This is a genomic window from Mesorhizobium sp. Z1-4 (assembly GCF_004000235.1).
In the GTDB taxonomy this organism is placed as follows: domain Bacteria; phylum Pseudomonadota; class Alphaproteobacteria; order Rhizobiales; family Rhizobiaceae; genus RCIO01.
On record NZ_RCIO01000004.1, the window covers coordinates 110,529 to 168,199 of the forward strand.

Below are 57,671 nucleotides of genomic sequence, written 5' to 3' on the forward strand. Positions count from 1 at the left end.
GGCATTCAAGAACATCGAGCCGGTACCGCAGGGCGGTTTCCGCCAAATGGGCGGTTCCTGGCGCGTCGGCAAGTGGCGGCGTCCGCTCGTCTCGCGCGCCATAACATCGCCGTCGCTCGATGCCGGCCCGCACACCGGAACGCAGACGGTGTGGACCGGCACAGTTGCCGGAACCGTCGCGGCCGTGCTGATTTCAGGAATCACCTGGTCGGCCGGCAATGTGACATTCATTGTCGAAGCCTTTGTTTCGGGCGAGTGGGTGCAGGTTGGCGGCAATCTCTCGGTTGACGGGAGCGCAGCAACCCGGCTCGCGGCGTTTGCGCCAGGCGGACAGCAAACCGCAACGAGCCTGCGCATCAGGGCTACATTCTCGACTTCCTCGACGATCGGGATCGCAAGTGTCGCCGCCTATTATGAAGATGGCACGCCGCTCGCGCCGCGCGCCGTTGCACTGGCAAGCGACGACGGCACCGAATATCGCTGCTTTATCACCGAGGGCGTGGCCGACTTCTTCAACGATGGCGGGCATTGCGGCGCCGCATGGCTGCCGGACGTGACGGAAGCCATGTTGCCCGATCTCGATTTCTACGCAGAAGCGCGAACGATCGGCGTCTTTCACGGCTCACTCGAAACGATCCGGCTTTTTCTGCCGACCGTCGGATTGCACGCAAACTGGCGCGTCGATTTGTGGCCCTATGCAGCATTGCCGCTGGCAGACCTCGGTGGCTCGTATTCCAAGACAAACGACGTTTGGGAAATCTTCGTTCGATGGACGGGCACACCACAGGTTTTCCTTGCGCTGACGGTGAACGGCGAGACGACGCCGGCCATTCCGGTACAATCCGGCGGGTCACCGGCAGACATCAGCACTACGTCATCCGGCGATCGCAATGCGTGGGCTGCAGCTCTGGAGGATGCGCTGGAAGACCTGCCGTCGCTCGGCGCCGGCGTGACGGTTGGTTATGTCGATGTGGGCAGCTCTGCCAGCTTCAAGCTGGTCGTCACCTTCGGCGGCGCGCTTTCGGGTGTCGAATACCAGTTCTCCGCGACTGTGACCAACACGTCGGACGCTTCGGCGCTGCCTTATCACACGGCAATCGGCGAAACCGATTTCGAGCCGGTCTGGTCATCCTCGCGAGGCTGGCCGGGATTTGCGGAGCTGGCGCAGGACCGCATGCTGCATGTCCGTAATCCGGCGGTTCCCGGTGCCATCGGCTTTTCGGAAAGCGGCGAATATTTCACCTTCAACCTGCAGGCGCAGGGCGACAACGCAGCCAGGTTCGACAAGCTGCGCAGCCAGACGGCGGAGACCGTTCTAGCGGTGAAGGAATCGACCTATCTGCTGGCTTTCAGCAACAAGGCGGCATACTTCAATTCCAACCGTACAATCTCGCGAAATTCACCGCCCAATTTCGTCAAGGCGTCCGAAATCGGCATCCAGCCCAATTGCCGCCCGTTCGATCTGGAGGGCGTTGACTATTTCATCGCCATCAACCCCAACGGCCTGGCCGATTATTCGGAGGGCGGCAAGCAGCTTCTGGAAATCGTGCCGGACAATCTTTCGGCCGACACGCGCTATGTCGCCAACCCGGTATCGCTGCTTTCGACACACCTTGTCGACAAGGTGATTCGTGCTTCACGGCAGCGCCCGGAGACCGATCTGGACGCGGCGAAAGGCTGGCTGATGCGGTCTGACGGCCGGCTCGTTGCGGGGCAGTTCATCAAAAGCCAGGAAATTCTCGGCTTCTGCGAATGGATTGCCGCCAGCGGTGGCCAGGTGCGTGAAATCCTGGTGGACAACAAGAACAGCCTATGGCTGGCGATCGAGCGCAGCGGCGCCTATTCGATCGAGCGCTACGACACCGCGCAGTGGCTGCAGGATGCGGTCGAGGCAACGCCGGACCTGGCGGGCGCCGTGACCGGGCTTCCATACGAAGACGACGCGGAAGTCTGGGCGATCGCCGATGGCTTCGTTGTCGGCCCGTTCACCGTGTCGGCCGGTGCGCTCAATCTCGGCGACAGTTTTTCGGAAGCCACAATCGGCCGGTGGCGGGCGCCACTCTTCCAAAGCATGCCGATGGTTTTCGTAAACTCGAATGACGAGGTGGTCTGGCGGCCGGGGCGCATACATACGGTGCATGCAAACCTGATCGGCACATCCTCGATTGCAATCGGCGCAAACGGGGAATCGCCGCTTGAAGTGGACCTTACCCGTTTCGGAGACGCAGACGACGCGCCGCCGCCGGCGCGCACGGAGCTGCTGACTGTCACCGGGATTGCCGGCGCAACCGAAGGAACAACGGCGGTCATCACCCAATTGCGGCCAGGCGCTCTGCGCATCCGCGACATTTCCCTGGGAGCAAAACTCTAATGGCTACGCTCTTTACCGGCATTGGCGCACTTCTTGGTATCGGCAAAGGCGCGGCGGCGGCGGCCGGCGTTGCAGGCGCCGCGACGACGGCGACAACCGTCGCGAGCTCCGGCATTTCGCTGGCATCCATACTCCAGGGGGTGGCGACCGTCGCCGGCGTCGTCGCCTCAATCAGCGCGGCCAATGCCGAAGCGGAGACCCAGGAACTCGCTGCCGACGACGCGGATCGCGAACAGGCAATCGAGACAGTGCAGGGCATCGAGCGGCGCAGCTCAATAAAGCGCGCGCTGGTTGACGCCATCGGCGCACAGGACGTTGCCTATGCCGCGTCGGGGCTCGACCTCACATTCGGCACGGCAGCGCAAGCGCGGAAAGACGCTTATCGCGAAGCTGATCTGGGCCTGACATCGGCAACCGGAACGGAACAGATCAGCTCATCGCGGCTTATGGAGCGGGCGGCAAACTATCGCACGGCCGCGAAGCGCACGCGCACGCTCGGGCTTTTCAAGGGTCTCTCGCAAGGAATTGGCGGCTTTTCGTCGCTGATCAGGCGGGGAGCATAGGCGATGGCAAACTACCGCCGCGAGCCGGTTTCCTACCGTCCCTTCCGCGCCGACCCCATTTTGTCGGAGGGGCTGCTGGCCGTTCACCGGCCGGGGGGCGAGCTGCTGGAGCAGGTGGCGCAGGGGTTCTTCCGCCTTGCCGCCGAAGCCGGCGCCGTGGCCGATGATCAGGTGCAGCGGCGTTTCACCCAGGCGGGCGAGCGCGCCGGCGTGTCTGGTGCGCCTGACATCGCGATCAAGCAGGGACGCCGGCCGCAGGGGCCAAGACCGTCGTCGCCGGCCGGCGGCGCGCGGGCTGCAAGTCAAATCCAGACCTCAAGCGCCTTGCCGCAATCGTTCCTGGACGCCGTTGACCGCTCCGAGGGCGGCGGCGACTATGACACGCTGTTCGGTCATGCCCAGCGCGCAGGCGGACGCTTTGCCGGTACCCGCGTGTCGCAGATGACGATCGGCCAGGCAATGGCATTTGCCAACCCCGGCGGCGAATATGCGCAGAGCGTGAAAGGTCAGATCGGCCGCGTTGCCACTCCCATGGGGCGGCATCAGATCGTCGGCACGACACTGCGCACGACTGTCGGCAAAATGGGCCTGGACCCGAATGCGCCTTTCGACAAAGGCGCGCAGGACGCCATTGCCGCACACCTCGCGCGCGCCCGTGTTGCAAGTGCTTCCACCATGGACGGCAAGATCGCCGCGCTGCGCAGCGAGTGGGAAGGTTTCAAAAACGTATCGCGCGCCGACATGGCGCAGATCGTCAACGATATCGAAAACGGTGTCGGTTCGGCCGGCGGCGGTGATGTGCGGTTTGCCGTATCCGGCGGCGGTTTCGTGCCCATGACCGGCGACACCCTGGCCGCGCGGTCCTACAACGAAGCTGGCGCCAGGCGATACCTGCAGGTGCTCGACACCGAAGTGCTTTCGACCACCAGCCAGGTCTATGACCTCTATTCCGACGATCCGGCAACGCTGGAGCGTGCGCTGGGCGCGCTTAAATCGGAACTGTTCAAGGATCACGTCATTGACGAAATCGCCGCCGATTTCGAGGTGCGATACGGCCAGCTCGCCAATCGCTATATGGAGCAGGCCAGGGGCAAGCTGCAGAAACGCCTTGAAGCGGAAGACCGGGCCGCTTTCATCGAACGCACGGACACGCTTTCCACCGACATTGCGCGGCGTATCGAGCGGCTGGACCCTGACAACCCGTCCGGCGGCGAGCTGCTGGCGGCCACGCTGGGCGAGCTCGACGGGCATTATGACAGTGCGGTCGAGCGCGGCATTCTAACACCGGAAGCTGCTGCGAACGCCAAGGCAAAGGCGCGATCGAGCACTGCAGTGAGCTTCTATTCCCGCCAGGCGCGCGAACGCTCGGCCGAGGATATCGCGGCCATGCGCGAGGCGATGCGAGCCGACTTTGCCGAAGGGCGGCTGGACGGCGTTGACGCTGATGGCTGGACGCTGCTTGAAGCTGAATTGTCGCGGCTCGAAGACGGCGCCCGCACCCGCGACACAAAGGCTGCCGCCGCGCTCAACCAGCGGGCAGCAGCGCAGCTCAAGCGGATCGAAGCCGGCTTCGATCCCGACCCGGAGGAAATCAACCGGCTGAAACTCGACCAGGCCGGTACGCCCGAAGGGGCGCAGATTGTCGAAACCGCGCAGCGCGTCATGGAGGCGGCAACAGTGTTGCGCGATTCGCCGCTGCCGGCGGCGCAAAAATATGTCGAGGAGCTGCGCAAACGCACTGGCCGGAACGCCAGCGATGCCGACATTGCCGTGCTCGCCTATGCCGAGGAACGCCTTGCCGAGCTGCAGGAGCTGGTGACGAAGGATCCTGTCGGCTACGAAATCGCGACCGGCCGGCTGGAGCTGACACCGCTTGCGCTTGACGGGGAAGATGCGGAACTGGCGGCGAGCCTGGCGGCCCGCCAGAGCGAAATGCGGGCGGTCGCCGAAACCTACGGCCGGCCAATCGAAATTTTGCGGCCGACCGAACGCACCGCGCTCGCCCGCATGATGACGGAAGACCCGCGCCAAATGCCGCGCCTGGCAAAAGCCATGCGCGAAGCGCTTGGCGCGGACGCCGGCGCGGCTCTGGCCGAAATCGCACCCGAAGCACCGGCGCTGGCGCATGCAGCCGGCGTGTCGCTGGCCACCGGCAATGACGGCTTCATGGAGGAAATCGCCGAAACGCTGGCCGCCAAGGCAAAGGGCGAGTTCAAGCTGAAAATGCCGAACGCGGACAAGTTCGCGACCGCCGCCGGCGGCGGCTTCGCGCGCGCGCTTTCCTTCCTCGGCGGCACGCGCCAGGCGGCCATGCAGACCGCGCAGCTGGTATTCGAGCGCGAGGCCAATCTGCTGGGGTTCGACCCCGACGACATCGGCAAGGAAGGCACGCCGGCGGCGGCCGCCTGGCACCGCGCACTCAACCGCGCGCTCGGCGCGCGCTTCCATGCGGGACGGCAGACCGGCGGCCTTGCGGAAGTGAACGGCCTCACCATTGTTGCGCCGGCCGGCATGGACATCGAGACGCCGCAACGCCTGATTTCAGGCTTGACCGATGACCAGCTCGCGCAACTGCCGCCGATCGCCAGCGCCAATGACATCGAGGTGACGGCCGCAGACATACGTCGTGCCTTCCTCTCCAGTGCCGGCGACGGCCGTTACCGTGTCGCGCTGGGCGATCCGCTGGGCTTCGATCCGCAATGGGTGGTCGGCGCAGATGGCGATTTCTGGACACTCGACCTCAACGCCCTTGAGGATATCCGGGGCAATGGCGGCTGGTCCTTCCTCGGCTGGAGGTCCAGCCCTTGACGGTCATTCTTGAGCAGCCGACGCGGCCGACGCAGCGCAGCTTTGCCGGCGGCATCGGCGGTCTGGGCGAAATCTGGAACGCCCAGCGCGAAAGCCTGCTTCTGGTCGAAAACGCCAATGCCGCCCATGAGGCGCTGACCCGCGCCTATGACGAACGCATTTCGGAGCTGCACGGCGCCACCGGCATCAAGCTTAATAACCCGGTTCTGACCGCCTATGAGGATTTCCGGCGCCAGCGCGAGGCCTACACCGCCAATCTGATATCGGGCAATCCGCAACCCGACCCGGAAGATTTCGCCGCCGTGCTGGAGCGCCGCGCCGATGAGTTCGACACCGGGCTCGCCGAAGCCGTTTCGCGCATTCCCGACCGCATGGTGGCCGCCCGCATGATGCGCTCGGTCGAGGGGGAGGCCGCCAACATGGCGCGCGCGGCCGATGAAAGGCTCGGCCGACTATTCGCCTCACGCGGCGGCATTGCGAAATGGGCCGCAATGCTGGGTGGCGGCGCAACGGGCGCGCTGGCCGACCCGATAACTCTGATGTCGCTCGCCGCCGGCGGCGGACCAGGTGCCGCGCGCACGGTTGCCGGACGCATCCTCGCCACGGCCGGCCGCGAAGCGGTGATCAATGCCGGCACGGAAGCTGCGATACAGCCGGCAGTGCAGGAATGGCGCGGACGGCTCGGGCTGCCCGCCGGTTTCGATGAAGCGTTGCGCAACGTTGCCTTCGCCGGCGCGTTCGGCGGCGTGTTCGGCGCCGGCGGCCAGGGCATCGCCGAAGGGCTGGCGCGCAATGTTGGCCGCACGCAGGCAGCGCAGGTGTTTCGGGAAATGGCCGCGCGCGAGGATTTGCCGGCTCCGGTGCGCGCGATCGCCGCCGGCGACGGGCTTGCGGCGCGGCAGAGCCTTGCGGAGATACGGCCCGCAATGACGGCCGAGGCGCGCGGTGCGATCGACGCCGGAGAGAAGCTTGCCCATGCCGACGCGCAGCGGCCGGCTGCGACCGAGGCGGCGCGGCACGACCTGAATGTTGCCGCCGCCGATCGCCTGATTGCCGGCCGGGACGCCGAAGCATGGCCGGGCTTCGCGCCTGACGCCTTGCAGGTTGAGCGTGTAGCGCGGGCGATCGCCGGTGAGACCGTCACCCAGGCCGATGCCGAAACGCGCGTCCTGGCCCGATTTCTGGCCAAACGCGGCGGCATTCAGGATCAGTCGGGCGAATTGCGCCAGATCGGCGCAACGGAAGTGTTTCGCGGGCGGCTGGTGCGCCGCAATGGCGAAACGCTGGACATGGCGCGCGAGGCGGCGGCCGAGGCCGGCTTTTTCGACCACCTGTACGGCACGCCGGCCGAAGCTGTGGCAAAATCGACCGTGAACGACCTGATCGACACACTGGACGCGGAGCTGCGCGGAGCAACGCGCCCCTCGGCAGGCTCGGGAGTCCCCGCCGGCGCCGAGGCGCAACTGGCGGGCCTTGAGGCAAAAGTGTTCGACATTGCGCGCATTGCCGGGCCTGCCATGCCCGACAGCGTTCTTGAAGCGGCGGCGCGGCTTTCGCTCGATGACGGGCTGGAGCCCGGCGACGCGCTCGAGCGCGTGCTCGTGCGGGCCGAGCTCGATGGCGATCGCAGGGCCGGCGCAGCACCTGGCACCCGCGCCGACCCGCTGCCCGGCTGGTCCGACGAGGATCTGGCCGAAGCTTCCGCGAATCGCGGCCCGCCGCCGGAGGCGGCCGAAAATCCGCTTGAGCCGGGCAAGCCTGACCCTGAGTTCCTGCAGGCGATCGAGCTTGAGCGCCTTGCGCCGGAGGATGCCGTGCAGCAGTCGGCCGAAAAGGGAGAGACCGTGTTCAGCTTCAGCCGTGGCGGCGTGCCACTGGGTAATGTCGCAGTGAAGGCCGAAGGAACCGATCTGCGTATCACGCGCATGTGGACAAACGACAATGTCAGCGCGGCCGCCTTCAACACCATCGGCCCGCGCGCGGTGCGCCAGATGATCCGTCAGGCGCGCGAGTTCTTCCCCGATGCCGAGCGGATTGTCGGCGAACGTGTCGGTGGCGCGCGTTTCGGCGGCCGTTTCAATCCGACTAGTGGCGAAGGCGTCGAGACGAGCATTCGCTTGCCGGCGCGCGACGTAATCGACGAACTCGGGGACGCGGACCCCGCAATGATCGTGCCCTGGGATGATGGCGATCGCAGCGTAGCGGATATCTCCGACGCCATCCGCCACCGGCAGGGCATGGCCGCTCTTGTGGAGGCCTGCAGGGTATGATGGCCGGAATTAGAAAATCATTTTCCAATTTAGGCTCCTCGAGGAGCCGTCGCAGTAGAAATATTTTCCAAGGACGCAGCAAATGAGCGCCCAATTCGATGAATGCCTGCGCATCGCCGTCGCGGCCGAGGAAATCGACCAGGAGACGGCCGACACGCTGCGCGCCCGCTATGACGAACTGCGCGCAACAGCCGCCGCCGGCTCCGAAGCAACGGCCGACGCCGAAGCCAAGCGGTTGCTGGCCGAGCTGCTGAAAGCCGAGGCCGAGCACGAAAAGCGCAAGGCGGCGCTTTCGATCCGCGCCGTGAAACGCATTTCCATCGACCTCGGCAACTGGAAAAACGCCAAGGGCGAAAACGATGTCGGCAACGCCGCGCTGGACCTGCTGGAGAATTTCGGCACGGCCGGCTTTTCCTCCGTTGCCGGCCGCAGCAAGGCCATTCTGGGCCAGGCGCACGCGAAGATGGCGGAGGCGCTGCACCATTTCCGGCGCGGCGCATTTGGCGGCGACAAGACCAGGTGGAACGCCGGCCAGCTGGGCAATGTCGTGCGCGAGGCCTTCGGCGAAGACACCGGCGACCTTGCGGCCAAGGGTCTGGCGACCACCTGGCGCGAAACCGCGGAATGGCTGCGTCAGCGCTTCAACAAGGCAGGGGGCGCGATCGGCAGGCTGGACGATTGGGGCCTGCCGCAACACCACGACGCACGAGCGCTGAAAGCTGCCGGCCGCGAGGTCTGGAAAGAGGCCATCAGGCCGAAGCTCGACCTGACCCGCATGCAACACCCGCTCACCGGCGGGCGTATCGGCGCGGCCGAGCTGGAGCGCATGCTTGACGCCATCTATGACCGCATCGTCACCGATGGCTGGATTGACCGCAAACCCACGCTGCAGCGCTTCGGCACCGGCGCACTGGCCAACCAGCATGCCGAGCACCGCGTATTGGTTTTCAAGTCGGCCGACGACTGGCTTGGTTATCAGCGCGATTTCGGCGGCGCGGATCCTTTCGCCGCGATGATGGGTTATCTCAACGTGATGAGCCGCGACATCGGCGCGATGGAGATCCTCGGGCCGAACCCGGACGCCATGATTGAATTTGTCAAACAGTTCGTCATGCGCGAGGCGCAGCTGAAAGCTGCCGGCAAGCCGGCGCGATTTGGCGGCAAGGGCGACCCGATCGACCGGGCGCGCGGCAAGGTGAAGCGCCTTTCGACCGTCTGGAGCTCGGTGCGCGGCCAGCTGAATACGCCGGTCAACTCGAAAGCCGCCAATGCGCTCGGCGCGGCTCGTGCCTGGCTGACCGCCGGCATGCTCGGCCAGGCGGCGATTTCCGCAATCTCGGACATCGGTTACGGCATGGCCGCACGATCTTTCGCGGGGCTTCCCGCCCACCATGCCGCCGGCGACCTCTTTAGCGCCTTTCGAACCGCGACCCGGCGCGAGGCGGTGGAAGCCGGGCTGATCCTCGACGCGGCCGCGCACGTGTTTCAGGCGCAGGCGCGCTATGTCGGCACGCTTGAGGGCCCGGAATGGCCCAATTATCTCGCCGATCGCGTGCTGACCTATTCCGGGCTCACGCCCTGGACACAGGCCGGACGGCATGCCTTCGGGCTCGCCATGCAGGTGGAATTCGGCAAGCGCACCGACCTCGCATTCGCCGCAATGCCCGACGCACTGAAAAACACGCTGACCCGCTACGGGATCTCGCAACGCGATTGGGAGCTGATCAGAAAGGCCTCGCTGCACCGCCGCGACGGGGCCGCAATGTTGCGCCCGGCCGAGATTGCCAAGGTCGATGAAAACCTAGCCGAGCGTTACCTGGAAATGATCCTGATGGAGACGGAATATGCCGTGCCGTCGTCTTCGCACCGCACCCGGTCGGCGCTGCTGGACCAGAACCAGCCGGGCACACTTTGGGGCGAAGTGCTGCGGTCGTTCGCGCAGTTCAAGGCTTTCGGTTCTGCGGTGATTTTCCTGCATGGCGCGCGCACCCACCGGCTGTTGGCGCAGCGCGGCGTTATGAAGGGCGCGGCCTATGCCGGTTCGGTGCTGTTTTCGACCACGCTTGTGGCTGGCCTGGCGCTGCAGCTGAAACAGATCGCCGCCGGCCGCGATCCGCGCGACATGCAAGACCCGAAATTCTGGACCGCCGCGATGCTGCAGGGCGGCGGCCTCGGCATCTATGGCGACTTCATGTTTGCCGAATTGAACCGCTATGGCGGCGGCCTGATGACGACGCTCGGCGGTCCGCTGTTCGGCAAGGCCAACGACTTCCGGAACCTGACGGCCGGCAATGCCGTGCAGCTGGCGAGCGACGACAAGACCCATTTCGGCCGCGAGCTCATCCGTTTTTCCAAGGGACTCATTCCGGGCGGCAATCTCTGGTATCTCAAGCTCGGTTTCGAGCGCACGGTGCTCGATCAGCTGCAGTGGCTGGCCGACCCCGAGGCGGCCGACGCTTTCAAGCGCCAGCAGAAATACTGGTCGCGCGAATATGGCCAGGACTACTTCTGGAAACCGGGCCGCCTTGCCCCCGACCGGGCGCCGCAATTGACGCGCTGACGCGCGAGTCATTCTGCCGGCTCCATTCCCATGGGGCTACGGCATGACGGCTTCACCCTTTCCGCTGCCGCGCGAGACGCGCGAATCCGCCATCCTGGTTGGCAACGGCACGCCCGGTCCCTACGGCCCTTCGGGCTACAAGGTCTGGGATACGGCCGACGTGGTGGTCTATGCCCGTGCAGACGGCGAGGAGGTGTTCACCGACGTTACGGCCGATTGCACGATCACGAAAACGGCTTCCGCTCTTTACGACACTTTTTCAGTCACCTTTGCCGCCAACGTGCCGGCGACGACAGACTGGTACCATCAGGCGCGCCGCACCCATGAACGGCAGATAGCAGCCACCCAGGGCGGCGCCGTCTCCGGTGCGGAGCTGGAAAAGGAGCTCGCCAAGCAGGCGACCATCCTGTCCGAAACCCGGCGCGATATCGACCGGGCATTGCGCGTCGATCTTGAGTTCGACGGCAGCCTGGTTTTGCCGGTGCTGGGCGATTCGCAACTGCTGAAATGGGATGCGACGGCCAAGAAGTTTGCGCCTGGCCCGGTCGCTTCGGAGATCGAGGCGGCAGAAGCCAACGCGATCATTGCCACAGCCAAGGCGGCGGAGGCGGTGGCGGCCGCCGCTTCGATCGGCCAACCGATCAATGGCGTCGAGAGCGTCAAGACCGACGACTACACGGTTCTGCCCGCCGATGTGCGCAAGACGATCGTCGCCAACAAGGCCTCGGCCATAGCCTTCGGCCTCCCGGCTGTGGCTTCGGCCGGAGCCGGCTTTCACGTCCGCTTTTTCAACATCGGCGCCGGCGCACTGACAATCAATGGCACTGGCGCACAGATCAACGGCAAGACAAGCATCGTGCTGGCCAGAAACCAGGGCGCAACGCTCTTTACGGACGGCACGGCCTGGCGCGCCGATATGGGCGGCGGAGACAACAGGAGCACGTTTGCCACGGTCGCGGCCATGCTGGCCGACAGCTACCTGGCGTACGCAGCCAACGTCGCCAGCGGCGATACCCTGCAGGCTGGCGGCTATCGCTATCAGGTGGCGGCTTCCGGTGCGAGCGACCACGATCTGGCCACAGCCGGCGGCGTGAAGCTCTATGCTCTGCCTTCCTTTGGCGTTCTGACCGAAGAACAGTTTGGCGCGCCGCTCGATGGCGATTGGGCCGGCGGCGGCACCGACGCAACGGCCGCCATTCAGAAATGGGCGGCATCGACACGCGGCAAGGTGAAGCGCTTCGTCGGCGTATCCAGGATCACGGCCGAAATCGCATTCAATCCGGGCGATGTGGTCGAGGGCGCTTCGCACGCGACCGGCCTTGATGCCAGCGCGGCATCGTCCTGGGCGACCACGGCGGCGATCAGCGTCACCGGCGCGTTCACCGCCATCAGCGATTTGAGCGGCAATGTGGCGCGGGGCGCGCATGAACTGCCGCTGACCAGCGCTGCCGGCGTCTCCAATGGCGACGTGCTCCTGATCTACAATCCGACCGACAGCTCCTGGAGCCCGGTCAGCGCGTCCTACCGTGCCGGCGAGTTCGTGCGCGTTCACAGCCTCACGGGCTCGACCGTCAACATCTTCACGCCGCTTTATGCCGCCTACAACAGCGCCGATGTCGATCTCTACCGGCTCGATGGCAAGCAGACGATTTTCAGAAACTTCCGGCTTGCGGAGCCGACAGCGGCGGGCGTCCGTGGTCTTCTTGTCGAAAAGATCGACAGCCCGGTCGTGCACAACGTCCGCACCGGCGACGGCCGCTACATCGGCGTTGAGCTGCTGCATTGCTACGATTTCGACTTTGACGGGGTCTCATACAACGCAACACCGACCGCCACCGGCAATGATTACGGGCTCGCCATCATCAACAGCCAGAAAGGCCGTCTCGGTGGCCCTTCATACGGCACGCGCCACTCGGTTGCGTTTGGCGGTTCCGGCGCCGTCGGCGCGGTGCCATGCCGCGATATCGAGGTTCACAATTTCAGCATGGGCGTGTTCAACGGCGCGCTGAACCAGGCACAGGATGTGCATGGCAATGTCGAGGATATCCGCTTTTTCGGCGGTACCTACGTTGGCGGCATCATCGCCGGCAAAAACATCGCATTCTACGATGTGACGTTCATCGGCAGCGCGATGACGAGCGGCATCTGCATTTTTGCCGGCTCCGTTCACTCCGGCAGCTTCATCTTTAACGACTGCATCTTCCGCCAGGTGAGCACGCCCGGGCAGACGCATTATGCCCCGATCTATTTCGACAACTTCAATTCGCACGTGCAGGGCGATGTCCGGCTGATTTTCAACAACCCGATACTGGAGATCGACGCGAGCGTGATCTATGGCGCCTACGTCGCGATCGACGGCTGCACGCACGATATTTCGGTTGAGTTCAATTCGCCCAGGATCATCGGCGGCGCTGCGCTGGACTACTTCATCCGCACCTATCGCATTTCCGGCACAACGACCATGAGCCTGGTGTCGCTCAACGAGATCACCGGCCTGGTGAGTGGCGCAGGTTATACGGTCGACAACGGTTCGGGACTGACCATCACCCGCTACCGGCTGCCGCGACAGCAGGGGCGCGAGACATTCACTGGCAACACGAGCAACCCCTATGCGGTGGTCACCGTCACGTACGACCATCCCTATCCGGCAGAGCCGCATATCCGCATGTCGAACTATTCGTACAAGATCGGCGACCGCGCCTATGTGCCGTACGTCAGCTCGGTCACAGGCGGTACGAGCTTCAATTTCGGAGTTCAGTCATCAGACGACGCCACAAATTTCAGCAGCACCAATCAGGGCTATGCGTCCTGGGAAGCCTGGATGGATTAGGGCGCAAAAAGGCGCAAAGGAGACGCTTTAATGAACCGGGCACAGCAGGAAGCGCATTTTCGCACCGAGGCACCCTGGCTGATCGATCAGCTGATGCGCGATTTTCCGTTTGACGAGCTCGGCGGTGCAGCGGTCGCCGGCAATGGCGGCTGGGAGTCGAAGGGCTTCACCGACATGCAAGAGGACAAGCCGTTGGTGCCCGGCAGCCGGGGTGGCGGCTATCGCTGGCAGTGGACCGGCCCGCGTCGCCGCGCTTTCGAAGACTACTGCAAACGCAACGGCTATGACCCGACCTCGAAGGAATCCAACTACAAATGGTTGTTCCTCGAGCTGCGGGGCGGTGACCCCGCAAGTGGAGCGGGTGACGAAAGCGCGGCCGTGGCCGCGATATTGTCGGCCGGCACGCTGCGCGACAAAGTAGTAGCATTCGAAAAACACTTCGAGCGGCCGGCGAAAAGCCACGTCGCCGGCCGCCTCAAATGGGCGGAAATCGCGCTCGACGCCTGGCGGGCAGCCAAGGCGTCCGCACCAATACCCAACCTTCCAGTTCCTGTTCCCGAAGGTTTGCTGATCCCGGCCGAAGCCGGGGAGGCGGCACTGGTGGCGCTGGCCCGCCAGGACGATGCGAAACTCGAAACGGCCGCGCAGACGATCGCGCTGGCCCGCGCCTACAAGCGCGGGGTCCGCATCGTGTTTCCGTCCGCGCCGCTATCGACGATCGACCAGCTATTGAAAGGCGAGACAATGGAAGGCGTGAAGAAGTGGTTTCAGTCGAAAGGCGTGCTCGGCGGCCTTGGTGCGATCGCCATGCTGATCGGCCCGATCTTCGGGCTCGATCTCGGCCAGGCCGAAATCAACGAGACGCAGGTGGCGATCAACAATCTGGTGGCCGCGGTGTCGGCGCTGGTTGGCATCTGGGGCCGTGTGAGCGCAGGCAGCCGGATCGGCTGAATGCACAACGAGGCCGCCTGCACACGCTGGCGGCCCGCACTCCCGGCAGAAAGAGGCACGATTTCGCAATGGACTGGCTAAGGCAAATCAGCTGGGATGACATGAAACTGGTGGGCTCGATCGGCCTCGGTCTGCTGCTGGCATGGCTGTTTTCCCCCGACCGCGACCGTCGCATGCGCATTGCATATCTGACGGCCGGGCTGTTCTTCGCGACGTTCGGCACCGGCCCGCTGGCCGATTGGGCCGGGCTGGAGTTCACCATCTGGCAGAACCTGCTTGCCGGGTTGCTGGCGATGACGGGCGGCCGCCTTGCGCGGCGCGTCCTGCTGCTGGCCGACAGCGGAAACCTGCCCTTCGGAGGCAAGAATGGCCGCTCCTCGTGACACACGCGGACAGCAGGCAATCGACTGGACCCTGCTGCTGCTCTGGCTTGTTTTTGGCCTGATCCTCGTTTTCGCGTAACCGCCGCCCGGCGGCGAGTATCCGGGCACCCCGCCGCTCCGCCCCAATGAGCGGCGGGGCTTTGCGACAAAATGTGCGACAAACTGCAGTCAATTTCAGCCAAGCAGTTGAATTTGCTTGATTCATGCGAGACTTTTAATCAGTAGGTCCAGGGTTCGAGCCCCTGCGCGCTCACCATCTCGCCAATGCAAAGACCGTTTATCGCCTTGCCCTCGCTACGCAGAAGAAGCTTACCGCCTGCAACCACGGGAATCTGCCTCCAATCTCGACGGCGACGTTTACCCGCACATTATTACCGACGACCGATACTGTCGGCTCTTTGAAGTTGTAATGTATGAAATCGGCGGATCCTGAAGCACCAAACCACGCTGGGGCAACGTGAACAACCGCATCGTCCTCAGGTTGGCGGGACAGCGCGATGTCAAAGACAATGTTGTGCCGGAAAGGGGTTTGTGGATTTGGCTCGCTTCCGAGGGGAGGAAATGTTGCGACGCCGCTAGCGAACATATAATGACCAGCTTTGAAATCGTCGGGATCCGCGACCATTTTTCTGCACTGAACCTGCAAAGCTGATACGTCTGACATTGTCTCTCTCCCATAAAGCGCGACCTAACACGACGAGCATGACCCTCTGGCGGGTAGGTCCTTAGTTTGGACAAGTATAGATTCCGCGCAATTTTTAAGCGGTAAAACTAACTCGCCATTGGCGCATTATTGGCCTGTGCGTTGCATAAGAAATGCGCCGCCAACAGCGATGCTAGCTCTATTGACATGGAACTGGCCTTATCCGGTTGCTGTCTGAATGGCCGATCAGTAGCGAGCTGCGTTGTGAATTAAATGACTAAAATTGACTATGAGTGGAAGTTATGCTCATGCGCGCTGAGCAGACATTTGCGCTAGACGCCCTCTACAGCGCAGCCCCCTATTGCGTTTGCATCACCTATGCCGAAAACGGGAGCGTTCGATGTGCCTCACGAGATCGATCTGGCGTCGTACGCCTGCCTTGGACATGGCGCTGCGAAGCTGATTTCGGACAGTGAGAATACTTGTCGCGCGCTTCTCGGCTATCTGCGTTGGCGAAAGCCCATTCGCTAGAGCAACGGCAACCGACAATTCCGCAGCCGTCAGCCCATTTTCCTGTGCGAACGCCGCATGGGCGCGGACTGAATTTCGGACGACATCTATGGTAATCAGCAAACTGGACCTCCAGTAGGTAACTGCCAGATTAAACATAGGCGTTGGATGCAGCTCAGGTTGGTATTCGACAGCCCTAACCGTATGTTCGATTTCATTATTCTGATCTCTGAGCTTACGGCTCAACGCAATCGGTCTGAGCTTTTGACGCATGTCTCGCATACATCGGTCTAGCGCCCCTCTGGCTAGCGTGTCTGTAAATGTCACCCGGCCAAACATGTCATCTCTAAGAAGATGTCCCTCCCTGATCATTTGTTCTGCAAACGCATTGGCGAATAGGAGGAACCCGTTGTCGGCGAGCAACAAGACGGCCGTATTCCCCAAAGAACTGCCAGTTTGCAGGGCCTCGGCTTCGACCGTTTTCGCCGCAAGGGCTCGGCTGATATCGAAAGCGAGCCTCATGTGAGGGACCAATATATCAACCGTTCGTAGCCAACGCGCTTCCAATTTCTCTTCATCTTTTCGACGAATATTGCCGCCGAAGGCTATTAGCCGATCGGCGGCTGCGAAGATCAATGCACCACCGCCCGCAACGACGTCCTCCTGTGGCTGAACCCAATCGGCATAAAACTCCGACTTCAGCAGCTTTTCCCTGGAACACATGAGTTGCGATGGCCAAGCAACTCCGGCCGGCATTTTTGAGAAAGCGGGGGCCCATGAATTGATGCTGCCGTAGTAATTAAAGTAGCTTTCTACAAACTCCGGCGCGTAGCCGGCCGTCGTTAGACCGAGGGTAATATGCGCTGAAAGATCATGCCCGAATAGATGGGTACGAACGCCGCCCGATCGCACGGTAAGCAATTCAAGAAAGTCGCCCCATCTATCGCAATCTAGTACAGAAGCGTAGATTAAGGACGTTAAATCGACAAATGTATTCCGATCAACGATCAGCGCTCCGACCTCCCAAAAAGGCGATACGGCACTATGTTGTCGAATGACGCGAAACAATACTATGAATTGAATGACTTTTGAAGATCGAGATCGGCCACCAAGTGGTAATTCTCGGGTATTCTGGCACCTACGAAAGTGCGCGGTTTTAGGCGCGGAATCTTTCTCGGCAGGCTATTCCGCCGGCTGCAGGCGCGGCTGCGGGGCGCCCCGTGACCCGAATTTGTGCCGCAGCCCCAGCGCCGGTTTCTCCACAAAGGTCCAGGACAGCCACGCGGCTGCCAGCGCCAGCGCGGTCGCAACAACGGCGTTCTGCCACACGCTGATGTCCGGGAAGGCGTAGACAAGCCATTGCTGGATGAAAAAGCCGGTGATGTAGACGCCGTAGGAAAGGTCGGTGCGCGACGTCCAGCGCTGCAGCCCGCCCATGGCAAGCGATCCGGCCCAGAAACTCAGATAGCCTGTCGCCAGGATCATGACCGGGTAACGGACCGGCAGTTCGCTCCAGGCCGACAAGGTAGCGACCACCAGGAACAGGAGAGCTGTGCGTGCACGGATCGCAATCAGGTGGCGCGCGAACCAGCATGCCACACCGAGATAGAAAGCGAAGGCAAAGCGCGCGAGTTGGGCGGCAAAGCTGAATTCTTCGGGATGCCCCGCATTGGCAATCACGATGGCGCTTGCGACCAGGACGGGCGCTATGGCCGCAAGGCGCGTCATGCCCCGCAGCCGCAGCGCCGCGACCGCTGTCATGAACGCCATGACCGACAGATAGCAGATGACTTCGAAGCGGATCGTCCAGATCGGGATATTGACCGAATTGCCCATCGGGTTGTGGGTAAAGACACCGTCGAGCGAAACGCCGACCGAAAACAGCAATGTGGCCCGGACCAGGAAAGAGCCGATATTGTCCGGGCTCCAATAGGCGGCCGGTTCCGCCGTCGTGATGAACAGTCCGGCAAGAACGACGATCAGGAGATTGACGCAGATCAGCGCCGGCAGAATGCGCAGCGACCGCGCAACGGCAAAATCCAGCCAGCTCGCCGACCGCTCCCAGCTGGCGGCAATCATGAAGCCCGACAGCACAAAAAAGACATGGACGGCATGCGCCCCGAGCGACCATCCCGTGGATGGTTCGAGCAGCTCGGGAAGCGCCCAGCCGCCGACAATGCCATAGGCATGCGTAACAACCACGGCAATCGCGGCAGCGAGCCTGACCACGCCGAAACTGTTCGTGTCTTTGTACGCGAAATCCGCCAGCATGCGCGGACGTGCTGCGCTGTTCATCGCCGGAAGCTCCCCAGCTTCGATCCGCTCCAAGTCTAGCAGGTTGGGTGCGGCGCATACCGACAAGGTGAACATATGGTTACCGTCGGCAGGGAGCGCGTGGACGGCAGCTGCTGCGCGCTTTCGCCACGCGATGGTGATTGGCCCGACTGCACGGCTGCCGCTATATGCGCCAGGACACAACATGCAGGACGGACATATGGCGGCCGAGATCGGATACATCACCGCAGTTGGCGCTGGCGCGATTTCATTTCTGTCGCCGTGCGTGCTGCCGCTGGTGCCGCCCTATCTGTGCTACATGGCCGGCGTATCGGTGGACGATTTCCGCGCCGATGCCGCACAGCAGCGCGTTGCGGCGCGCCTGCCGCTGCTGAGGGCCGCACTGGCCTTCGTGCTCGGATTCTCGACGGTTTTCGTCGCGCTCGGCGCCGGAGCATCGACCATCGGCGGGCTTCTAAGGGTATGGCAGCAGGAACTGGCAATCGTTGCGGGTATCGTGATTATCGTCATGGGGCTCAATTTCCTGGGCGTCCTGCGCATTCCTCTGTTGTCGCGCGAAGCGCGGTTTCAGGCAGGCGGACAACCCGCAAGCATCGTCGCAGCCTACGTCATGGGCCTGGCATTCGCATTCGGCTGGACACCTTGTATCGGCCCGGTGCTGGGACCGATCCTCACGCTCGCTGGCGGCCAGAGCACGGTGGGCGAGGGAGCCCTGCTGCTTGCCGCCTATTCGGCCGGTCTCGGCATTCCGTTCCTGATTGCGGCGCTCTTCTCCGGTGCCTTCATGCGCTTTCTCAGCCGTTTCCGCGTGCATCTCGGGCGGGTCGAAAAGGCAATGGGCGCGCTGCTTGTTCTGGCCGGTATCTTCTTCGTCACCGGTGGTGTGCAGGCCGCATCCTACTGGCTGCTGGAAACCTTTCCAGGACTGGGCACTCTGGGCTGAGCGGACACGCGTTTACCCTGCACGATGTCCGCCATTGGTGCGCCGCCGCGCGGGTGTTAAAGCTTGCCGCCAACTGTCGAGGCCGATTCTAAGCCGGAGCCTTCCATGACGACCGACCGATCCTGCCTGTGCGTGGTTCTTGCCGCCGGTGAGGGTACACGGATGAGAAGCGCACTGCCCAAAGTGCTGCACCCGATCGGCGGACTGCCGATGGTCGGGCATGTGATCAGGGCAGCGAAGGAAGTCGGGGCCGAAATTGTGGCCGTCACCGGCAGTGGCGGCGACGAGGTGGATGCCGCGATCGAACGGCTGGCGCCGCAAACTGAGTATTTCCGCCAGCAGGACCGCCTGGGAACGGGCCACGCGGTGCTGACGGCACGTGCTGCCATCGAGCGCGGTTATGACGACATTCTTGTCGTGTTCGGCGATGCGCCGCTTGTCGATCCCTCGGTGTTGCGCTCCGCGCGCGGCGGGCTCGCGGCCGGCGCCGACGTGGTCGTGGTCGGTTTCCGGACCGCCGAGCCTACCGGCTACGGACGGCTGATCGAAGCCGACGGACGGCTGGCCGCGATCCGCGAGGAGCGTGACTGTTCTGACGAAGAAAAACTCATAACCTATTGTAATGGCGGCCTTATTGCCTTTTCGGGAAAGCATGCGCTCGAGCTGCTGGACCGGATCGGAAACGACAACGCCAAACACGAATATTATCTTACCGACATTGTCGAGATCGCCAATGAGGATGGGCTGGTCGTTGTCGCCGTGGAAGCGCCTTTCGAAAGTGTGCTCGGCATCAACAACAAGGCCGAACTGGCTGCGGCGGAAAATATCTGGCAGCAGCGCCGCCGTCGCGCCGCAATGCTGTCCGGCGTAACGCTGCTGGCACCCGAGACAGTGTTCTTTTCGCACGACACCGAAATCGGCGCCGATACGCTGGTGGAACCGAATGTCGTGTTCGGCCCGAATGTACGCATCGCCGGCGGCGCGACGATTCGTGCATTTTCGCACATTGCCGGGGCAACAATCGCCGAGGGGGCGGAGGTTGGGCCGTTTGCGCGGCTGCGGCCGGGTGCCAAGCTGGGTGAGGCGTCCAAGGTCGGCAATTTCTGCGAAGTGAAAAACGCCGACGTGGCGTCGGGCGCCAAGATCAACCATCTGACCTATGTCGGCGATGCCGTGGTGGGCGCACGGGCGAATCTGGGCGCCGGCACGATCACCTGCAACTATGACGGCTTTTCCAAACATCTGACGCAGATCGGCGCGGGTGCTTTCATCGGCTCGAACTCATCGCTGGTGGCGCCGGTGAAAATCGGCGCAAACGCGTATGTCGCCTCCGGAAGCGTGATCACCTCCAGCGTACCGGACGACGCGCTGGCCATCGGCCGGTCGCGCCAGGAGAACAAGGAAGGCCGGGCCGAGATGCTGCGGCGCAGGCTGGCGGCGCACAAATCGGGCAACAAGTAACCGGGTCGCAACCAGTTTCTGCGACATTACGTAACGATATTTGAGTTTTGTCCCGATCCGTCACCGCATAGCAAGGCGGTCGAGTTGAGGACGGGCGAGGAAGGCTAGGCCATGTGCGGCATCGTTGGCATTATCGGGCACACACCCGTTGCACCATTGATCGTGGATGCGCTGAAACGGCTTGAGTACCGCGGTTACGATTCCGCCGGCGTCGCCACCATTGAAGGCGGCGCGCTCGACCGCCGCCGTGCCGAAGGCAAGCTCGTCAATCTCGAACAGCGCATCGGCGAAGCGCCGCTGGGCGGCCTGATCGGCATCGGCCATACCCGCTGGGCCACGCATGGCGTGCCGAACGAGACCAACGCGCATCCGCATTTCTCGCGCGACGTTGCTATCGTGCACAACGGGATCATCGAAAACTTCGCCGAACTGCGCGATGAACTGGCCGCAGACGGCTACGAGTTTGCCTCGCAGACCGATACCGAAGTCGTCGCGCATCTGATCGCGCGCGAAATCGATCGCGGCGCAGCTCCGGTGGATGCCGCACACAAGGCGCTGTCGCGCCTCGAAGGCGCGTTTGCCCTGGCGATCATGTTCCGTGGCGACGATGATCTTCTGATCGGCGCACGCAACGGCCCGCCGCTCGCTGTCGGCCATGGCGACGGCGAAATGTTTCTCGGCTCCGACGCCATCGCGCTGGCACCCTTCACCGATTCCATCACCTATCTGGAAGACGGCGACTGGGTGGTCATCCGCCGCAAGGAACTGCGCATATTCGACATGGCCGGCAATCCGGTCGAGCGTGCCCGCCAGAAGTCGGTCGGCACCAGCTACCTGGTCGACAAGGGCAACCACCGGCATTTCATGCAGAAGGAAATCTTCGAGCAGCCGGAAGTGATCTCGCATACGCTCGCGCACTACCTCGATTTTTCCGCCGGCACCGCCCGCGACATGGCGATGCCGTTCGACTTCGCCAACATGGACCGGCTGGCGATCTCGGCCTGCGGTACCGCCTACCTGGCGGGGCTGATCTCTAAATACTGGTTCGAGCGCATCGCGCGGCTGCCGGTCGACATCGATATCGCGTCGGAGTTCCGCTACCGCGAGGCGCCGATGAACGGCCGCATGGGAGCGATGTTCATTTCGCAGTCGGGCGAAACGGCCGACACGCTGGCATCATTGCGTTATTGCCGCGACAACAACGTGCCGATCGCCTCGATCGTGAATGTGCCGGAATCCACAATCGGCCGTGAATCCAACGGCGTCTTTCCAACACTCGCCGGCCCGGAGATCGGCGTCGCCTCCACCAAGGCGTTCACCTGCCAGCTTTCGGTGCTGGCCTCGCTCGCGGTGCGCGCGGCGCGCCAGCGCGGCCACATCTCGGCCGAACGCGAAAAGACGCTGGTGCGCGAGCTTTCCGAGGCTCCGCGCTTTGCCAGCCAGGTGCTGCATCTCGACGACCAGATCGAGAAGGTGGCGCGGGAACTCTCGCAGGTGCGCCACGTGCTTTATCTCGGGCGCGACACCAACTTCCCGCTCGCCATGGAAGGCGCGCTGAAGCTCAAGGAAATCTCTTACATCCATGCCGAAGGCTACGCCGCCGGCGAACTGAAACACGGACCGATCGCGCTGATTGACGAGACCATGCCGGTGATCGTGATCGCACCGCATGACCGCATCTTCGAAAAGACGGTTTCGAACATGCAGGAGGTCGCCGCGCGCGGCGGACGTATCATCCTGATCACCGACAAGCGCGGGGCCGACAAGGCAACGGTGGATACGCTCGAGACAATCGTGCTGCCGGACATGCCCGAGATCATCGCGCCGATCATCTATGCGCTGCCGATCCAGATGCTCGCCTATCATACGGCCGTGCATATGGGCACCGATGTCGACCAGCCGCGCAATTTGGCAAAATCGGTGACGGTGGAGTAGCAACCGCCACGGTTCGACCTACATTCCTGTTCAAATAGCACCTGGCGTACACTATGCTGCGCCGCCTAAGCGCAATCCCGACAGTCGAGCCCCAGCCATTGATGACCCGTATCAGAAACTACTTCCTCACGGGATTCATCGTGACGGCGCCGCTGGCGATTACCGCCTATCTCGCCTGGTCGTTCATCGGCTGGGTGGACTCGTGGGTGAAGCCCTATATTCCGGCGCGCTACAACCCTGACAACTATCTGCCTTTCGCCGTTCCGGGCTTCGGCCTGATCGTCGCCATCGTGCTGATAACGCTGGTCGGTTTTCTGACCGCAAACTTCATCGGCCGCTCGATCGTGCGTTATGGCGAATACCTGCTCGACCGTATGCCGCTCGTGCGCAGCATCTATCGCGGCCTGAAGCAGATTTTCGAGACGATCCTCTCCAATCAGGCCGAGACGTTCAACAAGGTCGCGATGATCGAATATCCGCGCCGCGGTGCCTGGTCGATCGTATTCGTGTCGAGCGAAAAGCAGAACCAGGTCACCCGCATGCTGGACCCGAAACAGAAGGACTCGATTGCGGTCTTTCTGCCGTCGACACCGAACCCGACGACCGGCTTTCTGATGTATGTGCCACGTGAGGACGTGATCGAACTGTCGCTGTCGGTGGAAGAGGCTGCCAAGCTGGTGATTTCCGCCGGCCTTGTGGTGCCTGACGAAAACCAGAAGCGGCTGGCGGAAATGGCTGCGTCGGCCAAACGCAGGAAGGGCGCAGAACCGGCCGAAACGGTTACGCCCAAAGACGCCGCCTAGAGCGGCTAGCCCGATCGCAGAAGCCGGACGGCTTCGTCCCTCCCGAACAGGTAAAGCAGGTAGCGCAACGCCTTGCCGCGCGCAGTTTCCAGTCCCGGATCGTTGTGCAGCAGGAGCCTGGCATCGTCGCGCGCGGTCTCCAGCAGATCCGCATGGAGCTCAAGCCGGGCGACCTGAAATCCGGGCATGCCCGACTGCCTGGTGCCCAGAACCTCGCCTTCACCGCGCAACCGCAGATCTTCTTCCGCGATGACAAAGCCGTCTTCGGTGTCGCGCATCACCGACAGCCGCGCCTTGGCGACCTCGCCGAGCGGGTTCTTGTAGAGAAGCACGCAGCTCGAGGGGCTGTCGCCACGGCCGACGCGCCCACGCAGCTGGTGCAGCTGTGCAAGCCCGAACCGCTCGGCATGCTCGATCACCATGATTGTTGCGTCCGGCACGTCGACGCCGACCTCGACGACTGTTGTCGCTACCAGAATGCGCGTATCGCCATCGCGGAAGGCCAGCATGGCTGCGTCCTTTTCCGGTCCCGGCATGCGGCCATGGACAAGGCCGACCTGACCGCGAAAAACCTTCTCAAGCGTGGCAAACCGGTCCAGCGCCGACGTCAGACCGACAACTTCGGATTCCTCCACCAGCGGGCAAATCCAGAACACCTTTTCGCCGCGCGCAATCGCCTCGCCAATGCGCGCCACGAGTTCGCCGAGCCGCTCCATCGGCATGGTGACGGTGGTAACGGGTTTGCGGCCGGCCGGCTTTTCTGTGAGGCGCGACACTTCCATGTCGCCGAATGAAGTGAGCACCAACGTACGCGGGATGGGCGTGGCGGTCATGACCAGCATGTCGGGCATCTCGCCCTTGGCGGAAATGGCAAGCCGCTGGTGGACGCCGAAACGATGCTGCTCGTCGATCACCGCAAGCCCTAGATCGCGATATTCGACCGCCTCCTGGAATAGCGCATGCGTGCCGATCACGATGTCGGCTTCGCCGGAAGCGATCCTGGCCAGAGTTGCGTTGCGTTCCTTGCCCTTGGCTCGGCCGGTGAGAAGCACGGCGGTGAGCCCGGCCTTTTCCGCCAAGGGCGCAATGGTGGCCAGATGCTGCCTGGCGAGAATTTCGGTCGGGGCCATGAGTGCCGACTGCGTGCCGGCTTCGGCGGCGCGCGCCATGGCGAGCAGCGCAACGACCGTCTTGCCCGCGCCGACATCGCCCTGAAGCAGCCGAAGCATGCGCTCCGGTTTTTCGAGGTCGGCATGGATCTCGTCGATAGCCGTGAGCTGCGAACGGGTGAGCGAATAGGGCAGGGCGTCCCGCAGCTTCTGTTCGATCCGGCCGTCGCCGGCAAGCGGCCGCCCTGACATCTTGTGCGTACGCGCACGAACGAGCCGCAGCGCAAGCTGGCCGGCGAGCAACTCGTCATAGGCAAGCCGCCGCCAGGCAGGGCCGTCGGGAAGGGCGTCGGCCGGATCTTCAGGCCGGTGAAGCGCCGCGAGCGCCGGGCGCAACGCCGGGAACGAGAGCCGCTCGAGCACTGCCTTTTCCTGCCATTCCGGCAGATCGGGCAGGCGGATCAGGGATTGCGCTATGGCCCGCGCGAGAACCTTGGATGAGAGCCCGGCCGTGAGCGGGTAGACAGGCTCGATCAGCGGCAGGCTGGCGGCTTCCGCCGCGCTCACCATGTGGTCGGGATGAACCATTGAGGGGCGGCCGTTGAACCATTCCATGCGGCCGCTGACGACGACGTTCTCGCCGACCGGGAGTATTTTTTCCAGCCATTGCGCTCGGGCATGAAAGAATGTGAGCGCAATCTCGCCGGTCTCGTCGAACGCAAAGACCCGATAAGGCACGTTGGGCCGCCCGCGCGGCGAAGGCTGGTGCCTGTCCACGGTAAGGTCGAGCGTTACGATCGCGCCTTCTGGCGAAGCCGCAATGCCGGGCCGCTTGCGCCGGTCGATTACCGCGTGCGGCAGCACGAAAAGAAGATCGCCGACGCGCGCCTCGCGACCGCCGAGATCGGCCGGTATGACATGCTCCAGCAGATCAGCGACTTTCGGCCCGACCCCGTCGAGTGTCGTGACAGGTGCAAACAGCGGATCGAGCAGGGGCGGGCGCATGGCTGAACCATATGTCCGAAAGCGCACCGCGCAAGGCTGACAGCCACATTGTTCCACTGTATATCCGCGCTGCCGACAGGAATCCGATGACCGAACTCGCCAGACAGACAGACACCGACCTCGAAACGCGCCGCCGCCGCGCACGCTTTCGCGCCTGGCATCGCGGCATGCGCGAAGCCGACCTGATTCTGGGCCGCTTCGCCGACGAGTATATAGCGGGCATGGACGAGACGCGGATGGACGAGTTCGAAACGTTGCTGGAAGTGCCTGACGGGGACCTTCTGAAATGGATGACCGGTGAGCAGCCGGTGCCGCCCGCATTCGATACCCGGCTGTTCCGCGATATCCGCGCGACGGCGTCCAAGCTGTAACAACATGAAACTCATCGATCCGATCCGGCCGAAAGGCTCGAACAGCAGACCTGTCGTCGTCAGCGGCGTTGCCGACGGCTATGAGGCCTTCGCGCTTGCCGCCCTCGTCGAAGGTCTCGACCGTGATGCGCCATTGCTTTTCGTGGTGCGGGATGGGCAGCGTATTCCTTCCTTGCGCGAGGCACTGGCCTTCGCGGTTCCATCGCTCCCGGTGCTGGAATTGCCGGCCTGGGACTGCCTGCCTTACGACCGTGTTTCGCCCGGCGCCGACGCCGCGGCGCGGCGCCTCGACGCGATGACCGCAATGGCTGCGTTGAAGGAAAAACCGCACCGCGCGGTCGTGATCGCGACCGCGAATGCGGTGCTGCAGCGCATGCCGGCGATGGAGGTGATCGCAGCCGATCAGTTCGTCGCCCGCGCCGGCAACCAGGTGCAGATGGAAGCGCTTGTCGCGCGGCTGGAAGCGGGCGGGTTCGACCGCGCTTCGACCGTGCGCGAGGTCGGCGAATATGCCGTGCGCGGCGGTATTCTGGACCTTTACGCGCCGGGTGCACCGGAGCCGCTGCGGCTCGATTTCTTCGGCGACACGCTGGAATCGGTGCGCGCCTTCGATGCAGCGACGCAGCGCACGACCGGCCAGCGCAAGGAGTTTCGAATGGGCGCAATGAGCGAGGTTTCGCTCTCGCCCGAAACGATCGCGCGTTTCCGCCGCAGCTATATCGAGGCTTTCGGCGCGCCGGCGCGCGACGATGCACTTTATGCGGCGATCAGCGAAGGCCGCCGCTTCGCCGGCATGGAGCACTGGCTGCCCTTCTTTCATGAGCGGCTGGAAACGGTGTTCGATTATCTGCCGGATGCGCCGGTTGTATTCGATCATCTGGCGCATGACGCCCTCAAGCAACGCTACGATCAGATCAAGGAACATTACGAGGCGCGGCTCGCGCAATCGTCAGGGTCGGCGCTGGCCGATGCGGTACCCTACAAGCCGGTGAAACCGGACGCGCTCTATATGTCGCCGGAAGCTGTCGACCGGACAGTGCGTGAGCGCCGGCTGTTCGAGTTCAGCGCCTTCGAGACGCCCGAAACCAGCGATCGCGTGATCATGCAGGCCGGCGCGCATGCCGGCCGCAATTTTTCCGCAGAACGTGCCGATCCTGGCCGCAACGTCTTCGACGAGGCGGTGAAACTGATCCGCGGCCATGTAACTGCGGGCCGTCGGGTGCTGATCGCGGGCTGGAGCGAAGGTTCGCTCGACCGCATGGCGCAGATTCTCGGCGAACATCACCTGCAGGACCTCGACCGCGTGGCCACGCTGGAAGAGCTTGGCAAGCTGCCGGAGCGGCATATCGGCCTCGGCGTGTTGCCGCTCGAAGCCGGTTTCGAAACGGCGAAGCTCGCCGTGGTGGCCGAACAGGACATCCTCGGCGACCGGCTGATCAGGCGCAGCAAACGCCGCAAGGGCGCCAATGTCATCTCCGAAGTGGCTGGGCTGGCGGCGGGCGACATCGTCGTCCACGCCGATCATGGCATCGGACGGTTTGTCGGCCTGAAAACCATCGAAGCGGTCGGCGCGCCCCATGACTGCCTGGAATTGCGTTACGCCGGCGATGACCGGCTTTATCTGCCGGTCGAAAACATCGAGCTTCTGTCGCGCTACGGCTCGGAGGCAGCAGAAGCACAGTTGGACAGGCTGGGCGGCGGCGCCTGGCAGGCGCGCAAGGCGAAACTGAAACGGCGCCTGCTCGATATGGCGGGCCAGCTGATCAACCTGGCAGCCGAACGCCAGACCCGCGGCGCGCCGGTGCTGACGCCGCCGGACGGGCTTTATTCGGAGTTTGCCGCGCGTTTCCCCTATGACGAGACGGAAGACCAGCAGAACGCAATCGACTCCGTGGTCGACGACCTGTCCAACGGCCGGCCGATGGACCGGCTGATCTGCGGCGATGTCGGCTTCGGCAAGACCGAGGTGGCGCTGCGCGCCGCATTCGTCGCGGTCATGGGCGGGCTGCAGGTGGCCGTGGTGGTGCCGACAACGCTGCTGGCGCGCCAGCATTTCAAGACCTTCTCCCAGCGTTTCGCCGGCCTGCCGGTCAAAGTGCGGCAGGCGTCGCGGCTGGTGAACTCGAAGGAGCTGGCGGAGAACAAGAAGGGTCTTGCCGACGGTACGGTGGATATCGTGGTCGGCACACATGCGCTGCTGGGCGCGTCGGTCACCTTCAAGAATCTCGGTCTCCTGATCATCGACGAAGAGCAGCATTTCGGCGTCAAGCACAAGGAGCGCCTGAAGGAGCTCAAATCGGACGTGCATGTGCTGACGCTTTCGGCAACGCCAATCCCCCGCACGCTGCAACTGGCCTTGAGCGGGGTACGCGAGCTGTCGCTGATCGCCACGCCGCCGGTCGACCGCATGGCGGTGCGCACTTTCATTTCGCCCTTCGACACGCTGGTGATCCGAGAGACGCTGCTGCGTGAGCGTTATCGCGGCGGCCAGAGTTTTTATGTCGTGCCGCGAATCTCGGATCTGGAGGAAGTGCGCAACTTCCTGCAGGAACATGTGCCGGAGCTGAAGGTTGCGACCGCCCATGGCCAGCTGGCGGCGGGCCAGCTCGACGACATCATGAACGCCTTCTACGAGGGCCAGTACGATGTGCTGCTGTCCACGACGATCGTGGAATCCGGCCTCGATATCCCGACCGCGAACACGCTGATCGTGCATCGCGCCGACATGTTCGGTCTGGCACAACTATATCAGCTGCGCGGCCGCGTCGGGCGCTCCAAGCTGAGGGCCTATGCGCTGTTCACGCTGCCGGCCAACAAGACGCTGACGGCAACCGCCGAGCGCCGGCTTAAGGTGCTACAGTCGCTCGATACGCTGGGTGCGGGCTTTCAGCTCGCCAGCCACGATCTCGACATTCGCGGCGCCGGCAATCTGCTCGGCGAAGAACAGTCCGGCCATATCCGCGAGGTCGGTTTCGAGCTTTACCAGCAAATGCTGGAGGAGGCGGTCGCCGAAATGCGCGGCCAGACCGATGCCGCCGACACCACCTGGTCGCCACAGATCACCGTCGGCACGGCAGTGATGATCCCCGAAAGCTACGTACCGGACCTGCAGCTGCGGCTCGGCCTCTATCGCCGTCTCGGCGAGATCGACAACGCGCAGGACATCGATGCTTTCGGCGCGGAGCTGATCGACCGTTTCGGCCCGCTGCCGGACGAGGTCGAGCATCTGCTGAAGATCGTCTACATCAAGGCGCTCTGCCGCCGTGCCAATGTCGAAAAGCTGGACGCGGGACCCAAGGGCGTGGTGGTGCATTTCCGCAAGCGCGAGTTTGCCGAACCGGCCGGCCTCATCCGCTTCATCGGCGAACAGGGCTCACTGGCCAAGATCCGGCCCGACCAGAGCGTCGTGTTCACGCGCGACTGGCCGAATGCCGAGAAACGCCTTGCAGGCTCGGCAGTGATCGTCACGCAGCTGGTGAAGCTGATCGAGAAAAAGGCCGCCTGATCGCGGCTATTGCGGTGGTTCGTCGAGCGTGCCGTCGGCCTTTGCCGCAGCGACCCGGCTGATGGCGTCAGCCAGCATCGCCGCATCCTGCGCGCCGACGACCGCATAACGGCTTTCCAACAGAAAACACGGCACACCGGTGATGCCCATGCGCTGGGCGGTTTCGATTTCGGCCCGCACGGCCTCCCGGTCGGAATCGGTTGCAAGCAGTGTTTCGACGATCGCGGCATCCATGCCGGCCTTGCCGGCGACATCGATCAGAACCTCGTGGTCGCCGACATTACGCCCCTGTTCGAAGAACGCGCTGAACAGTTCAGTGACCACCTCGTCCTGTCGGTTGGTTTCGGAACTCCCGGCCCAGCGGATGACGCGGTGCGCATCGAGCGTGTTGGGCGAAACCTCGATGTCGCCCAGCGCGAAGTCGATCCCGTCGTCGCGCGAGGCTTCCAGCATCTGGGCATGCGCCTGCTTCAGCCGCTCCTCACCGCCGAACTTCGCGATCATGTATTGTTTCCGGTCGAGCCCCTCGGGCGGGATCGTTGCGTCGAGCTGGTAGGGACGCCAGCGTACGGTGACGTCAACATCTGGCACCGCCGCGATGGCCCTGGCCAGCCGCTTCTTGCCAATGAAACACCACGGACAGACGACATCGGAGATGACGTCGACCGAGATGCCGGTTTTTTCGGTCATGAAGCGCTCCGTCTATTGAGGCGGGCGGCTGCCATCGTCCCACCATGTCGGAAACTGCTCGCCATAGATCGGCGTGTAGCCCGACTGATTGATGTTTGCCCAGTGCGCGATCCACTGGTCCGGCTGATGATAAAGCGGCACCACATAAAAGCCGCTCAAAAGAACGCGATCATAGGCGCGTACTGCAACTTCGAAATCCGCGCGGTCGCGCGCCGAGACGATCTGTTCGATCAACGCATCGATCGCGGGGTTCTTCACGCCCGCGAAATTGTAGGTGCCGTCCTGGTCCGCGGCGCCTGAACCCCAGCGAAAGGCCTGCTCCACACCCGGCGACAGTGAGGATGTGTAATTCATCAGCATCGTGTCGAAATCATAGACGCGCTGCCGCTGAAGGAACTGCGCCGAATCCACCGAACGGATGGTGGCCTCGATGCCAAGCTGGCCCAGCGTACGCTGCCAGGCAATCGCCAGCGGTTCGCCGCTTTTGCCGTTGAGCATGATCTCGAAAGTAAGCTGCTTGCCGTCCGGGGCCATCATCTTGCCGTCGGTGAGCGTGTAGCCGGCCTGGCGAAGGGCATCGAGCCCGTTCTTCAGGAAGGCCCGGTCGCGACCACTGCCATCCGATTTCGGCGGCGCCCATTCGCCGGCCATGATTTCGGGCACGACCGCTTCGGGGAAGGGGGCGAGCAGCGCCTTCTCCGCATCGTCGGCCGGGCGGCCGCTGGACGAAAGCGGGGAGCCGTCGAAATAGCTTTTCGTGCGCGTGTAGGCGTCGGCGTAAAGGTTCTTGTTCGCCCATTCGAAATCGAACAGGCCGGCAATGGCGCGCCGCACCTCACGGTCTGCGAAAACCGGCCGGCGCACATTCATCACAAAACCATACATGCCCGAAGGCGTGCCGGTCTCGAACTCGGATTGTTTGATTTTTCCTTCGGTGACGGCCGGAAAATCATAACCGCTCGCCCAGCGCAGCGGATCGGACTCGGGATAAATGTCGATGATGCCTTTCTTGAAGGCTTCGAAGATGGAGTTGGCATCACGGAAATAGTTGATGCGGATTTCGTCGTAATTGTCGAAGCCGCGCTTTGAAGGCAGGTCCTTCGCCCAATAGTCGGGGTTGCGTTTCATGATCACGACTTCGCCCGGCCGGACGCTGTCGACGACATAAGGTCCGGAGCCGGTGAGCGGCTCAAGCGAGGATTTGTCGAAATTTTCGGCGTCCGTCGCGTGCGCGGGCAGGATCGGCAGCATGGCCAGCAGCAACGGGGTCTCGCGGTCGGCCTTGTCGTTGAAGGTCAACCTCAGGCCGCGCTCACCGACCTTCTCCATCTTGTCCACCCGGCCGATCCAGGCCTTGTAGATGGGCCGCCCCTTCTCGCTGAGCAGTTTGTAGCTGAAGATAACGTCCTCCACCGTCACCGGCTCGCCGTCGGAGAAGCGCGCATCGGCATTGAGCGTGAACTCGACGAAGGTGCGGTCGGCGTCGGTCTCGACCGATTCAGCCAGCAACGGATAAAGCGTGAAGGGCTCGTCGCGCGAGCGCAGCATCAGCGTGTCGAAGACGTTGTTTCCGAAAGCGGCATCGAACAGGCCGCGCGCGCCGTCGCCCAGCACGATGAACGGGTTGAGGCTGTCGAAACTGCCTTGCCAGCCATAGCTGATTCGACCGCCCTTGGGTGCACCGGGATTGGCGTATGGAAAGGCCTCGAAATCCGCGGGCAGTGCCGGCTCGCCGTGCATGGCAAGCGCGTGCATGGGCTCAGACGTGGCAAACTGGGCGCTCGCCAGAAGGAACGTCGAGGCAATCACGGCAGGCAGAATGCGCATCTGTGGGTGTTCTCCGCTCATTGGAAATGGGTATTCGAGGTGGTGTCGAAGCGCAGCTCCGTTCTTAACCGAGTATGGACGAAATCGGGCTGTGTGTCGAAATCACACTGGATTTGGCATATCGCGCGTTGTAACAGGCGCACCAAGTCATGCTGTTGCCTCATTTGGCCAACAACCAAGCGTGGAAAGAGGGTGGGCAACAGCCGCCTCCGCGTCTGACAAAGGGAAACGACACCATGAAACTCCGGACGACCATCGCGAGCCGCGCAGCGGCCACAGCCATTGCCGCAGCGGCGATGCTTGCTGGCGGCATGACTGGGGCCTGGGCGCAGCAGCAGCCGCAGCTTCCGGAAGGCTGGTTCAAGGCCTGCACCAAGCAGGAAGACGTCGATATCTGCAATGTGCAAAACATCGTCGTTGCCGAGTCCGGTCAGCTCATCACCGGCATCAGCCTGCTCGAGCTGAAGGGCAAGGTCAATCAGCGCGTCTTCCAGATCACCGTGCCTTCGGGCCGTATGGTTCAGCCAGGCATTGCAATGCAGGTCGATGGCGGCCAGGCGCGCAAGATCGACTATGCAATCTGCCTGCCGGACCGCTGCATCGGCGAAGTCGTTCTCAGCGACGAGATCGTCAATTCCTTCAAGCGCGGTTCTTCGCTGACACTGACTTCGGTGAATTTCCAGAACCAGCCGAACCCGATCCAGATTACGCTGGCCGGCTTCACCGATGCCTATGACGGCCCGCCACTGCAGCAGTCGGACATCGAAGACCGCCAGCGCCAGCTCGAAGAGTTCGTGAACAAGAACAATGAAGACTTCCAGCGCAAGCTGCGCGAGGAGCAGGAAAAGGCCAAGGCAGGCAACTGATCCTGCAGTCTGATCTGAAACGAAAAGGCGGGCCGCAAGCCCGCCTTTTTCGTGTCCGGATGAATGCCCGGTCAGCTAATGCTGGGCGTGCGCCTTGGGTTCGTAGCGGCCGTCGGGCGTGATCATGAAAAACTCTTTCACCTGCGGGTGGCGCACCGGGTCTCCTGAAGTGTCCTCCAGCAGGTTCTGCTCCGACACATAGGCGACATACTCGGTCTCGTCGTTCTCGGCGAGCAGATGGTAATAGGGCTGGTCACGGCGCGGCCGAACCTCGGCCGGAATGGACTCGTACCACTCCTCCGTGTTCGCGAACTCCGGATCGATATCGAAGATGATGCCGCGGAACGGGAACAGCCGGTGACGAACCACCTGTCCCAGACCAAAACGCGCGACCCTCACATTGCCGTCCATGATAATGCTCCTTGCGCATTTATCTGGCGCAATGCAGCGCACAATTCAATAGTACCTATGCTGCATTGCGGTGGTGCGCTTGACGCCGTACGCGGACTAACGTTAGCCCGGCGGGCATGCAACGAAGGTAACCATGACGGAAATTGTCGGCCTTGTGCTCCCGTTCTTCGGGATGATTTTTCTGGGCTACGCGGTGGCGCGCATCACCAGGCAGCCGCTCGACGCACTGGGCTGGATGAACACCTTCATCATCTATGTCGCGTTGCCGGCACTGTTTTTTCAGCTGCTTTCGAAGACGCCGATCGAAAAACTGACCGAGTTCACCTTCATCTTCGGTTCGGTTTTTTCCACCTTTCTTGTCTTTGCGCTGATGTTCGTCATTTCCGTAATCGCCTCGCGCGGCGAGGTGGCACAAAGCACCGTGAAAGGGCTTGCCGCCGCATACGGCAATATCGGCTTCATGGGGCCGGGTATTGCCCTTCTGGCCTTCGGCGAAGCAGCCGCGGTTCCGGTGGCGCTGATTTTCTGCGTCGAAAACATGATGCATTTCGCCATCGCACCGATGATGATGGCGCTGGCCGGCAGCGACGACAGCCCGCCGCTTGCCGTCGCGCTCAATGTGGTCAGGAAGATCGCGCTTCACCCGTTCATCATCGCCACGGCGGTGGGCGTGAGTGCGGCCGCATTCGAAGTCCGGCCACCGCTGCCGATCGATACCTTGCTCGACTACCTCTCACGCGCGGCGGCGCCATGTGCGCTATTCGCCATGGGCGTGACGCTCGCATTGCGGCCACTCAAACGCCTGCCGCCGGAAATCGGCCTGATCTCTTTTCTCAAACTGTGCGTCCACCCGGCGATCTGCCTGGTTGTCATCAGCCTGGTTGGAAACTTCGATCCCGTCTGGGTCTACACGGCCGTGCTTCTGGCAGCGCTGCCGACGGCAACGAACGTCTTTGTGATCGGCCAGCAATATGGCGTGTGGGTGGAACGCGCATCGGCGACGATCCTCATCACCACCGTGGCTTCCGTCGCAAGCGTGACCTTGCTGCTTTATGTGATCAAAGCCGGCCTGCTACCCGCCGACCTGTTCCCGTGAAGAACGAAAAAGCGAAGAAAAACCGCTACCTGGACGCAGTCCCTCCCGCATCGCAAGATTTCGCAGCGGACCGATTTCGCGCATTGCGGTCAGCCCTGCTGAGCGTGCGATCTGCGCCGGCAGAAAGCTGGAAAGCAGCGAGCGGTTGAGCAGGTTCACGAGGCCCGACCGTGCCGTAACGTCGCCCAGCCTGGACCGCGCATAGGCGTCAAGTGCGGCGGGCGCGCCCGGGTCGTCGCGGTGCGCCTGTGCCGCCAACGCAATATCCTCGACGTCTCGGATACCGAGATTGAGGCCCTGGGCGCCTATCGGCGGAAATACATGCGCGGCCTCGCCAGCGAGCGCGACACGGGCGCGCGCGACCGGCGATGCGGATATCTCCGCCAGCGGATAGACCTGCCGTCCGCCTTCGATTGCGATCTTGCCGAGCATCGACTGCATGCGCTCTTCGATCCGCAGTGCCAGTTCTTCGTTCCCGAGGGCGAGCAGTTCGCGCGCATTGTCCGGTTTGGTGACCCACACGAGGCTGGACCGGTCGCCAGGCAACGGTACCTGCGTAAACGGACCGTCCTCGGTGTGGAACTCGGTCGAGCAGCCCCCATGCGGCCGCTCATGCGCGAAGCTCAACACCAGCGCTGCTTGCGGCAACTCGCGCCGCCGTGCGTTGATGCCGGCAGCCTCGCGCGCCGGCGAATTGCGCCCGTCAGCCGCGACGACCAGCCGAGATCGGATCGTCGCGCCATCTTCAAGAACAGCCTGAGCATAGGAACTGTTTAAATTCCAATCAGTTACCGTCGTTTCTACACGCACTACACCAGCTTGTTCGCTCACCGCCTGCTCAAGCGCAGCATTAAGAACCACATTCGGAACGTTAAGGCCGAACCGCGTTTCGCCGATCTCGGCGGCATGGAAAGTGACCGTCGGGCTGCGTACGAGCCTGCTCGTGGCATCGATGATGCGCATCGTGCGCAGCGGCGCGGCACCGGCGAAGCTCCCGTCATCCAGCCCGAGCGTGGATAGATATGCCAGCGACGGCGCCATGACAGCTGTGGTACGGCGGTCGTCTTTCGGGGCCGGCGGGCCGACAAGCGCCGTTACGAAACCAGCGCGCGCAAGCGCCAGTGCCGCGATCATGCCGACCGGACCGGCGCCGGCTACGAGGATCTGCGTTGATGCCGGGTGCGACATGTGCGACCTCCTGCGTTTCGAAACCGCATATGAACACGAAGCGGCTGCTGTTCAACGTGACGAATTGGCTTAGGGTCGCCTGATGGATCGGGATTTCCAGCATCTGGGTACGGGAGGCAGAACCGTTGCGAGGCTTGCAGGCGAAACCCGCACGCTTGTGCTGGGCAGTGTCTGGCTGGCGGTGGCGCTGGCCTGGCTCGTGCTCTTGTGGACGGCCGCTTCGCTGCCGCCCGCCGCGACCGGACCGGGCGGCTGGCTGATAGAACTGCTGCCGTTTCCCGAAGCGGGCGGACTGCTGGCGGCGTTCGCTCAGCTTTGTCTGTCGCCCGAAACGGCGGCAGGCAGTTTTCCCCGCGCGGCCGCACTGGTTCTGATGTGGTTTTTGATGGCGGTGGCAACCATGCTGCCTTCGGCCGCCCCCATGATCCGCACCTATTGCGAAATCGCCGACACGGCCGCCAGGGCAGAAAAACACGCCGTGCATCCTTGGGTTCTGGTTGCCGGCTATCTTACCGTGTGGCTGGCAGCGGCAGCGGCCTTTGCCGCGCTCACCCTCGGCATACAGGCGGTCGCGCCGGACGATCCGCGCCATGCCGGATGGGTGGCCGCGGCAGCACTTGCACTTGCCGGAGCGTGGCAATTTTCGTCACTCAAGGAAGCCTGCCTGACCAAATGCCGGGCACCTTTCTCGACCCTTTTCGGGCGCTGGTCGAACCGCGCCAGGGGCGTGTACAGGCTGGGCATGGAACAGGGCCTGTGGTGCCTCGGCTGCTGCTGGGCACTGATGCTGGTGATGTTTGCCGTCGGCATCATGAACATCTTCTGGATGGCATTGATCGGCCTGTTCGCAATCGTGGAAAAAACCGGCAATGGCCAGGTGATAGGCCGCATCGCTGGCACGATACTGCTTGTGTGGGCGGTAACGCTGCTTGTAATCTCGGCCTGAACAGGGAGTGAATGACTGATGCGCCAGAAGAGCTGGGCTTTGAAGGGCGAACTCGTACTGTCCTGCAATTGCACGGTTTTTTGCCCCTGCGTTCTGTCGCTGGGCAATCACCCGCCGACCGAGGGCTACTGCCAGACATGGGCGGGCTTCAGGATCGACAAGGGCCACTATGACGACGTCGATCTGTCGGGCATCAATCTCGGCCTGATTATGGAAATCCCCGGTTATATGAGCCGCGGCAACTGGACGGCGGGCCTGTTTCTCGACGAGCGGGCCTCGATCTACGCCGAAAAGGCGATCGGCAAGATCTTCTCCGGCAAGGCGGGCGGCACGACGGGATTGCTCGACATCCTGGTCGGCCAGTTTCTGGGCATCGAGCGCGCGCCGATCAGCTACGAGGTGAAGGACGGCACCCGTATCTTCCAGATCCCCAAGATCATCGACGGCGCGGTGACGCCTATCCCCGGCAAGGAAAACGGCGAAGATACGGTAATCACCAACTCGCAGTACTGGATCGCATCCGAGATCATCGTCGCCAAATCGGACAAGAGCCGCATGCGTGCCTTTGGCCGCAACTGGAACTTTGCCGGACGCTCGGCCGAAATCTGCAAGCTGGACTGGCGCGGCCCGTGACCGGCGAAACCCGGAAGAAAAAACTCTCGGAGCGTTTCCCGCATCCCAAGAAAAAAGTCACCTGGCCGCAGGCCAGGGCTTTTTCGGTTCACCTCCTGACCGCGTCGGGCTCGTTTCTTGCGTTCCTGTCGCTCGTCGCGGCGAGCGAGCAGCGATGGACGGCAATGTTCTGGTGGCTGGGGCTGGCGCTCCTCGTCGATGGTATCGACGGTCCGATTGCGCGAAAGCTCGACGTCAAGGAAGTGCTGCCCACCTGGTCGGGTGAAATGCTCGACAACATCATCGACTATGTAACCTACGTCCTGATACCGGCATTTGCGCTTTACCAGCGCGGTTTCATGGGCGAGGGGCTTTCGTTCGTTTCGGCGGCCATAATCGTGGTGTCGAGCGCGATCTACTATGCCGACACCGGCATGAAGACGAAGGAGAACTTCTTCCGCGGCTTCCCGGTCGTCTGGAACATGGTGGTGTTTTCGCTGTTCGTCACTCAGCCCGGCGAATATGTTTCGTTCTCGGTGGTGCTAATCGCCGCGCTCTTTACTTTTGCGCCGGTGAATTTCCTGCACCCGGTGCGTGTGGTCCGTCTGCGCATGATCAACCTGCCGATTTTCCTCGTCTGGTGCCTGTTTGGTGCGGTCGCACTGTTGCAGGGTATGGAAACCAGCGCGCTGGTCAAAATCGTTATTGCCGTCACCAGCGTTTATCTGTTCTTCGTCGGCGTACTTATGCAGCTCTTCCCGAACCTAGGAAAAACGCAGGATATGGCGACATGATCAAAGCTGTGCGGGTCCACAAACACGGCGGCCCGGAAGTTCTCACTTATGAAGATGTCGAGATCGGCGCTCCGGGTGCCGACGAGGTACGTATTCGCCACACCGCGATCGGCCTCAATTTCATCGACTGTTATTTCCGCACGGGGCTCTACCCCGCGCCGAACGGGCTGCCTTTCATCCCTGGCAACGAAGCTGCAGGCGAAGTCGTCGCGCTGGGCGATGGTGTGTCCGGTCTCGCGGTTGGCGACCGTGTCGCCTATGCCGGGCCTTTGGGCGCCTACGCCGAGGAACGCAACATCGCCGCCGACCGTATCGTGAAACTGCCCGATGCGATCGGCGACGAGAATGCGGCCGCTATGATGCTGAAGGGCATGACGGCGGAATACCTGCTCTTGCGCACCTACCCGGTGAAGGCCGGCGACACGCTCCTGTGCCACGCCGCTGCCGGCGGCGTCGGCCTGATTCTCGGACAATGGGCCAAGCATCTCGGGGCAACGATCATCGGCACCGCCGGCTCGCCTGAAAAGGTGGCGCTCGCCAAGGCGCACGGCTACGACCACGTGATCGACTATTCCAGCGACAATTTTGTCGAGGCCGTTGCCGATCTCACCGGCGGCAAGAAATGCGATGTGGTCTACGATTCGGTCGGCAAGGATACGTTTGAAGGTTCGCTCGACTGCCTGAAGCCGCGCGGAATGTTCGTTTCCTTCGGCAATGCATCGGGCCCGGTGCCGCCATTCGCACCGACGCTGCTTTCGCAGAAGGGGTCGCTCTATGTGACCCGGCCGACGCTCTTCACCTACATAGCAACGCGCCCCGAGCTTGAAGCCTCGGCCGGTGCGCTCTTTGACGTGGTGGCAGGTGGCATCGTGAAGATCAACGTCAACCAGCGCTACAGGCTTCAGGATGCCGGACAGGCGCACAGCGACCTGGAAAACCGCAAGACCAGCGGGGCGACTGTTTTGCTCACATAGATAATCGGAAGCGATTGACCCCGGATTTCTTGAAGGTCTTTCACGACGACGCCGCTTCCGGCACAGAATGCGCCGACTACCATACCGGCGGGGAACACAAAGAGGCGCAGGGTTGAACAACACCGGCTCCCAAACCAAAGCGGACCTGCTCGAGGTTCGCGGCCTGACGAAAATATTCGGCTCGCTCAAAGCTTGCGACGCCGTCGATCTCGCCATTGCAAAAGGTGAGATTCATGCCCTCCTGGGCGAGAACGGCGCCGGCAAGTCGACGCTGGTGAAAATGCTGTTCGGCTCGCTTGAGCCGGCTTCCGGCGACATTCTGTGGAAAAGCTCATCCGTCCGCATATCGAACCCGGGCGAGGCCCGTACGCTCGGTATCGGGATGGTCTTCCAGCATTTCTCGCTGTTTGAAGCCCTCACAGCCGCCGAAAACATCGCCCTTTCGCTCGGCAAGGAGACGCCGATCAGCGAGATCGCGGAGAAAGCGCGTGCGCTTTCCAAGGCCTACGGACTGCCGCTCGACCCTTTTGCTCTGGTCGGCGATTTGTCAGTCGGCGAGCGGCAGCGCATCGAGATCGTGCGCTGCCTTCTGCAAGAGCCCGAACTCATCATTCTCGACGAACCGACCTCGGTACTGACGCCTCAGGAAGCCGACAAGCTGTTTGAGACGCTTGAGCGCCTGCGCTCCGAAGGCAAGTCGATCCTCTATATTTCCCATCGGCTGGAGGAAGTGAAACGCCTGTGCGACCGCGCGACGGTGCTGCGTCACGGCAAGGTGGTTGCGCATTGCGACCCGCGCAATGAAAGCCCGGCTTCTCTGGCCCGCATGATGGTGGGCGACGAGGTGGTAGGGGCGGAACGTCCGCCGCGCGAAGCTGGCGAACAGGAAGAGATGCTCGGTATTTGCGGCTTGAGCCGAAAGCCGGCAGGTCCGTTCTCGGTGCAGCTTCACGACATCTGGCTGACCGTGAAAAGCGGCGAGGTGATCGGTATTGCCGGCGTCGCGGGCAACGGTCAGGGCGAATTCTTCGAAGCCGTTTCAGGTGAGGTACTTCAGGAAGCCCCCAATGTCCTGCGTATCCGCGGCAAGGCAGCAGGCAAACTCGACATCAACGACCGGCGCATGCTGGGAGCGGCTTTTGTGCCGGAAGAGCGGCTGGGCCACGGCGCGGCGCCAACATTGCGGCTCTCCGAAAACCTGCTTCTGTCCCGCTTCCGCACGGATGCAAGCGCGTTCATCTCGAATGTCGGGCTGGTGGTTTCCGGCGCGCTTTCCAAAGCGTCAAAGCGCATCGTCGCCGATATGGATGTCCGCAAAAGCGCTGAAGACCCTGAAGCATCGGCACTCTCGGGCGGCAATCTGCAAAAATTCATCATCGGCCGCGAGCTCGACCGCCAGCCATCGGTGATGGTGGTGAACCAGCCGACATGGGGTGTCGATGCTGGTGCGGCCGCCCGCATCCGCCAGGCGCTGATCGACCTCGCACGCGCCGGCTCCGCGGTGCTGGTGATCAGCCAGGATCTCGACGAGCTTTTCGAGATTTCGGATTCGATCGCGGTCATGCACAATGGCCGCCTGTCTGAACCGCTCCCCATCGGAGACGCAACTTACGAAAAGATCGGACTGCTGATGGGCGGCGCGGATGCCGCGGCTTCCCCGGCAGTGAAGGAAGCGGTGTGATGCGGGTCGAACTGATCAAGCGGCCGCAGCAATCGGCACTGTTTTCCGCGATCTCGCCTTTCATCGCGCTCGGCATGACCTTGATAGCCGGCTCGATCATGTTTTCGCTGCTCGGCAAGAACCCGCTCGATGCGCTGTATTATTATTTCATCGATCCGCTGACCGGCATCTGGGATCCCTTCAATCGCTGGCAGCTCCATGAACTGGCGATCAAGGCGGCCCCCCTGATCCTGATCGCGGTCGGCCTGTCGGTCTGTTTCCTTTCCAACAACTGGAACATCGGCGCGGAGGGCCAGTTCGTCGCCGGCGCGATGGCCGGATCGGCGATCCCGGTGCTGTTCCCCGAATTTCACTCGTGGACCGTGCTGCCGCTGATGCTCATCATGGGCATGGCGGGCGGGGCGGCCTATGCGAGCATACCGGCCTTTCTGAAGGTGCGGTTCAACACAAACGAGATCCTCACCAGCCTGATGCTGGTCTATGTCGCGCAGCTCTTCAACGACTGGCTGGTGCGCGGTCCGTGGCGCAACCCGGAGGGATTCAGCTTCCCCGGCACGGTGCGGTTCCACGAATACGCCATCCTGCCGCAGATCTGGCCCGACGCCGGCCGCGCTCACTGGGGTTTCATCTTCGCGCTGATCGCCGCGGTTGCGGTCTGGTTCATGCTCTCCAAGACCGTCAAAGGTTTCGAGGTGAAGGTACTGGGCCAGAGCCCGCGGGCAGGGCGCTTCGCAGGATTTTCGGCCTCGCGCATGGTGTTTTTCGCCTTCCTGATCTCGGGGGCGCTGGCCGGCCTTGCCGGCATCAGCGAAGTCGCCGGCCCGGTGGAGCATCTCAACGAGAAGATCTCGATCGGCTACGGCTTCACCGCCATTATCGTTGCCTTTCTCGGCCGGCTGAACCCGCTCGGCATCGTCGCAGCCGGCCTGATCCTGGCGCTGACATATCTCGGCGGCGAAGCGGCGCAGATATCGCTGCAGGTCTCCGACAAGACCGTTCGCGCATTCCAGGGCATGTTGCTCTTTTTTGTGCTCGCCAGCGACACGCTGATCCACTACCGCGTCCGCCTTGTCGCATCGCCGGCGGCCAAACCGGCCAAGCCGGCCGCCACGGAGGCCGCAGGCAATGTTTGAGCAGATCATCATCACCATTGCGACCGCGGCCACCCCGCTGCTGATCGCGGCCATCGGCGAACTGGTGGTCGAGCGCTCGGGCGTACTCAATCTCGGCGTTGAAGGCATGATGATCATGGGTGCGGTGGCCGGCTTCGCCGCCGCATTTACGACGGGTTCGCCATGGCTGGGCCTGGCGGCGGCGATATGTGCCGGAGCGCTTTTTTCGCTGCTGTTCGCATTCCTGACGCTGACACTGGTCACCAACCAGGTGGCGACCGGACTGGCGCTGACGCTGCTGGGGCTCGGCCTGTCGGGCATGCTCGGCGAGGCCTTTACGGGGCAGCCGGGCGTAAAGCTGCCGCTGATCTACATACCGGTCCTTACCGAGCTGCCGCTGATCGGCAAACTGCTGTTCGGGCAGGACCCGGTGTTTTACCTGTCGCTGCTGCTGACCGGTGCTGTGGCCTGGTTCCTGTTCAGAACCCGCGCGGGGCTGACGCTTCGCTCGGTCGGCGACAATCACGGCTCCGCCCACGCGCTCGGCATCAACGTCATCCGCATCCGCTATCTCGCCGTCATGTTCGGCGGCGCCTGCGCCGGTGCAGCCGGCGGCTACCTGTCGCTGCTTTACACCACGCAGTGGATCGAGAGCATGACGGCCGGCCGCGGCTGGATCGCGCTGGCGCTCGTGGTGTTCGCCTCCTGGCGGCCCTGGCGTGTGCTGGCGGGAGCCTATCTGTTCGGCGCCGTCTCGATCGGCCAGTTGCATGCACAGGCCCTGGGCATCAAAATTCCCTCCCAGTTTCTGTCGGCGCTGCCCTATCTGGCAACGATCGTCGTGCTGGTTCTAATTTCGAGAAACCGGCGCCTGACCATGATAAACACGCCAGCATCTTTGGGACGGCCGTTTGTGCCCGACCGATAGAACGAGAGGGGAAGTCCCCCGTAACCCCGCAAGAGGAGAACCTCATGAAGAAATCCCTGTTAACAATCGCCGCAGCAGCGACCGCGCTTTCGCTCGGTACGTTTGCGGCAGAAGCGAAGGTGAAAGCCTGCTTCATTTATGTCGGCCCGATCGGCGATTTCGGCTGGTCCTATCAGCACCATCAGGGTGCGCTCGAAATGCAGGAAGCGCTCGGCGGCGAATCCGAGGTCGAACTCGCTTATCTGGAAAGCGTGCCGGAAGGCGCTGACGCTGAACGCGCGATCGAGCGCTTCGCACGCTCAGGCTGCAACATCATCTTCACCACTTCCTTCGGCTACATGGACGCCACCAACGCGGTGGCCGGCAAGTTCCCGGACGTCAAGTTCGAGCATGCGACCGGCTACAAGCGCGAACATCCGAATGTTTCGACCTATAATTCGCGCTTCCATGAAGGCCGCTATGTTCAGGGTGTGATTGCGGCCAGCATCTCGGAAGTCGGCGTGGCAGGCTACATCGCCTCCTTCCCGATTCCCGAAGTCGTGATGGGCATCAACGCATTCCTTCTGGGCGCTCAGTCGGTCAATCCCGACTTCAAGGTCAAGGTGGTGTGGGCCAACACCTGGTTCGACCCGGGCAAGGAAGCCGATGCCGCCAAGGCGCTGATCGACCAGGGCGTCGACGTGATCACGCAGCACACCGATTCCACCGCGCCGATGCAGGTTGCCGCAGAACGCGGCATCAAGGCCTTCGGTCAGGCATCCGACATGATCAAGTTCGGACCCGAGACGCAGCTGACCTCCATCATCGACGACTGGGGTCACTACTACACCGAACGCGTCAAGGCTGTGATCGACGGCACCTGGGAGCAGATCGATGTATGGGAAGGCATGGCCGAAGAGCATGTCGTCATGGCTGAATACGCCAATATGCCCGACGACGTGAAAGCCAAGGCAGCTGAAATCGAGGCAAAGATCAAGTCGGGTGAATTCGATCCCTTCACCGGCCCCGTCAACAAGCAGGACGGTTCGGCCTGGCTTGCCGACGGCGAAGTCGCGGAAGCCGGCGTGCTGCTCGGCATGAACTTCTACGTCGAGGGCGTGGACGACCAGCTGCCGCAATAAGCAGCGCGGGTTGCAGAGTATCGGGGAGGGCGCCTACGGGCGCCCTTTTTCGTTTTTTGTCAGCAGGCATTCCTGACAGAAAGTTGTCAGGAGCGGGTTGTTAGGAGGGCACGAAATCGAACCAACCAAACCGGAGACCGAACCATGCTCAAATTCTACCACGCACCATTCACGCGGGCGCTCGGCGTATTCTGGCTGCTGGAGGAGCTCGGCGTCGATTACCAGCGCGTCGCGATCGACATTCGCGGCGGCGGTGCGCCTGAAGACTACCGCGAGGTTCAGCCGAACAAGAAGGTGCCCGCCATCGAGCACGACGGCACGGTGATAACCGAAAGAGCCGCGATCACGCTCTACCTCGCTGAAATATTCACCGATGCCGGACTGGCTCCCGCGGTCGGCGACCCGGCGCGGGCGGCCTATCTCACATGGACAGTCTACAACGATGCCGTGTTCGACCCCGTACTTTGCGCCAGGGCGCACGGGCTGGACTATGTCAGTAACGACTATCCGTTCGGCCTGTATGAAGACATGTTCGCCAATCTCGAACGTCATCTCAGCGTCAATGATTTCGCCGCCGGCGACCGCTTTACCGCAGCCGACACGCAGCTTGGCACATCGATCATGGTCACGATGGACACGATGAAAATCCTGCCGGAACGGCCCGCCTTCAAAGCCTATGTGGAACGCCTGCGGCAAAGGCCGGCTTATCAGCGCGTCTCGAAGCTCGACTACGAACTGGCAATGGCGCTGCCTTCGCTGGAGACTTAGGCGGCAAACAGGTGAAAGGCCGGGAGCCGCCGCCATTGGCAGGCTCCCACCGCCTGTGCCAACATCCATCTGCTAGGCCGGGAGGATTTCATGGCGGCATTGGGTTTGACGGGGATCGGCCATGTCGCCCTGAAGGTAGCGGACATCACCCGTTCGCTGGCCTTTTATCGCGACAGGCTGGGTTTCGAAGAGATGATGCATCTCGATCACGAAGACGGTTCGTTGTGGCTCGTTTATCTGCGCATCACAGACACGCAGTTCCTGGAGCTGTTTCCGGGCGGCGAGGACGCCGCCGCTCCCGGCCCCGATCGCACAGCAGTCAACCATTTCTGTCTCGAAACCGACGATATCGAAGCAACGGCCAACGCCTTGCGCGCGGCGGGAATTCCCCTCACGGTGGAACCCAAGATGGGGCTGGATGGAAACATGCAATGCTGGATCGCCGACCCCGACGGGAATCGCATCGAGTTCATGCAGATGGGGCAGCAGAGCATGCAGGCAGCAGCGATTACGCGATTGAACGCCCGGGCATGACCGGGTGACATAGCCAGCTCCTGCCGGTAAACGCTTGCGGGGCACCACGTGACACATGGAAACCGGATGACCTCGAAGACAATCATCGCACCGTCGGTACTATCGGCAGATTTTTCGCGGCTGGGCGAAGAGGTGGACACCGTACTGCGCGCCGGCGCGGACTGGATCCATCTCGACGTGATGGACGGGCATTTCGTGCCCAACATCACCTTCGGCGCCCCGGTGATCAAGGCGATCCGCGGCCGTACCGACGCGGTATTCGACTGTCATCTGATGATTGCGCCGGCAGATTCCTATCTCGCCGCATTCGCGGATGCCGGAGCCGATATCATTACCGTGCACGCCGAGGCCGGGCCGCATCTCGACCGTTCTCTGCAGGCAATCCGCGATCTTGGCAAAAAGGCCGGCGTGTCGCTCAACCCGTCGACACCGGAAAGCGTGATCGAATATGTGCTCGACCGGCTGGATCTGATCCTGCTGATGTCGGTCAATCCGGGGTTCGGCGGCCAGAAATTCATCCCCTCGGTGGTGGAAAAAACGCGACGCGTGAAAGCAATGATCGGCGCCCGTCCCATAGATATCGAGATCGATGGCGGCATTACGCCGGAGACCGCGCCAATGGTGGCTGCCGCGGGAGCCACCGTGCTGGTTGCAGGTTCCGCTGTTTTCAAGGGTGGCAGCGAAACGAGCTACCGCGCCAATATCAGCGCAATACGCGAGGCGGCGGACAACGCAGTCGCCAAAGCCGCCTGAACGATACAGGGGCAGGGAGAGAGCATCATGGCAGCGACACCACCGGTTTGCGACTTCGGCTGGCAGGCTGTCGACGGGATCCTTCCGGGCACCGACGGCAATGAACACCAGATTTCCGAGATCGCCGGGCCGGGCGGCCTGGTCGTTGCCTTCATCTGCAATCACTGCCCCTATGTGAAAGCGGTGATCGACCGCATCGTGGACGACGCGAAGAAGCTGGAACCCTATGGCGTCGGTTTTGTTGCGATCTGCTCGAACGATGCCGATGCCTATCCGGCCGATTCATTCGAGAAGATGCGCGAATTCGCCAAGGCTTATGGCTTTCCATTCGCTTATCTGCACGACGCCGATCAGTCGATCGCACGCGCCTACAATGCGGCTTGCACGCCCGACTTCTTCGGTTTCAATGCGGATCTGAGGCTGCAATATCGCGGCCGGCTCGATGCCGCGCGCCTCGACGAGCCTCAGCCTGGTACGCGGCGCGACCTTATGGAAGCGATGATTGCGATTGCGCGCACAGGCGAGGGGCCGGCCGACCAGATCCCGTCCATGGGCTGTTCGATCAAATGGAAAGAAGCGGTCTGAGACCGGCCGGGCTCAGCGCCCGGGTTTGCCGCGATAGGCCTCGCTGAATTCGCCTGAAATCTCGTCGGCTTCATAGACGCCGATAAGCACGCCCGTCGCGGGCTTGCCGGCGCGCATGGCGATGATCCTGTCCTTGGGCATAGTGGTACGCTGCGAGGGCCGCGTCGCCCATTCCTGAAGTCTTGTTTCCATCATCGCGACGATCGAAGCAAATTCCGGATCGCCGCCGACATCGCGCAACTCCTGCGGATCGGCGGCAAGGTCGAACAGCATCGGCCGGAAACCCGGCGCGTGCATGAACTTCCATTGTTTGTCGGCGATCATGAACAGCCGCGCCTTTTCCGGCGAAACGTCCAGCTCCCTGGCCATCGGCGTCATCGAATAATCATATTCGGACACCGCGTAGTCCCGCCATTCGGCGGGCGTTTCGCCACGCAGGAAGGGCATCAGCGAGCGGCCTTCGACAATGTGGTCGGGGACGGTCCCGCCCGCTGCATCGATGAAAGTTGCGGCAAGGTCGATCGTTTCCACCAGCTCATCGCAAACAGACCCGCGTGTGCCGTTTGCAGCTTCCGAAGGGTCGTACACGATCAGCGGCACTTTCACCGATTGATCGTGGAACAGGTCTTTTTCGCCAAGCCAGTGGTCGCCGAGATAATCGCCGTGGTCCGACGTCAGCACGATCATCGTGTTTTCCAGCCGGCCGGAATGCTCAAGAAAATCCAGCAGCTTGCCGAGCTGGTCGTCGCATTGTTTGATCAGGCCCATGTAAGCCGGGATCACGGCGTCGCGCACCGCGTCGCGGCTGAACGCACGGCCGATCTGGTTCTGCATGAAGGCGCGGTAGACCGGGTGCGGGTCCTGCCGTTCCAGCTCGGAACGGACCGCAGGTAGAATGTCGCCGGCGCCGAACATGTCGTGATAAGGCGCAGGCACGATGTAGGGCCAGTGCGGTTTGATGTAGGAGAGATGGCAAAGCCAGGGCCGCTGATGGTCGGCCGAAATGAAGGCCTCCGCCTCGCGCGTAAGCCACGGGGTCTCCGAATCCTCCTCCGCGATATTGGCAGGCTTGCCGGCATTGGCCATGAACCAGCCCGACGCCATCTCGCCGGTTTCCTCAACGCCGGAGTTGGCGAAATCGTGCCACGGGTTTTCGCCTGCATAACCGCGTGATTTCAGATATTCGTTATAGGATTGCCGGCCCTTGTCGTAATAACCGGCCGGCCCTTTGCCCCACAGGCCGTCGTCGCGCACATGCACGTCGAAGCCGCATTCCGACACGCGCGCTCCGATGACGGATTCGCGCGAAAGGCCGAGCCGCGCCATGCCGTCTTCATCGACCCGCATATGGGTCTTGCCGACAAGTACCGCATCCATGCCCGCCTTGCGCAGATGGTCGCCCAGCGTGAGTTCGCCCACCTTGAGCGGAAACCCGTTCCACGCCGCGCCGTGAGAATGCACATAGCGCCCTGTGTAGAACGACATACGTGAGGCTCCGCATACGGGAGACTGCACATAAGCGTGCGAAAAACGCACGCCCATTGCGGCGAGGCGGTCCATATTCGGTGTTTTCAGGTGGGGGTGGCCGGCACAGCTCAGATAGTCGAACCTGAGCTGGTCATACATGATGAAAAGAATATTCAAGGCATGCTCCGCTGGTTCGGCCGACCAGACCTTCTAACCCAAATCGGGCATTTCACCAGCCGCGAGTGCCTGGAGCGAAGCCACGATGCGATCGAAACTTTCGCGGGCACGCCGGATTGTTGTGCGGCCGCGAAGATAGCCGTGAACCAGACCCTTTTCCTCACGCCAGACGGCTTTGCCGCCGGCAGCGAGAATCCGGTCGCGATAGATTTCCCCGTCGGATGAGAGCGGATCGCACTGGGCGGTGATGACGACCGTTGGCGGGAGACCGGCATAATTCGTGTCTGCGAGCGGCGCTGCCGTCGGATCATCCTCGCTGCCACCGCGAATGCCGCCATAAAATTGAATATCCCGGGTGGTGAGCATGGGCGCTTCGGCATGCTCGACATAAGACCCCGACGCGGTGTCGCCACCGAGGCCGGGGTAGATCAGCATTTGGCCGACCGGCGCACGCGGATGACCCCGCGTAGCATGCGCGACGGAAGCGGCGAGATTGCCGCCGGCACTATCTCCGGCAAGAAGGATCGGCGCCTTGCGTGTCTTTGCAACCCAGGCAAAAGCTTCCATGGCGTCGTCGTACGCGGCCGGATGCCCGTGTTCCGGCGCCAGCCGGTAATCGACGGAAATAAGCTCGAAACCGGTGCGTTCGCAAAGCTCGGCACAGACATCGTCATGGCTTTCAAGCCCGCCGAGAATGTAGCCGCCGCCGTGATAGTAGATCACCACCGCGGCGCTGCTGGACTGTGCATTGCGGTAGATGCGTATCGGGATATCGCGGCCTTCGGCAGCGATTGCCGTCGTTTCGGCCGTTACCCCGTCGGGATAGCCGTTGAAGAAGGCCCGGCACATGCGGTCATAGATCTCGCGCTGAACTTCTACCGGCTGGTCGACCGTTTCCGGTGGATAGAAGGAGTCCGTCCTGGCGATGAAAGCTCGGGTCTCGTCGTCAAGAAGCTTGCTGTAATCGGCCATGGTTCACAACAGAAACGGTTTTGCTGTCATTGTGCCGGGGGCCGGCACGCCGAGACGGGAAAGGATGGTCGGTGCGAGCTGTAGCTGGTCGAGAAGCACGTCCTTCTCCGGGCCTTTCGCCGCGCCGAAATAGTACAGCGCGAAATGCTGCTGGTCGTCGCCGGCTCCGCCGTGGTGGCCTCGATCCGACTGGCCGTGATCAGCTGTCACGATGACCTCGTAGCCGGCCTCGCGCCAGCGCGGCAGGAACGCTGCCAGCATGGCGTCCATCGTGAAGCACGCTTTGTCCATCTCGACGCAATCATGGCCGAAGCGATGGCCCATCGAATCCATCGTGCAGGTGTGCAGGATGCCGTAGTCGATGCCGAACCTCGCAGCGAGCATCGTCAGCGTGGCGAAGAGATCGACGTCCGAAGGTGTCATCTGGTTGTCGTGGCCATAGCCCGTCATAGTGTGGAAGCGGCCATGCGTGATTGGCCCGCCGGGCTCGTCATATTCGATGTCGCGCACGAAATCGAAGGGATAGCGGTTGAAGAATTCCGACCAGTAGGAATGCGTGACCGCACCCGTCTTGCCGCCGGCTGCCGAGACTTCGGAGAAGATGTCGGGCAGCTTCACGCGGAAGCGCACATCGTTGGACAGAATGCCGTGCACCTGCGGCGGCACGCCTGTGTGGATCGAGGCGTAACAGGAGGCGGAAGTGGACGGCAGCACCGACTGCATCTTCCATACGCGCGCTTCGCCGGACGCGACCCAGCCTTCCAGATTGCCGAACAGCCGGCGGAAATTCCGCCAGGGCACACCATCGAGAATAATCAGGAGAAGCTTGGATTTCATATGACCCGACCCGGTCGTCAGTTGCCGGCACTTTCCATGCGGCGCGACGAAATCGCCTTCTCCAGCCAGCCGATTTCCATTTCCGGAACCGATGACAGAAGCAGGTCGGTATAGTCGTCGAACGGCGGCGCAAGCACCTTGCTCTTCGACCCGTAGCGCACCACCGAGCCTTGATACATCACCGCAATGGAGTCCGCGATCGACTTCACGGTAGCCAGATCATGGGTGATGAAGAGATAGGCGACATCTTCTTCGGCCTGCAGTTCGAGCAGCAGGCGCAGAATGCCGTTTGCAACGAGCGGGTCGAGGGCGCTGGTCACTTCATCGCAAATGATCAGCGATGGCTTCGCCGCAAGCGCGCGTGCGATGCAGACGCGCTGCTTCTGGCCGCCGGAAAGTTCGGCCGGATATCGGTCCTTGAAGCCGTGGCCCATCTCGATCTTGTCGAGCAGTTCCTCAACGCGGGCATCACGTTCCCTGCCGCGAATGCCGAAATAGAACTCCAGCGGCCGCCCGATGATCGTACCCACGGTCTGGCGCGGGTTCATGGCGACGTCGGCCATCTGGTAGATCATCTGCAGTTCACGCAGATCGTCGCGGGTGCGCTCGGCCAGCCGGCTTGGCAGTGTACGCCCGGCGAATTCGATCGAACCTTCCTTCGGCGGCAAGAGCCCGGTGATGGCACGCGCCAGCGTCGACTTGCCGGAGCCCGATTCACCGACAACCGCCAGCGTCTGACCTGCATAAAGGTCGACCGAGATATCCTTCAGCACGTCGATCGGGCCGCCGCCATACGCGGCGGTCACGTTCCGCACCGAAAGCAGAGGCGTCTCGCGCGGCGGCTTCTCCTGATGTTCGATCTCGTGCACGGAGACCAGCTGGTTGGTGTATTCCTGGCGCGGCTCCTTGATGATCTGCCGCGTGTGTCCCCATTCGACCAGCTTGCCGTGCCGCAGCACCATGATCTCGTCGGAGACCTGGGCAACGACGGCCAGATCGTGCGTAATGTAGAGCGCGGCGACACCGGTGTCGCGGATCGCATCCTTGATCGCGGCGAGCACGTCGATCTGTGTCGTCACGTCAAGAGCGGTCGTCGGTTCGTCGAACACGATCAGATCGGGCTCCGAACACAGCGCCATTGCCGTCATCACACGCTGCAGCTGGCCGCCGGAAACCTGATGCGGATAACGTTTGCCGATATTGTCGGGGTCGGGAAGGCTGAGCTTGCGGAACAGGCTCTTCGCCCGCTTTTCCGCCTCCGCGCGGCTGGCAACGCCGTGCACCACGGCGGCTTCGACGACCTGATCCATCAGCCGGTGGGCGGGATTGAACGCCGCAGCGGCGGACTGCGCGACGTACCGCACCTCTTTGCCGCGCAGGCTTCTGAGACCCTGTCTGCCGGCTTTCAGGACGTCACGGCCGTTCAGTACGACCTTGCCGCCAGTGATACGGACACCACCGCGCCCATAGGCCATGGAGGCGAGGCCGATCGTCGACTTGCCGGCGCCCGACTCCCCGATCAGGCCAAGCACCTTGCCTTTTTGCAGTGTCAGCGAAACGCCATCGACAATGGTGATGTCATGCGGCGCTTCACCAGGCGGGTAGACTGTAGCTTCGATACGCAGGTCGCGAATCTCAAGCAGCGGAGAGGTCGAATTCTCAGGCACCGCGGCCTCCCTTCAGCGAGGTGGTGCGGTTGAGGACCCAGTCCGCGACCAGATTGACCGATATCGCCAGCGCGGCGATTGCGGCAGCCGGGATCAGCGCGGCCGGAATGCCGAACACGATGCCGTCCTTGTTTTCCTTCACCATGCCGCCCCAGTCGGCCTCCGGCGGCTGGATGCCGAGCCCGAGGAACGAAAGGGCCGACACAAACAGCACCATGAAGATGAAGCGCAGGCCGAGCTCTGCGACGAGCGGCGACAGCGCGTTGGGCAGGATTTCCCGGAATATCACCCAGATCTGGCCTTCGCCGCGCAGCCGTGCCGCCTCGACATAGTCCATCACGTTGATGTCGACGGCGACGGCGCGCGACAGCCGGTAGACACGCGTGGCATCGAGCACACCCATCACCAGGACCAGCGTGAGTACCGTCGACGGCAGCACTGAAAGCACCACGAGCGCGAAGATCAGGGTGGGGATCGACATCAGGAGATCGACAAAGCGCGACAGCAGCTGGTCGACCCAGCCGCCGACGACAGCTGCTGTGAAGCCGAGGATCGACCCCAGAGAGAATGACAGCACCGTCGCCATGGTGGCGATGAAGATCGTGGTACGGGCGCCGTAGATCATGCGCGAGAGCAGATCGCGGCCGAGATTGTCGGTACCCAGCCAGTGCTGCGACGACAGCGGCTCCCAGACCGCGCCGACGATTTCCGTCTTGCCGTAGGGCGCCAGCAGCGGCGCAAATATCGCGGTTATGAGGAACAGGCTGGTGAGGACCAGGCCGAGCAGGGCACTTGGGGGAATTCTTCTGAACATCGCGCCGCCCCTATTTCGGATGCCTGAGGCGCGGATTGGTCAATATCGCAACGATATCCGCCACCAGGTTGAGGCCGATATAGAAGGCCGCGAAGATGAGGCCGCATGCCTGGACAACCGGCACATCGCGCTTGGAAACGTGATCGACGAGATACTGACCCATGCCGGGGTAGACGAAGATCACTTCGACCACCACGACACCGACGACAAGGAACGCAAGGTTGAGCATAACGACGTTGACGATGGGCGCGATTGCGTTGGGAAACGCGTGTTTGCGGATCACATCGAACGCCGTGAGGCCCTTGAGCTCTGCCGTCTCGACATAGGCCGATTGCATGACGTTGAGGATCGCGGCGCGTGTCATGCGCATCATGTGCGCAAGAACGACAAGCGTGAGCGTGGCCGCGGGCAGGGCGACCGTCATCAGCCGTTGGCCGAAACCCATGCCGTCATAAACCGTCGCGATCGAGGGGAACCAGGCAAGCTTCACCGCAACGAAGAAGATCAGCACATAGCCGATGAAAAACTCCGGCAGCGAGATCGAGGCAAGCGTGACCGCCGAAATCATCTTGTCGGGCCAGCGGTCGCGGTAACGTACAGCAATCAGTCCGAGCAGGATCGCCAGCGGCACGGAGACCACCGCCGCCACCGACGCCAGAAACAGCGTATTGGCGAGACGCGAGGCAATCGCGGAAGAGATATCCGCACCGCTGGAAAGCGATGTTCCGAGATCGCCGGTCAGCAGACCGCCGAGCCATGAAAAATAGCGGCTGAGTGCCGGTTCGTTGAGCCCAAGTTCCTTGCGCAGATTTGCGAGCGCCTCGGGCGTTGCGGACTGTCCCAGTATCGATTGCGCGACGTCGCCGGGCAGTATCTGGGTGCCGGCGAAGATCAGAATGGAAACTGCGAACAGGAGCAGGAGGCCCAGCGCGAGACGCTGGGCCACCAATCTTGCTACCATACCCATGTCAGGTGGCGAGCCACATCTTCATGGGTGCGTAGAAGTTCATGAGATCGAAGCCGCCATTGATTTCCTGCCAGCCGGTGACCTTGTCCGACGTCGCGTCGATGAAATCGTTGAACATCGGGCAGATAAGGCCGCCTTCGTCGCGCAGAAGCACGCTCATGTCGCGGTAGATCGCCTTGCGCTTGTCATTGTCGAGCTCGGCCCGCGCCGCAAGCAGCATCTTGTCAAAGCCGTCATTGAAGAAACGCGTGTCGTTCCAGTCCGCGGACGACAGATAGGCGGTGGAGAACATCTGGTCCTGGGTCGGACGTCCGCCCCAATAGGAAGTACAGAACGGCTGGGCATTCCACACCTCCGACCAGTAGCCGTCATTCGGCTCGCGCTTGATTTCAAGCTGAATGCCGGCCTTCGAGGCCGATTCCTGGAACAGCGCCGCGGCGTCTGGCGCACCGGGGAAGGAATTGTCCGACGTGCGCAGCAGCACCGGCCCGTCATGTCCCGACTTCTTGAAGTGGAACGCTGCCTTCTCCGGATCGTAGTGGCGCTGCTCGATGTCGCCGGAGAACAGCGGATAAGAGCCGTTGATCGGCGTATCGTTGCCGATGGAGCCGTAACCGAAGAGGATCTTCTCGACCATCTCCTCGCGGTTCATGGCATATTTGAGAGCAAGCCGCAGATCGTTGTTGTCGAACGGCGCGGTATTGCAATGCATGATGAAGACATAGTGGCCCGGGCCGGAGGTCGAGCGCACTTCGACGCCGGGCGCTCGGCTCACGAGCCCGGCGACCTTGGGCGGCACACGGTTGATCATGTGCACCTGACCCGACTGAAGCGCGGCAACGCGCGCCGTGTCGTCATTGATCACGACGAGTTCGACCGAGTCGGCATAACCCATCTCGGGGTCCCAGTGATTCGGGTTCTTTTTGCCGACAAAACGAACGCCCATTTCGCTCGTTTCGATCATGTACGGGCCGGTCCCGATTGCAGCGGCCGGATCGTCCTTGCCGCCGCCGGGCTGGATGATCAGGTGATAGTCGGCCATCAGATAGGGCAGGTCGGCATTCGGCGTTTCCAGCTCGACGACGAACTTGTCGCCATCGGCCTTCATGTCCTTGATCCCGCGCATGATGCCGAGCGCACCGGACTTCGTATCTTCACCCGCGTGACGGTCGAATGTATCCAGCACGTCCTGGGCGGTTACCGTTTTGCCATTCGAAAACTCGATGCCGGAGCGGATCTTGAAGGTCCAGATACGTGCGTCGTCGGAGGCGCTGTATTCCTCGGCGACACGGTTTTGCAGGCCACCCTCGAATGCGAGTTCGACGAGCGGCTCACCCCAAAGCCGGATCACCTGGCTTGCCGTCGCATTGGCCGCAAGCGCCGGGTCGAGACTGTCGGTCGAAGCGCCTCCCTGAATACCGACCTTGATAGTGCCGCTCCGGTTCGGCGTTTGCGCATGGGCGGCATTGCTGAGCAGGGTGCCGGCAAAGGCGGCGCTGATGCCGAGCGCGGAGGCCCGCCCCAGAAAATCTCTACGGCTCATTGAGCCGGCTATCACTTTTCGGCTGAGATGTTCGAGTTCACGTGACATATCGAGGTTCCTCACTCTAGTTGGCTTTTGCCGTTCTTCTTTGTTTTTGCCTCCTCTTGTCGGGGAGTTGCCGGGAATATTGGACGCAAGCCGGTCCGTACGGCAAGGTCACAGGCGAAATTTCATGTCGACCGGAGCGGCACGAAGCAGGAAAAACACCGAAACGGGAAAGCATCAGCCCCGTCTCATTGCGGGCCAGGCCGTGATTGAGAGCCGCGCCCAGATCGGGCGCACGCATGCCTGCGGCCAGTCGCCGGAAGGTGGCCTGGCGACCTTGTCTGTTGGATAGGTCCTATCGAAATTGTGACCCACGGCTATTGGCAAATCAGCAGCCGCGCGGCCATCTTCAGGGCAACACAATGCGACGAATGGAGGACATCCGCCGTGAAATATGAAAAATCCGATGCCGCGATCGCCAAGCTGACGCCCGAGCAGTATCACGTCACGCAGCAAAGCGGCACCGAGCGCCCCTATACGGGCGAATATTACAAGAACAAGGAGCCGGGCATCTATGTCGATGTGGTTTCGGGCGAGCCGCTTTTTGCCTCGGCCGACAAGTTCGACAGCTTTTGCGGCTGGCCGAGCTTCACCAAGCCGATCGTGCCCGCCCACATCAACGAGCTGCGGGACGACAGCCACGGCATGATCCGCACGGAAGTGCGATCGGTGCATGGCGACAGCCATCTGGGACATGTTTTCAACGATGGCCCCGCCGACAAGGGCGGTTTGCGCTACTGCATCAACTCGGCCAGCCTGCGCTTCATCCATCGCGATGACATGGAGGCCGAGGGTTACGGCGACTATCTCGATCAAGTGGAGGACGTTTCATGACTGAACGCGCCGTTCTTGCGGGGGGCTGCTTCTGGGGCATGCAGGATCTGATCCGCAAGCTGCCAGGCGTGGAGATGACCCGGGTTGGCTATACCGGGGGCGACGTGCCCAACGCCACATACCGCAATCATGGCGACCATGCCGAAGGGATCGAGATCGTCTTTGACCCAAAGGTGATCAGCTACAGGCGGATTCTGGAGTATTTCTTCCAGATCCACGATCCGACCACGGCGAACCGGCAAGGTAACGATGTCGGCCGCTCATACCGCTCGGCGATCTATTATGCCGACGAGACCCAGAAACAGGTGGCGCTCGACACCATTGCGGATGTCGAGGCGTCGGGACTGTGGCCGGGCAAGGTCGTCACCGAGCTCGAGCCCGTCGGCGACTTCTGGGATGCCGAACCTGAGCATCAGGATTATCTGGAGCGTTATCCCAACGGATACACCTGCCATTTCCCGCGTCCCGGCTGGGTGCTGCCGAAACGCACGGCAGCGGAATAACGCGGACAAAAATCATACGCCGGGGCGCGGTGCGCCCCGGCCAAAACGCAAACTGTTCTTCGGCCGGCAGGCAGAACTCCTGACCAAGAACGTCACCGGAATTCGGCGAGGGCGGCGGCTCGCCCGCCCGCTGCCGCCAAGGGCGATTTCAGGAAGGCTCGAACAGCATTGTTTTCACAACAGCGTCCCCCGACAGCAAGTCAGCGACATTAATTTTTCTGGCTATGTATTTGAAATAATAGCCATTTTGATGTGCAAATATCAGGCGTTTTAGTATATGTAAAATCTGCTTGACAAACGGCCGGCCTTCCCTGAACGTTTACAAATACTAAAAAAGGGGAGCCGCTGGTGGAGGGTGAGAACGCAGTCCAGTCGACGGAAACCGGTGGCGAGCCGCTGGGAACGCGGCTGCGCGAACGGCGCCAGGAGCTTGGACTGACATTGAAGGCCGTTGCCGATGCCGCAGGGCTGTCGGTTGGCTTCATCTCGCAAGTCGAGCGCGACCTGACGGTACCGTCTCTGGCGTCGCTGGCGTCGATTTCGCGGGTATTGCAAACCCCGATGACGAAGTTCCTCGCACAGCCGCGGGGCGGCCAGCCACACACCCGGCATGACGAGCGGCCGGTCTATGCGGTTCAGGCAAACGGCCTCCAGTATGAGCGGCTGTCGGCGCGTTTTCCCGGCAATGTCCTGAACAGCGTCATCGTACATGAACCGCCGGGCATGCGCTCCGAACCCATCCGCCATGAGGGCGAAGAGATGTTCTTCATCCTCAAGGGCGCGATAACGATCGAAGTCGAGGACGAGGTCACCGTCCTTTCGGCCGGCGACAGCATCCACTTCGATTCCACGCGGCGCCATTCATCCTGGAACCACACCACGGAAACAGTGAGCATACTGCATGTATGCACGATGGACGTCTTTGGAGACGACCTGGCCGACGACAACAGGCTGGGCAACCGGGCGCGGCACAAGGTCCGACAAGAACCCGGGGACAATGACAGCGAATCCGAGAACGCAACTGGCTGAACAGAAGCAAGTAATGGGAGCAACCGACATGAAATCCATTCTCAAACCGATTACCGCGATGGCGCTGGCATCGAGCGTCCTGGCGGCGCCCGTTGTGGCAAACGCCGGCGGCACGCTGCGCCTTGACGAAGTGGCGGTTGGCGAGATCGACCCGTCCAAGGCGTCGGACTATGCCGACTCCATCCTGATGTTCAATCTCTACGATACGCTGGTTCTGCCGCGTCAGGGCGGTCCGGGCCACGATCCGCATCTTGCCGAAAGCTGGGAGGGTTCGGGCACCGAATACACCTTCAAGCTGCGCAGCGACGTGAAATTTCTCAGCGGCAACCCGATGACCGCGGAAGACGTTGTATTCTCGCTCGACCGCATGAAAGCGATGGGCAAGGGCCTGTCTTACCTTTTCGGCAATGTGGAAAGTGCGGAAGCGGTCGACGCGAATACGGTCAAATTCACGCTGTCCACGCCATATGCGCCATTCGTGGCGTCGCTGGTACGGCTGCCTATCGTCGACAAGCAGGCGGTGATGGCCAATCTCGGCGAAGGCGAGGGCGACATGAAGGACTGGGGCGAGGCATGGCTCTCGTCCAACACCGCCGGCACCGGCGCCTACAAGA

At 62.4% G+C, this 57,671-nt stretch carries 47 protein-coding genes (2 of these 47 cut by a window edge); 32 read left to right on the forward strand and 15 right to left on the reverse strand.

Translation table 11 applies throughout. The annotated features are described in order from the left end of the window. The 8 genes from EP165_RS15095 to EP165_RS15130 form a co-directional block, all read left to right on the forward strand. Positions 1-2,371, forward strand: partial view of a phage tail protein gene (locus EP165_RS15095; RefSeq protein ID WP_127523666.1) — the 3' portion only. 104 nt of this gene lie to the left of the window's left edge; 2,371 of the gene's 2,475 nt are visible here — the last part of the coding sequence; its start codon lies off the left edge, out of view; it ends in the stop codon at positions 2,369-2,371. Then, complete coding sequence (locus tag EP165_RS15100; protein WP_127523667.1) at positions 2,371-2,934, forward strand: hypothetical protein; 564 nt, start codon at positions 2,371-2,373, stop codon at positions 2,932-2,934. The genes EP165_RS15095 and EP165_RS15100 overlap by 1 nt, the downstream gene beginning before the upstream one ends. 3 nt (positions 2,935-2,937) lie before the next feature. Then, entirely contained in the window at positions 2,938-5,742 is a 2,805-nt protein-coding gene (locus tag EP165_RS15105) for a hypothetical protein (RefSeq protein WP_127523668.1), read from the forward strand. Next, on the forward strand, positions 5,739-8,012 hold the full coding sequence (locus tag EP165_RS15110) for a hypothetical protein (RefSeq protein ID WP_127523669.1): 2,274 nt from the start codon (positions 5,739-5,741) through the stop codon (positions 8,010-8,012). Before EP165_RS15105 ends, EP165_RS15110 begins: the two co-directional genes overlap by 4 nt. Positions 8,013-8,094: 82 nt before the next feature. Continuing rightward, positions 8,095-10,572 (forward strand): hypothetical protein, encoded by a 2,478-nt coding sequence (locus EP165_RS15115; protein ID WP_127523670.1) that lies wholly within the window; start codon positions 8,095-8,097, stop codon positions 10,570-10,572. Between the two features lie 43 nt (positions 10,573-10,615). Next, positions 10,616-13,402 carry a phage tailspike polysaccharide lyase family protein gene (locus tag EP165_RS15120; protein WP_127523671.1) on the forward strand — a complete coding sequence of 929 codons (2,787 nt, stop codon included), beginning with the start codon at positions 10,616-10,618 and terminating at the stop codon, positions 13,400-13,402. Between the two features lie 30 nt (positions 13,403-13,432). Next, positions 13,433-14,353, forward strand: a complete 921-nt coding sequence (locus EP165_RS15125; protein WP_127523672.1) for a phage tail tip lysozyme — start codon at positions 13,433-13,435, stop codon at positions 14,351-14,353. 101 nt (positions 14,354-14,454) lie between these two features. Continuing rightward, positions 14,455-14,736 carry a hypothetical protein gene (locus EP165_RS15130; protein ID WP_164743058.1) on the forward strand — a complete coding sequence of 94 codons (282 nt, stop codon included), beginning with the start codon at positions 14,455-14,457 and terminating at the stop codon, positions 14,734-14,736. Positions 14,737-15,013: 277 nt separating this feature from the next. On the opposite strand, the gene EP165_RS15135 is transcribed toward EP165_RS15130, so the two are convergent. From EP165_RS15135 to EP165_RS15145, 3 genes are all read right to left on the reverse strand, one after another. Then, on the reverse strand, positions 15,014-15,400 hold the full coding sequence (locus EP165_RS15135; protein WP_127523674.1) for a hypothetical protein: 387 nt from the start codon (positions 15,398-15,400) through the stop codon (positions 15,014-15,016). 351 nt (positions 15,401-15,751) lie between these two features. Beyond that, positions 15,752-16,957, reverse strand: a complete 1,206-nt coding sequence (locus tag EP165_RS15140) for a helix-turn-helix transcriptional regulator (protein WP_127523675.1) — start codon at positions 16,955-16,957, stop codon at positions 15,752-15,754. A gap of 114 nt (positions 16,958-17,071) precedes the next feature. After that, positions 17,072-18,184: an acyltransferase family protein gene (locus EP165_RS15145; protein ID WP_164743059.1), complete on the reverse strand. Its 1,113-nt coding sequence runs from the start codon at positions 18,182-18,184 to the stop codon at positions 17,072-17,074. Between the two features lie 199 nt (positions 18,185-18,383). Here EP165_RS15145 and EP165_RS15150 point away from each other — a divergent pair, with 199 nt between their 5' ends. The 4 genes from EP165_RS15150 (at position 18,384) to EP165_RS15165 (ending at position 23,326) form a co-directional block, all read left to right on the forward strand. Next, positions 18,384-19,127 (forward strand): cytochrome c biogenesis CcdA family protein, encoded by a 744-nt coding sequence (locus tag EP165_RS15150; protein ID WP_127523800.1) that lies wholly within the window; start codon positions 18,384-18,386, stop codon positions 19,125-19,127. 105 nt (positions 19,128-19,232) lie between these two features. Continuing rightward, positions 19,233-20,588, forward strand: a complete 1,356-nt coding sequence (glmU, locus tag EP165_RS15155) for a bifunctional UDP-N-acetylglucosamine diphosphorylase/glucosamine-1-phosphate N-acetyltransferase GlmU (protein WP_127523677.1) — start codon at positions 19,233-19,235, stop codon at positions 20,586-20,588. Positions 20,589-20,699: 111 nt separating this feature from the next. Next, entirely contained in the window at positions 20,700-22,523 is a 1,824-nt protein-coding gene (glmS, locus tag EP165_RS15160) for a glutamine--fructose-6-phosphate transaminase (isomerizing) (RefSeq protein ID WP_127523678.1), read from the forward strand. 101 nt (positions 22,524-22,624) lie between these two features. Then, positions 22,625-23,326, forward strand: a complete 702-nt coding sequence (locus tag EP165_RS15165; RefSeq protein WP_127523679.1) for a DUF502 domain-containing protein — start codon at positions 22,625-22,627, stop codon at positions 23,324-23,326. A 5-nt stretch (positions 23,327-23,331) separates the two neighbouring features. Here EP165_RS15165 and recG read toward each other — a convergent pair whose 3' ends face one another. Further along, positions 23,332-25,440 carry an ATP-dependent DNA helicase RecG gene (gene recG, locus EP165_RS15170; RefSeq protein WP_127523680.1) on the reverse strand — a complete coding sequence of 703 codons (2,109 nt, stop codon included), beginning with the start codon at positions 25,438-25,440 and terminating at the stop codon, positions 23,332-23,334. Between the two features lie 86 nt (positions 25,441-25,526). On the opposite strand from recG, the gene EP165_RS15175 reads away from it, so the two are divergent. Together EP165_RS15175 and mfd are read left to right on the forward strand one after the other, a co-directional pair. Further along, positions 25,527-25,811 (forward strand): FAD assembly factor SdhE, encoded by a 285-nt coding sequence (locus EP165_RS15175; protein ID WP_127523681.1) that lies wholly within the window; start codon positions 25,527-25,529, stop codon positions 25,809-25,811. A 4-nt stretch (positions 25,812-25,815) separates the two neighbouring features. Further along, positions 25,816-29,316 (forward strand): transcription-repair coupling factor, encoded by a 3,501-nt coding sequence (gene mfd, locus EP165_RS15180; RefSeq protein ID WP_127523682.1) that lies wholly within the window; start codon positions 25,816-25,818, stop codon positions 29,314-29,316. Between the two features lie 6 nt (positions 29,317-29,322). Here mfd and EP165_RS15185 read toward each other — a convergent pair whose 3' ends face one another. Beyond that, a complete protein-coding gene (locus EP165_RS15185; protein WP_127523683.1) occupies positions 29,323-30,006 on the reverse strand; it encodes a DsbA family oxidoreductase in 684 nt (227 codons plus the stop codon). Between the two features lie 12 nt (positions 30,007-30,018). After that, positions 30,019-31,833: an extracellular solute-binding protein gene (locus EP165_RS15190; RefSeq protein ID WP_245440172.1), complete on the reverse strand. Its 1,815-nt coding sequence runs from the start codon at positions 31,831-31,833 to the stop codon at positions 30,019-30,021. A 296-nt stretch (positions 31,834-32,129) separates the two neighbouring features. Between EP165_RS15190 and EP165_RS15195 the strand changes: the two genes are divergently transcribed. Beyond that, positions 32,130-32,699 (forward strand): invasion associated locus B family protein, encoded by a 570-nt coding sequence (locus EP165_RS15195; RefSeq protein ID WP_245440176.1) that lies wholly within the window; start codon positions 32,130-32,132, stop codon positions 32,697-32,699. A 75-nt stretch (positions 32,700-32,774) separates the two neighbouring features. Here EP165_RS15195 and hspQ read toward each other — a convergent pair whose 3' ends face one another. Next, positions 32,775-33,110: a heat shock protein HspQ gene (gene hspQ / locus EP165_RS15200; RefSeq protein WP_206075922.1), complete on the reverse strand. Its 336-nt coding sequence runs from the start codon at positions 33,108-33,110 to the stop codon at positions 32,775-32,777. A 133-nt stretch (positions 33,111-33,243) separates the two neighbouring features. Here hspQ and EP165_RS15205 point away from each other — a divergent pair, with 133 nt between their 5' ends. After that, positions 33,244-34,206 (forward strand): AEC family transporter, encoded by a 963-nt coding sequence (locus EP165_RS15205; protein ID WP_127523685.1) that lies wholly within the window; start codon positions 33,244-33,246, stop codon positions 34,204-34,206. Here the strand turns inward: EP165_RS15205 and EP165_RS15210 are convergent. Continuing rightward, the gene (locus tag EP165_RS15210) at positions 34,183-35,394 is read right to left on the reverse strand and encodes a UbiH/UbiF family hydroxylase (protein ID WP_127523686.1); all 1,212 of its coding nucleotides are present in this window, start codon (positions 35,392-35,394) and stop codon (positions 34,183-34,185) included. The two genes, EP165_RS15205 and EP165_RS15210, sit on opposite strands and share 24 nt — an antisense overlap. Before the next feature lie 82 nt (positions 35,395-35,476). Here EP165_RS15210 and EP165_RS15215 point away from each other — a divergent pair, with 82 nt between their 5' ends. The 12 genes from EP165_RS15215 (at position 35,477) to EP165_RS15270 (ending at position 46,202) form a co-directional block, all read left to right on the forward strand. Continuing rightward, positions 35,477-36,340 (forward strand): DUF2182 domain-containing protein, encoded by an 864-nt coding sequence (locus EP165_RS15215; protein WP_127523687.1) that lies wholly within the window; start codon positions 35,477-35,479, stop codon positions 36,338-36,340. Positions 36,341-36,358: 18 nt separating this feature from the next. After that, on the forward strand, positions 36,359-36,973 hold the full coding sequence (locus EP165_RS15220) for a DUF1326 domain-containing protein (protein ID WP_127523688.1): 615 nt from the start codon (positions 36,359-36,361) through the stop codon (positions 36,971-36,973). Next, a complete protein-coding gene (pcsA, locus tag EP165_RS15225; protein ID WP_164743060.1) occupies positions 36,970-37,746 on the forward strand; it encodes a phosphatidylcholine synthase in 777 nt (258 codons plus the stop codon). Before EP165_RS15220 ends, pcsA begins: the two co-directional genes overlap by 4 nt. Beyond that, positions 37,743-38,720 (forward strand): quinone oxidoreductase family protein, encoded by a 978-nt coding sequence (locus EP165_RS15230; protein WP_127523690.1) that lies wholly within the window; start codon positions 37,743-37,745, stop codon positions 38,718-38,720. The genes pcsA and EP165_RS15230 overlap by 4 nt, the downstream gene beginning before the upstream one ends. 67 nt (positions 38,721-38,787) lie before the next feature. Continuing rightward, positions 38,788-40,401, forward strand: a complete 1,614-nt coding sequence (locus EP165_RS15235; protein ID WP_127523691.1) for an ABC transporter ATP-binding protein — start codon at positions 38,788-38,790, stop codon at positions 40,399-40,401. Beyond that, positions 40,401-41,534 carry an ABC transporter permease gene (locus tag EP165_RS15240; protein WP_206075923.1) on the forward strand — a complete coding sequence of 378 codons (1,134 nt, stop codon included), beginning with the start codon at positions 40,401-40,403 and terminating at the stop codon, positions 41,532-41,534. The genes EP165_RS15235 and EP165_RS15240 overlap by 1 nt, the downstream gene beginning before the upstream one ends. After that, positions 41,527-42,441, forward strand: a complete 915-nt coding sequence (locus tag EP165_RS15245) for an ABC transporter permease (protein ID WP_127523693.1) — start codon at positions 41,527-41,529, stop codon at positions 42,439-42,441. Before EP165_RS15240 ends, EP165_RS15245 begins: the two co-directional genes overlap by 8 nt. A 44-nt stretch (positions 42,442-42,485) precedes the next feature. Further along, on the forward strand, positions 42,486-43,562 hold the full coding sequence (locus EP165_RS15250; protein ID WP_127523694.1) for a BMP family ABC transporter substrate-binding protein: 1,077 nt from the start codon (positions 42,486-42,488) through the stop codon (positions 43,560-43,562). A 144-nt stretch (positions 43,563-43,706) separates the two neighbouring features. Then, positions 43,707-44,330 (forward strand): glutathione S-transferase family protein, encoded by a 624-nt coding sequence (locus tag EP165_RS15255; protein ID WP_127523695.1) that lies wholly within the window; start codon positions 43,707-43,709, stop codon positions 44,328-44,330. Positions 44,331-44,420: 90 nt separating this feature from the next. Then, positions 44,421-44,864 carry a VOC family protein gene (locus EP165_RS15260; RefSeq protein WP_127523696.1) on the forward strand — a complete coding sequence of 148 codons (444 nt, stop codon included), beginning with the start codon at positions 44,421-44,423 and terminating at the stop codon, positions 44,862-44,864. 66 nt (positions 44,865-44,930) lie between these two features. Then, positions 44,931-45,617: a ribulose-phosphate 3-epimerase gene (gene rpe / locus EP165_RS15265; RefSeq protein ID WP_127523697.1), complete on the forward strand. Its 687-nt coding sequence runs from the start codon at positions 44,931-44,933 to the stop codon at positions 45,615-45,617. Between the two features lie 27 nt (positions 45,618-45,644). Further along, entirely contained in the window at positions 45,645-46,202 is a 558-nt protein-coding gene (locus tag EP165_RS15270; protein WP_127523698.1) for a thioredoxin family protein, read from the forward strand. Between the two features lie 12 nt (positions 46,203-46,214). Here the strand turns inward: EP165_RS15270 and EP165_RS15275 are convergent, their stop codons facing one another. From EP165_RS15275 to EP165_RS15305, 7 genes are read right to left on the reverse strand one after another with little or no spacing between them, the layout of a single operon-like run. After that, positions 46,215-47,846: an alkaline phosphatase family protein gene (locus EP165_RS15275; RefSeq protein WP_281040018.1), complete on the reverse strand. Its 1,632-nt coding sequence runs from the start codon at positions 47,844-47,846 to the stop codon at positions 46,215-46,217. A 33-nt stretch (positions 47,847-47,879) separates the two neighbouring features. Continuing rightward, positions 47,880-48,818, reverse strand: a complete 939-nt coding sequence (locus tag EP165_RS15280; protein WP_127523699.1) for an alpha/beta hydrolase — start codon at positions 48,816-48,818, stop codon at positions 47,880-47,882. Positions 48,819-48,821: 3 nt separating this feature from the next. Further along, complete coding sequence (locus tag EP165_RS15285) at positions 48,822-49,655, reverse strand: alkaline phosphatase family protein (protein ID WP_127523700.1); 834 nt, start codon at positions 49,653-49,655, stop codon at positions 48,822-48,824. A 17-nt stretch (positions 49,656-49,672) separates the two neighbouring features. Then, positions 49,673-51,322: an ABC transporter ATP-binding protein gene (locus tag EP165_RS15290; RefSeq protein ID WP_127523701.1), complete on the reverse strand. Its 1,650-nt coding sequence runs from the start codon at positions 51,320-51,322 to the stop codon at positions 49,673-49,675. Continuing rightward, positions 51,315-52,136, reverse strand: a complete 822-nt coding sequence (locus EP165_RS15295) for an ABC transporter permease (RefSeq protein WP_127523702.1) — start codon at positions 52,134-52,136, stop codon at positions 51,315-51,317. The genes EP165_RS15290 and EP165_RS15295 overlap by 8 nt, the downstream gene beginning before the upstream one ends. A 10-nt stretch (positions 52,137-52,146) precedes the next feature. Next, positions 52,147-53,103, reverse strand: a complete 957-nt coding sequence (locus EP165_RS15300; protein WP_127523703.1) for an ABC transporter permease — start codon at positions 53,101-53,103, stop codon at positions 52,147-52,149. Position 53,104: 1 nt separating this feature from the next. After that, complete coding sequence (locus EP165_RS15305; RefSeq protein WP_127523704.1) at positions 53,105-54,694, reverse strand: ABC transporter substrate-binding protein; 1,590 nt, start codon at positions 54,692-54,694, stop codon at positions 53,105-53,107. 384 nt (positions 54,695-55,078) lie between these two features. Between EP165_RS15305 and msrB the strand changes: the two genes are divergently transcribed. The 4 genes from msrB to EP165_RS15325 all read left to right on the forward strand — a co-directional run. Beyond that, positions 55,079-55,525 carry a peptide-methionine (R)-S-oxide reductase MsrB gene (gene msrB, locus EP165_RS15310; RefSeq protein ID WP_127523705.1) on the forward strand — a complete coding sequence of 149 codons (447 nt, stop codon included), beginning with the start codon at positions 55,079-55,081 and terminating at the stop codon, positions 55,523-55,525. After that, entirely contained in the window at positions 55,522-56,028 is a 507-nt protein-coding gene (gene msrA, locus EP165_RS15315) for a peptide-methionine (S)-S-oxide reductase MsrA (RefSeq protein ID WP_127523706.1), read from the forward strand. Before msrB ends, msrA begins: the two co-directional genes overlap by 4 nt. 348 nt (positions 56,029-56,376) lie before the next feature. Beyond that, complete coding sequence (locus EP165_RS15320; protein ID WP_206075924.1) at positions 56,377-57,057, forward strand: helix-turn-helix domain-containing protein; 681 nt, start codon at positions 56,377-56,379, stop codon at positions 57,055-57,057. A 28-nt stretch (positions 57,058-57,085) separates the two neighbouring features. Further along, positions 57,086-57,671, forward strand: partial view of an ABC transporter substrate-binding protein gene (locus EP165_RS15325; RefSeq protein WP_206075925.1) — the start only. It continues 1,007 nt past the right edge of the window; the window shows 586 of its 1,593 coding nt (coding positions 1-586); it begins with the start codon at positions 57,086-57,088; its stop codon lies off the right edge, out of view.

Bases quoted from the DNA above. Each gene is read 5' to 3' on its own strand.
- EP165_RS15100 (WP_127523667.1), top strand. From the start codon at position 2,371: ATGGCTACGCTCTTTACCGGCATTGGCGCACTTCTTGGTATCGGCAAA.
- EP165_RS15105 (WP_127523668.1), top strand. From the start codon at position 2,938: ATGGCAAACTACCGCCGCGAGCCGGTTTCCTACCGTCCCTTCCGCGCC.
- EP165_RS15115 (WP_127523670.1), top strand. From the start codon at position 8,095: ATGAGCGCCCAATTCGATGAATGCCTGCGCATCGCCGTCGCGGCCGAG.
- EP165_RS15120 (WP_127523671.1), top strand. From the start codon at position 10,616: ATGACGGCTTCACCCTTTCCGCTGCCGCGCGAGACGCGCGAATCCGCC.
- EP165_RS15125 (WP_127523672.1), top strand. From the start codon at position 13,433: ATGAACCGGGCACAGCAGGAAGCGCATTTTCGCACCGAGGCACCCTGG.
- EP165_RS15130 (WP_164743058.1), top strand. From the start codon at position 14,455: ATGAAACTGGTGGGCTCGATCGGCCTCGGTCTGCTGCTGGCATGGCTG.
- EP165_RS15135 (WP_127523674.1), bottom strand. From the start codon at position 15,400: ATGTCAGACGTATCAGCTTTGCAGGTTCAGTGCAGAAAAATGGTCGCG.
- EP165_RS15145 (WP_164743059.1), bottom strand. From the start codon at position 18,184: ATGAACAGCGCAGCACGTCCGCGCATGCTGGCGGATTTCGCGTACAAA.
- EP165_RS15150 (WP_127523800.1), top strand. From the start codon at position 18,384: ATGGCGGCCGAGATCGGATACATCACCGCAGTTGGCGCTGGCGCGATT.
- glmU (WP_127523677.1), top strand. From the start codon at position 19,233: ATGACGACCGACCGATCCTGCCTGTGCGTGGTTCTTGCCGCCGGTGAG.
- glmS (WP_127523678.1), top strand. From the start codon at position 20,700: ATGTGCGGCATCGTTGGCATTATCGGGCACACACCCGTTGCACCATTG.
- EP165_RS15165 (WP_127523679.1), top strand. From the start codon at position 22,625: ATGACCCGTATCAGAAACTACTTCCTCACGGGATTCATCGTGACGGCG.
- recG (WP_127523680.1), bottom strand. From the start codon at position 25,440: ATGCGCCCGCCCCTGCTCGATCCGCTGTTTGCACCTGTCACGACACTC.
- EP165_RS15175 (WP_127523681.1), top strand. From the start codon at position 25,527: ATGACCGAACTCGCCAGACAGACAGACACCGACCTCGAAACGCGCCGC.
- mfd (WP_127523682.1), top strand. From the start codon at position 25,816: ATGAAACTCATCGATCCGATCCGGCCGAAAGGCTCGAACAGCAGACCT.
- EP165_RS15185 (WP_127523683.1), bottom strand. From the start codon at position 30,006: ATGACCGAAAAAACCGGCATCTCGGTCGACGTCATCTCCGATGTCGTC.
- EP165_RS15190 (WP_245440172.1), bottom strand. From the start codon at position 31,833: ATGCGCATTCTGCCTGCCGTGATTGCCTCGACGTTCCTTCTGGCGAGC.
- EP165_RS15195 (WP_245440176.1), top strand. From the start codon at position 32,130: ATGCTTGCTGGCGGCATGACTGGGGCCTGGGCGCAGCAGCAGCCGCAG.
- hspQ (WP_206075922.1), bottom strand. From the start codon at position 33,110: ATGGACGGCAATGTGAGGGTCGCGCGTTTTGGTCTGGGACAGGTGGTT.
- EP165_RS15205 (WP_127523685.1), top strand. From the start codon at position 33,244: ATGACGGAAATTGTCGGCCTTGTGCTCCCGTTCTTCGGGATGATTTTT.
- EP165_RS15210 (WP_127523686.1), bottom strand. From the start codon at position 35,394: ATGTCGCACCCGGCATCAACGCAGATCCTCGTAGCCGGCGCCGGTCCG.
- EP165_RS15215 (WP_127523687.1), top strand. From the start codon at position 35,477: ATGGATCGGGATTTCCAGCATCTGGGTACGGGAGGCAGAACCGTTGCG.
- EP165_RS15220 (WP_127523688.1), top strand. From the start codon at position 36,359: ATGCGCCAGAAGAGCTGGGCTTTGAAGGGCGAACTCGTACTGTCCTGC.
- EP165_RS15230 (WP_127523690.1), top strand. From the start codon at position 37,743: ATGATCAAAGCTGTGCGGGTCCACAAACACGGCGGCCCGGAAGTTCTC.
- EP165_RS15235 (WP_127523691.1), top strand. From the start codon at position 38,788: ATGCGCCGACTACCATACCGGCGGGGAACACAAAGAGGCGCAGGGTTG.
- EP165_RS15240 (WP_206075923.1), top strand. From the start codon at position 40,401: ATGCGGGTCGAACTGATCAAGCGGCCGCAGCAATCGGCACTGTTTTCC.
- EP165_RS15245 (WP_127523693.1), top strand. From the start codon at position 41,527: ATGTTTGAGCAGATCATCATCACCATTGCGACCGCGGCCACCCCGCTG.
- EP165_RS15250 (WP_127523694.1), top strand. From the start codon at position 42,486: ATGAAGAAATCCCTGTTAACAATCGCCGCAGCAGCGACCGCGCTTTCG.
- EP165_RS15255 (WP_127523695.1), top strand. From the start codon at position 43,707: ATGCTCAAATTCTACCACGCACCATTCACGCGGGCGCTCGGCGTATTC.
- EP165_RS15260 (WP_127523696.1), top strand. From the start codon at position 44,421: ATGGCGGCATTGGGTTTGACGGGGATCGGCCATGTCGCCCTGAAGGTA.
- rpe (WP_127523697.1), top strand. From the start codon at position 44,931: ATGACCTCGAAGACAATCATCGCACCGTCGGTACTATCGGCAGATTTT.
- EP165_RS15270 (WP_127523698.1), top strand. From the start codon at position 45,645: ATGGCAGCGACACCACCGGTTTGCGACTTCGGCTGGCAGGCTGTCGAC.
- EP165_RS15280 (WP_127523699.1), bottom strand. From the start codon at position 48,818: ATGGCCGATTACAGCAAGCTTCTTGACGACGAGACCCGAGCTTTCATC.
- EP165_RS15285 (WP_127523700.1), bottom strand. From the start codon at position 49,655: ATGAAATCCAAGCTTCTCCTGATTATTCTCGATGGTGTGCCCTGGCGG.
- EP165_RS15295 (WP_127523702.1), bottom strand. From the start codon at position 52,136: ATGTTCAGAAGAATTCCCCCAAGTGCCCTGCTCGGCCTGGTCCTCACC.
- EP165_RS15300 (WP_127523703.1), bottom strand. From the start codon at position 53,103: ATGGGTATGGTAGCAAGATTGGTGGCCCAGCGTCTCGCGCTGGGCCTC.
- EP165_RS15305 (WP_127523704.1), bottom strand. From the start codon at position 54,694: ATGTCACGTGAACTCGAACATCTCAGCCGAAAAGTGATAGCCGGCTCA.
- msrA (WP_127523706.1), top strand. From the start codon at position 55,522: ATGACTGAACGCGCCGTTCTTGCGGGGGGCTGCTTCTGGGGCATGCAG.